Source organism: Stutzerimonas chloritidismutans AW-1, assembly GCF_000495915.1.
In the GTDB taxonomy this organism is placed as follows: domain Bacteria; phylum Pseudomonadota; class Gammaproteobacteria; order Pseudomonadales; family Pseudomonadaceae; genus Stutzerimonas; species Stutzerimonas chloritidismutans.
The window spans coordinates 1-57151 of sequence record NZ_AOFQ01000003.1 but is presented as its reverse complement, the minus strand read 5'-3'; the positions used below and the strand labels follow the sequence as shown (position 1 = coordinate 57151).

At 60.8% G+C, this 57151-nt stretch carries 54 protein-coding genes and 2 pseudogenes (1 of these 56 cut by a window edge); 11 read left to right on the top strand and 45 right to left on the bottom strand.

Annotated features, from left to right (window positions below; genetic code table 11):
* Nucleotides 1-318, top strand: the end of a protein-coding gene (locus F753_RS26165) for an SIR2 family protein (protein ID WP_014819934.1). The gene continues 474 nt to the left of window position 1, outside the view; 318 of the gene's 792 nt are visible here — the last part of the coding sequence; its start codon lies off the left edge, out of view; the stop codon is at nucleotides 316-318.
* 112 nt (nucleotides 319-430) lie between these two features.
* Here F753_RS26165 and F753_RS50220 read toward each other — a convergent pair.
* The 4 genes and pseudogenes from F753_RS50220 to F753_RS26150 all read right to left on the bottom strand — a co-directional run.
* A pseudogene (locus tag F753_RS50220) lies at nucleotides 431-741 on the bottom strand (hypothetical protein); the annotation flags it as partial.
* Nucleotides 742-772: 31 nt separating this feature from the next.
* Nucleotides 773-1801, bottom strand: coding sequence for an IS30-like element ISPfl2 family transposase (locus tag F753_RS26155; RefSeq protein ID WP_011805384.1), 1029 nt, complete (start codon nucleotides 1799-1801; stop codon nucleotides 773-775).
* A 55-nt stretch (nucleotides 1802-1856) separates the two neighbouring features.
* Nucleotides 1857-2090: pseudogene (locus F753_RS50215) on the bottom strand (hypothetical protein); the annotation flags it as partial.
* A 269-nt stretch (nucleotides 2091-2359) separates the two neighbouring features.
* Nucleotides 2360-4297 carry a sodium:solute symporter family protein gene (locus F753_RS26150; protein WP_023443769.1) on the bottom strand — a complete coding sequence of 646 codons (1938 nt, stop codon included), beginning with the start codon at nucleotides 4295-4297 and terminating at the stop codon, nucleotides 2360-2362.
* 155 nt (nucleotides 4298-4452) lie between these two features.
* On the opposite strand from F753_RS26150, the gene F753_RS26145 reads away from it, so the two are divergent.
* A complete protein-coding gene (locus tag F753_RS26145) occupies nucleotides 4453-5298 on the top strand; it encodes a GNAT family N-acetyltransferase (protein ID WP_023443768.1) in 846 nt (281 codons plus the stop codon).
* 18 nt (nucleotides 5299-5316) lie between these two features.
* On the opposite strand, the gene F753_RS49670 is transcribed toward F753_RS26145, so the two are convergent.
* The 8 genes from F753_RS49670 to ispF all read right to left on the bottom strand — a co-directional run bounded on the left by F753_RS49670 (nucleotide 5317) and on the right by ispF (nucleotide 11862).
* Complete coding sequence (locus F753_RS49670) at nucleotides 5317-5454, bottom strand: hypothetical protein (RefSeq protein WP_003299325.1); 138 nt, start codon at nucleotides 5452-5454, stop codon at nucleotides 5317-5319.
* 543 nt (nucleotides 5455-5997) lie between these two features.
* On the bottom strand, nucleotides 5998-6993 hold the full coding sequence (gene rpoS, locus F753_RS26140; protein WP_003299327.1) for an RNA polymerase sigma factor RpoS: 996 nt from the start codon (nucleotides 6991-6993) through the stop codon (nucleotides 5998-6000).
* A gap of 100 nt (nucleotides 6994-7093) precedes the next feature.
* Entirely contained in the window at nucleotides 7094-7894 is an 801-nt protein-coding gene (locus F753_RS48835; RefSeq protein ID WP_084799351.1) for a peptidoglycan DD-metalloendopeptidase family protein, read from the bottom strand.
* A gap of 79 nt (nucleotides 7895-7973) precedes the next feature.
* Entirely contained in the window at nucleotides 7974-8909 is a 936-nt protein-coding gene (locus F753_RS26135; RefSeq protein ID WP_023443764.1) for a polyprenyl-phosphate transporter, read from the bottom strand.
* Nucleotides 8910-8928: 19 nt separating this feature from the next.
* Nucleotides 8929-9564, bottom strand: a complete 636-nt coding sequence (locus tag F753_RS26130) for a protein-L-isoaspartate(D-aspartate) O-methyltransferase (protein ID WP_003299331.1) — start codon at nucleotides 9562-9564, stop codon at nucleotides 8929-8931.
* A 38-nt stretch (nucleotides 9565-9602) separates the two neighbouring features.
* Nucleotides 9603-10352 (bottom strand): 5'/3'-nucleotidase SurE, encoded by a 750-nt coding sequence (gene surE / locus F753_RS26125; protein ID WP_023443762.1) that lies wholly within the window; start codon nucleotides 10350-10352, stop codon nucleotides 9603-9605.
* On the bottom strand, nucleotides 10352-11392 hold the full coding sequence (gene truD, locus F753_RS26120) for a tRNA pseudouridine(13) synthase TruD (protein WP_023443761.1): 1041 nt from the start codon (nucleotides 11390-11392) through the stop codon (nucleotides 10352-10354). Before truD ends, surE begins: the two co-directional genes overlap by 1 nt.
* Nucleotides 11389-11862 carry a 2-C-methyl-D-erythritol 2,4-cyclodiphosphate synthase gene (gene ispF, locus F753_RS26115; protein WP_003299334.1) on the bottom strand — a complete coding sequence of 158 codons (474 nt, stop codon included), beginning with the start codon at nucleotides 11860-11862 and terminating at the stop codon, nucleotides 11389-11391. The genes truD and ispF overlap by 4 nt, the downstream gene beginning before the upstream one ends.
* 181 nt (nucleotides 11863-12043) lie before the next feature.
* Here ispF and F753_RS26110 point away from each other — a divergent pair, with 181 nt between their 5' ends.
* Entirely contained in the window at nucleotides 12044-12346 is a 303-nt protein-coding gene (locus F753_RS26110) for an ArsR/SmtB family transcription factor (RefSeq protein WP_003285796.1), read from the top strand.
* A gap of 38 nt (nucleotides 12347-12384) precedes the next feature.
* Complete coding sequence (locus tag F753_RS26105) at nucleotides 12385-13434, top strand: alkene reductase (protein ID WP_023443760.1); 1050 nt, start codon at nucleotides 12385-12387, stop codon at nucleotides 13432-13434.
* Nucleotides 13435-13568: 134 nt separating this feature from the next.
* On the opposite strand, the gene fghA is transcribed toward F753_RS26105, so the two are convergent.
* Together fghA and F753_RS26095 are read right to left on the bottom strand one after the other, a co-directional pair.
* Nucleotides 13569-14414: an S-formylglutathione hydrolase gene (gene fghA, locus F753_RS26100; protein ID WP_023443759.1), complete on the bottom strand. Its 846-nt coding sequence runs from the start codon at nucleotides 14412-14414 to the stop codon at nucleotides 13569-13571.
* Between the two features lie 88 nt (nucleotides 14415-14502).
* Nucleotides 14503-15618 carry an S-(hydroxymethyl)glutathione dehydrogenase/class III alcohol dehydrogenase gene (locus F753_RS26095; protein ID WP_031297100.1) on the bottom strand — a complete coding sequence of 372 codons (1116 nt, stop codon included), beginning with the start codon at nucleotides 15616-15618 and terminating at the stop codon, nucleotides 14503-14505.
* Between the two features lie 163 nt (nucleotides 15619-15781).
* Here F753_RS26095 and F753_RS26090 point away from each other — a divergent pair, with 163 nt between their 5' ends.
* From F753_RS26090 to F753_RS26080, 3 genes are all read left to right on the top strand, one after another.
* Entirely contained in the window at nucleotides 15782-16693 is a 912-nt protein-coding gene (locus F753_RS26090; RefSeq protein WP_023443757.1) for a LysR substrate-binding domain-containing protein, read from the top strand.
* A 125-nt stretch (nucleotides 16694-16818) separates the two neighbouring features.
* The gene (locus F753_RS26085) at nucleotides 16819-17133 is read left to right on the top strand and encodes an HPF/RaiA family ribosome-associated protein (protein ID WP_014819923.1); all 315 of its coding nucleotides are present in this window, start codon (nucleotides 16819-16821) and stop codon (nucleotides 17131-17133) included.
* Nucleotides 17134-17208: 75 nt separating this feature from the next.
* Nucleotides 17209-18375 carry a baeRF3 domain-containing protein gene (locus tag F753_RS26080; RefSeq protein WP_014819922.1) on the top strand — a complete coding sequence of 389 codons (1167 nt, stop codon included), beginning with the start codon at nucleotides 17209-17211 and terminating at the stop codon, nucleotides 18373-18375.
* A 33-nt stretch (nucleotides 18376-18408) separates the two neighbouring features.
* Here F753_RS26080 and ispD read toward each other — a convergent pair whose 3' ends face one another.
* The 6 genes from ispD to tilS form a co-directional block, all read right to left on the bottom strand.
* The gene (gene ispD, locus F753_RS26075) at nucleotides 18409-19125 is read right to left on the bottom strand and encodes a 2-C-methyl-D-erythritol 4-phosphate cytidylyltransferase (protein ID WP_023443756.1); all 717 of its coding nucleotides are present in this window, start codon (nucleotides 19123-19125) and stop codon (nucleotides 18409-18411) included.
* Nucleotides 19122-19400: a cell division protein FtsB gene (ftsB, locus tag F753_RS26070; protein WP_014819920.1), complete on the bottom strand. Its 279-nt coding sequence runs from the start codon at nucleotides 19398-19400 to the stop codon at nucleotides 19122-19124. The genes ispD and ftsB overlap by 4 nt, the downstream gene beginning before the upstream one ends.
* A gap of 142 nt (nucleotides 19401-19542) precedes the next feature.
* Nucleotides 19543-20832 (bottom strand): phosphopyruvate hydratase, encoded by a 1290-nt coding sequence (gene eno, locus F753_RS26065; protein ID WP_023443755.1) that lies wholly within the window; start codon nucleotides 20830-20832, stop codon nucleotides 19543-19545.
* 33 nt (nucleotides 20833-20865) lie between these two features.
* The gene (gene kdsA / locus F753_RS26060; RefSeq protein ID WP_023443754.1) at nucleotides 20866-21711 is read right to left on the bottom strand and encodes a 3-deoxy-8-phosphooctulonate synthase; all 846 of its coding nucleotides are present in this window, start codon (nucleotides 21709-21711) and stop codon (nucleotides 20866-20868) included.
* Nucleotides 21708-23339 (bottom strand): CTP synthase, encoded by a 1632-nt coding sequence (locus F753_RS26055; RefSeq protein WP_031297099.1) that lies wholly within the window; start codon nucleotides 23337-23339, stop codon nucleotides 21708-21710. Before F753_RS26055 ends, kdsA begins: the two co-directional genes overlap by 4 nt.
* Nucleotides 23340-23505: 166 nt before the next feature.
* A complete protein-coding gene (gene tilS, locus F753_RS26050) occupies nucleotides 23506-24798 on the bottom strand; it encodes a tRNA lysidine(34) synthetase TilS (protein WP_003299351.1) in 1293 nt (430 codons plus the stop codon).
* A gap of 343 nt (nucleotides 24799-25141) precedes the next feature.
* Here tilS and F753_RS26045 point away from each other — a divergent pair, with 343 nt between their 5' ends.
* Entirely contained in the window at nucleotides 25142-25864 is a 723-nt protein-coding gene (locus tag F753_RS26045) for a TorF family putative porin (RefSeq protein WP_003299352.1), read from the top strand.
* A gap of 341 nt (nucleotides 25865-26205) precedes the next feature.
* Here F753_RS26045 and F753_RS26040 read toward each other — a convergent pair whose 3' ends face one another.
* The 17 genes from F753_RS26040 to rpsB form a co-directional block, all read right to left on the bottom strand.
* The gene (locus F753_RS26040; RefSeq protein ID WP_023443752.1) at nucleotides 26206-27156 is read right to left on the bottom strand and encodes an acetyl-CoA carboxylase carboxyltransferase subunit alpha; all 951 of its coding nucleotides are present in this window, start codon (nucleotides 27154-27156) and stop codon (nucleotides 26206-26208) included.
* Between the two features lie 188 nt (nucleotides 27157-27344).
* On the bottom strand, nucleotides 27345-30866 hold the full coding sequence (gene dnaE, locus F753_RS26035; protein ID WP_003299354.1) for a DNA polymerase III subunit alpha: 3522 nt from the start codon (nucleotides 30864-30866) through the stop codon (nucleotides 27345-27347).
* A 155-nt stretch (nucleotides 30867-31021) separates the two neighbouring features.
* Complete coding sequence (gene rnhB / locus F753_RS26030) at nucleotides 31022-31660, bottom strand: ribonuclease HII (protein ID WP_003299355.1); 639 nt, start codon at nucleotides 31658-31660, stop codon at nucleotides 31022-31024.
* On the bottom strand, nucleotides 31660-32793 hold the full coding sequence (gene lpxB, locus F753_RS26025) for a lipid-A-disaccharide synthase (RefSeq protein ID WP_003299357.1): 1134 nt from the start codon (nucleotides 32791-32793) through the stop codon (nucleotides 31660-31662). The genes rnhB and lpxB overlap by 1 nt, the downstream gene beginning before the upstream one ends.
* 1 nt (nucleotide 32794) lies before the next feature.
* On the bottom strand, nucleotides 32795-33571 hold the full coding sequence (lpxA, locus tag F753_RS26020) for an acyl-ACP--UDP-N-acetylglucosamine O-acyltransferase (RefSeq protein WP_014819912.1): 777 nt from the start codon (nucleotides 33569-33571) through the stop codon (nucleotides 32795-32797).
* Nucleotides 33568-34008, bottom strand: coding sequence for a 3-hydroxyacyl-ACP dehydratase FabZ (gene fabZ / locus F753_RS26015; protein ID WP_003299359.1), 441 nt, complete (start codon nucleotides 34006-34008; stop codon nucleotides 33568-33570). The genes lpxA and fabZ overlap by 4 nt, the downstream gene beginning before the upstream one ends.
* 103 nt (nucleotides 34009-34111) lie before the next feature.
* The gene (lpxD, locus tag F753_RS26010; RefSeq protein WP_023443749.1) at nucleotides 34112-35170 is read right to left on the bottom strand and encodes a UDP-3-O-(3-hydroxymyristoyl)glucosamine N-acyltransferase; all 1059 of its coding nucleotides are present in this window, start codon (nucleotides 35168-35170) and stop codon (nucleotides 34112-34114) included.
* Between the two features lies 1 nt (nucleotide 35171).
* A complete protein-coding gene (locus tag F753_RS26005) occupies nucleotides 35172-35675 on the bottom strand; it encodes an OmpH/Skp family outer membrane protein (RefSeq protein ID WP_003295019.1) in 504 nt (167 codons plus the stop codon).
* Nucleotides 35676-35723: 48 nt separating this feature from the next.
* Nucleotides 35724-38075, bottom strand: coding sequence for an outer membrane protein assembly factor BamA (bamA, locus tag F753_RS26000; RefSeq protein WP_003299362.1), 2352 nt, complete (start codon nucleotides 38073-38075; stop codon nucleotides 35724-35726).
* Between the two features lie 69 nt (nucleotides 38076-38144).
* A complete protein-coding gene (rseP, locus tag F753_RS25995; protein WP_023443747.1) occupies nucleotides 38145-39497 on the bottom strand; it encodes an RIP metalloprotease RseP in 1353 nt (450 codons plus the stop codon).
* 59 nt (nucleotides 39498-39556) lie between these two features.
* A complete protein-coding gene (gene ispC / locus F753_RS25990; RefSeq protein WP_031297098.1) occupies nucleotides 39557-40747 on the bottom strand; it encodes a 1-deoxy-D-xylulose-5-phosphate reductoisomerase in 1191 nt (396 codons plus the stop codon).
* Complete coding sequence (locus tag F753_RS25985; protein WP_023443745.1) at nucleotides 40744-41559, bottom strand: phosphatidate cytidylyltransferase; 816 nt, start codon at nucleotides 41557-41559, stop codon at nucleotides 40744-40746. Before F753_RS25985 ends, ispC begins: the two co-directional genes overlap by 4 nt.
* Nucleotides 41553-42314, bottom strand: a complete 762-nt coding sequence (gene uppS, locus F753_RS25980) for a polyprenyl diphosphate synthase (protein ID WP_014819906.1) — start codon at nucleotides 42312-42314, stop codon at nucleotides 41553-41555. Before uppS ends, F753_RS25985 begins: the two co-directional genes overlap by 7 nt.
* 138 nt (nucleotides 42315-42452) lie before the next feature.
* Nucleotides 42453-43010 (bottom strand): ribosome recycling factor, encoded by a 558-nt coding sequence (gene frr / locus F753_RS25975; protein ID WP_014819905.1) that lies wholly within the window; start codon nucleotides 43008-43010, stop codon nucleotides 42453-42455.
* Nucleotides 43007-43750: a UMP kinase gene (pyrH, locus tag F753_RS25970; protein ID WP_014819904.1), complete on the bottom strand. Its 744-nt coding sequence runs from the start codon at nucleotides 43748-43750 to the stop codon at nucleotides 43007-43009. Before pyrH ends, frr begins: the two co-directional genes overlap by 4 nt.
* A gap of 200 nt (nucleotides 43751-43950) precedes the next feature.
* The gene (tsf, locus tag F753_RS25965) at nucleotides 43951-44814 is read right to left on the bottom strand and encodes a translation elongation factor Ts (protein ID WP_014819903.1); all 864 of its coding nucleotides are present in this window, start codon (nucleotides 44812-44814) and stop codon (nucleotides 43951-43953) included.
* A gap of 127 nt (nucleotides 44815-44941) precedes the next feature.
* Nucleotides 44942-45682: a 30S ribosomal protein S2 gene (rpsB, locus tag F753_RS25960; protein WP_014819902.1), complete on the bottom strand. Its 741-nt coding sequence runs from the start codon at nucleotides 45680-45682 to the stop codon at nucleotides 44942-44944.
* Between the two features lie 286 nt (nucleotides 45683-45968).
* Between rpsB and map the strand changes: the two genes are divergently transcribed.
* Together map and F753_RS25950 are read left to right on the top strand one after the other, a co-directional pair.
* The gene (gene map / locus F753_RS25955; RefSeq protein WP_023443744.1) at nucleotides 45969-46751 is read left to right on the top strand and encodes a type I methionyl aminopeptidase; all 783 of its coding nucleotides are present in this window, start codon (nucleotides 45969-45971) and stop codon (nucleotides 46749-46751) included.
* Nucleotides 46752-46788: 37 nt separating this feature from the next.
* A complete protein-coding gene (locus tag F753_RS25950; RefSeq protein WP_023443743.1) occupies nucleotides 46789-49491 on the top strand; it encodes a [protein-PII] uridylyltransferase in 2703 nt (900 codons plus the stop codon).
* Nucleotides 49492-49544: 53 nt separating this feature from the next.
* On the opposite strand, the gene F753_RS25945 is transcribed toward F753_RS25950, so the two are convergent.
* The 7 genes from F753_RS25945 to F753_RS0124515 all read right to left on the bottom strand — a co-directional run bounded on the left by F753_RS25945 (nucleotide 49545) and on the right by F753_RS0124515 (nucleotide 55931).
* Nucleotides 49545-49874, bottom strand: coding sequence for a Na+/H+ antiporter subunit G (locus tag F753_RS25945; RefSeq protein WP_003299378.1), 330 nt, complete (start codon nucleotides 49872-49874; stop codon nucleotides 49545-49547).
* Between the two features lie 10 nt (nucleotides 49875-49884).
* Entirely contained in the window at nucleotides 49885-50154 is a 270-nt protein-coding gene (locus F753_RS25940) for a K+/H+ antiporter subunit F (RefSeq protein WP_023443742.1), read from the bottom strand.
* Entirely contained in the window at nucleotides 50139-50639 is a 501-nt protein-coding gene (locus F753_RS25935; RefSeq protein WP_014819899.1) for a Na+/H+ antiporter subunit E, read from the bottom strand. The genes F753_RS25940 and F753_RS25935 overlap by 16 nt, the downstream gene beginning before the upstream one ends.
* Nucleotides 50636-52135, bottom strand: a complete 1500-nt coding sequence (locus tag F753_RS25930; protein WP_023443741.1) for a monovalent cation/H+ antiporter subunit D — start codon at nucleotides 52133-52135, stop codon at nucleotides 50636-50638. The genes F753_RS25935 and F753_RS25930 overlap by 4 nt, the downstream gene beginning before the upstream one ends.
* Entirely contained in the window at nucleotides 52132-52461 is a 330-nt protein-coding gene (locus F753_RS25925) for a Na+/H+ antiporter subunit C (RefSeq protein WP_003299385.1), read from the bottom strand. Before F753_RS25925 ends, F753_RS25930 begins: the two co-directional genes overlap by 4 nt.
* Nucleotides 52461-55253: a monovalent cation/H+ antiporter subunit A gene (locus tag F753_RS25920; RefSeq protein WP_023443740.1), complete on the bottom strand. Its 2793-nt coding sequence runs from the start codon at nucleotides 55251-55253 to the stop codon at nucleotides 52461-52463. Before F753_RS25920 ends, F753_RS25925 begins: the two co-directional genes overlap by 1 nt.
* Before the next feature lie 216 nt (nucleotides 55254-55469).
* Nucleotides 55470-55931: an outer membrane lipoprotein gene (locus F753_RS0124515; RefSeq protein WP_031297095.1), complete on the bottom strand. Its 462-nt coding sequence runs from the start codon at nucleotides 55929-55931 to the stop codon at nucleotides 55470-55472.
* Between the two features lie 164 nt (nucleotides 55932-56095).
* On the opposite strand from F753_RS0124515, the gene F753_RS25915 reads away from it, so the two are divergent.
* On the top strand, nucleotides 56096-56332 hold the full coding sequence (locus F753_RS25915) for a hypothetical protein (protein ID WP_023443738.1): 237 nt from the start codon (nucleotides 56096-56098) through the stop codon (nucleotides 56330-56332).
* A 223-nt stretch (nucleotides 56333-56555) separates the two neighbouring features.
* Here F753_RS25915 and pdxH read toward each other — a convergent pair.
* On the bottom strand, nucleotides 56556-57151 hold a 596-nt coding region (gene pdxH, locus F753_RS25910; RefSeq protein ID WP_031297094.1), incomplete at its 5' end, for a pyridoxamine 5'-phosphate oxidase.

Sequence of the window (57151 nt, the reverse complement as noted above, 5' to 3'; positions counted from 1 at the left end):
ACCAGCTACTACCAGCGCCTGCAGTTCGAAACGCCGCTGGATATCAAGTTACGCGCCGACACATTGAGCAAGGCCGTTCTGTTTATCGGATACAGTCTTTCCGATACCAATATACGTCTGCTATTTCACAAGCTGTCGAAGATATGGAACGAGCACGAGACGCTCGGTGTACGGCCCATTTCATATGTGTTCTCACACAAGCCGAACCCGGTTCAGGAAGAAGTGTTGAGGCAATGGGGCATTCGCATGATTGCATCGGAAGACGATGAACCCGGCGTTGCGCTGAAGAACTTCCTGCAGCAACTGGTTGAAACCTGAGAGCCTTTTCCAAAAACAAGCGAAGCGGCATTAAAACAAGCGAAACGGCACTTTGACGAAGACACAGGCAATTTAGCATGCGCGATGTCGGGTGACATCGCGCATGTCCTGATCAGTAGTTGAAGCCAACACCGATGCTGTAGAGGAACACTCCGTCATCATATCGATCCTGTGCATCGCTGCCGCTCTTGAACAGGAACTGATATTCCGCCATCGCGGTAATGAACGTCTTGTCCTGAACCCAGTACTTGAAGCCGACTTGTCCTGACCCCAGTACTTGAAGCCGCCTCCCGGCCCCGCCATGAACGTCTCGTCTACCCGGTCACCGTAGACACCACCAATGCTCGCACCGATGAAAGGCCGTGCCTTGCCGGTGCCGAAGTGATAGTCATAGAAGACGCGAGTCGAGCCATCGAACTTGACACGGCGGTTTCAGGAGCTGAGTGCAACACGGTTATTGAATTGAAGCTGGAGCATCATGCCGCATAGCCATGGCTTCTTGCATCACCTCGCTCATGACTTCAATCGGGCATTTGAAGTCGAAGCGCTTGCGCGGGCGCATATTCAATTGCAGTGCAATGGCATCCAGCTCTTCCTGGCTGTGTACCGACAGGTCTGTGCCCTTGGGCAGGTACTGGCGGATCAAGCCATTGATGTTTTCGTTGCTGCCGCGCTGCCAAGGACTGTGCGGGTCGCAGAAGTAGATCGCCACCCCGGTCTTCTGGGTGATCTCGGCGTGCCGCGCCATCTCCCGCCCCTGGTCGTAGGTCATGCTCTTGCGCATCGCCAGCGGCATGCGATTGAGCGCCGCGCTGAAACCTTCCATCGCCGAGGTCGCCGTCGCGTCGTTCATCTTCACCAGGATCAGGTAGCCACTGGTGCGCTCTACCAAGGTGCCTACGGACGAGGCGTTGGCCTTGCCCTTGATCAGGTCGCCTTCCCAATGGCCCGGCATCAGTCGGTCTTCGATCTCCGGCGGGCGCACGTGGATACTGACCATCTCGGGGATCTGGCCGCGCCGATCTACACCGCCAGAGCGCGGCCGGCGGGCCGTCTTGCCTTGGCGCAGGCAGATGATCAGCTCCTTGCGCAGTTCGCCGACCGGCAGGGCATAGATCGCGTTGTAGATCGTCTCGCGACAGACGTAGGCATCTCTAAGGCTGGAAATGTTCATGCTGCGCAGCTTGCCGGCAATCTGCTCGGGAGACAAACGCTCACGCAGCATGTGGACCACCAACTCGAAGCGCTCACTGCCCGGCAGCAGCTTGCGCTTGGGCCGGCAGGCTTGGCGCCGAATCCTCATCTGTTGTTGGGCGCTACGGGCCGCGTAAGCACCAATGCCGTCTTGATTGCGTCTCAGCTCGCGGCTGATGGTCGAGGGCGATCGGTTGATCAGGCGAGCAATCCCGCGCAGGCTGAAACCTTGGGCTTGACCGAGTTGAATGGCGGCGCGCTCTTCGACGCTGAGTTCGGAATAGGACATGGGGCAACACCGTACCGGAAAGGTCAGGTGTTGCACTCAGTTTTTGCGGCCGCCCACTTTCTCCCTCGGTATCACGCGCATTGACAGTCTGCCGGACACCCCAGAGAGAAGATTCGCTTAAATACTGACCCCAACTTCCCTGTACGGAAAAAACAGTATCGTCAAAGTCCTTGTCGCTGCTTCCTGCACCACCCAATGTGATTTCCTTGTCACCGGTCATGGGAGCCGCACCGGCAACAGCCGGAAGCATAGCGGCAACCATTAAGGAAGTTTTGAAAAGTCGATTCATGACGGCACCTCTGCTTTTGTGCTTGTTATGAAATACGCAATAGCAATGCGTATTCCTGAGACAAGCATGTAAACCCTGAGACTGCTCAAAGGAATCGACGAATGACCGGCTTTTCATGCAAAACAATAGAAAAAAGCGTCAATTCGATGATTTTTATAAAATTAGCCTAGAACGCGATATTGTTATGCCAGCACGACAGCCTTCAAATAGATATTAGAAAGGCAATTATAGAATCGTTGCGTGATATACATATAAACCCTTCCAATAAATCAGCCAGCCACATCCGCACTCTTCTCGTGAAGTTCAAGCACATCATCTTCCCGTTCATCATCGAAATAACGGCTGAACGCGAGATACATCCACACGGGTGTCAAGGCCAACCCAACGGCGATACATATCCACGCCAGCACAGAACTTCCTTCCGGCTGTGGAAACAGCAACCGCCCCACGCCGATCAATAACGTGAAGACCGATAGCGCCGTAACGCCTACCGCAAACAGGCGTACACCGAGGGCCTTGAGCGACTCCCGGCGTGAGACGCCACAACGCACGGCGGTCTGTCCCCAGAAGCCGAACGGCCGCACCCTGCGATAGAAGCGATCCAGCGTCTCCTTGTCCGTGGGCGGGGTGATGTAGCTGACCAGAATCGCGGCGCTGCAGGTAACCAGGGACATGATGCCCAGACGTATCCACTCACGCTCCGGATCGGTGCCCAAGTAGTAGAGCAGCAAGGGCGCGGTGATCAGCGATGCGATCATTGCCGTCAGCTCGGAGTACAGATTGATCCTCTCCCAGAGCCAGCGCAGTACCAGCACCGATCCCATTCCGGCACCGAACAGCAAGGAGATGAACCACGCCGTCTGGATCGAACCGAGGTTGGCCATGATGACCATCGCGATCAGCAGGATCAGCACGTTGGAAAGACGCGCAACCAGAACCAGCTCTTTGTCCTTGGGCTTGCGCTTGAGCAGCTTCGGCGCGACGACCCCACCATAGACATCATTGCTCCAGTACGAAGCGCCCCAATTGAGATGCGTATCCACGGTCGACGCCAGGGCCGCCAGTAGGCCCACCAGCATCAACCCGCGGAAACCCGGCGGTAGCAATTCTTCGATACCGGTGACGAACAGCGCCTCGCGCGCAGCGGTGAAGCCTTCACCACTCATCTCTTCTGGACTGAACGGATACAGCACCAGCAGACCGATCGCTATCGCCAGCCAGAACAGGCTGCGCAGGAATATCTGCAGCCAGGTGAATACCAAACCGGCAATACGCGCCTCACGATCTGTCGGGCAAGCCATGCTGCGCTGCGCCAGGTATCCGGTACCGTCGGAATTCATCTGGAACAGCCACTGCAAACCGACGATCACCAGAAATGGCGTCAGCGCCTCGCCGGCATTGCTCGGCGGCGAGAACGAAAGCATCTTGGCCGCCTGCTCGCTGCCATACAGCTCGACGATCCGATCGGTCAGGCCGCCCAGTCCACCGGCTGCGTCCACCACGAACCAGGCGTATACCAACGTACCCAGCATCGCCACGCTGAACTGCATGACATCGGTCTGCACCACCGCACGCAGGCCTCCGGTGATCGAGTACATCGCCGTGAAGGTCAGGATCAACAGGATCGAAATGAGATTGTTGGTGCTGGTCGTCAGCTGATCGAGCCCACTGATGCTCTCACCAAGCCGTATGCCGCTGGCTTCCACTGCGCCCATGATCACCGCGTAGACGCCGCCCGGCAGCCACTCGTGCCATGGCAGAAACACCTCGGCAATGCGAATGGCCGCGACCAGTACCATTGCCAGCACCACACAGTTGATAACGGTGCCGTAATAGATCGCCTTGAACAGCCGCAACGGCACCACTGCGGGACCGCTGTAGCGCACACGAGTTAGTTCGGCGTCGGTGAGCACCCCGGCACGGCGCCAGCCGGAGGCGAATACCCATGCCAGCAGCAGGAATGCCAACCCATATATCCACAGCCGCCACAACGCAAAAACCCCGGCAGTCGCGACCAGACCGCTGACCAGCAACGGCGTATCGGCCGCGAACTGCGTGGCGGACATCGACACACCTGCGCGCCAGCCCTTGATGGTTCGTCCGGCAAGAAAGTATTCGTGAAGGCTCTGCGAGGCTTTGGAGCGGGCGCGCATCCCTGCCGAAAGGCCGTAGAAAACGAATGCGAGCACAATCAGTAGATCCAACATGTTGTTATTCCTGTCGTTGGAAACGCTAAGGGTGAGAGCGCCAAGACGACGGAAAAGATGCAGCGAACGGATGAACGGCAGCGGTCGGATACAGGGCGTATGGCGATCGCAGCTCAGGCGCTAGACTAGCGCCCTCGAAGAATCCACGGTCGGTCATGCCCACTCTCGACTATTCGCCGCTCCCCAAGGCTCTGCAGCCGCTGCTGGTCAGGTTCTATCGAGCCCACAACAGCCGTAACCGCATACGTCCCGAGGCCACATGCTGGGTGGCCCGGCGCGGCGCTATCCTCGGTGGGCTCTGCCTGACGCCAGTAGCGGATGGGCATTTTCTGACCGGCTTGTTGGTGAGCCCTTCGCAGCGGAGCCGCGGCATCGGCGCGCAGCTTGTACGCGAAGCGCTGATGTCGAACAGCGGACCGGTCTGGCTGTTCTGTAAACCGGAACTTCTGGATTTCTATACGCGACTTGGCTTCGTCATGACGGACCAGCTGCCTGACACCCTGGCCGACCGACTGGCCCGCTACCGACGGACCAAGGCACTGATTGCCCTGCTCCATGACCGAAGGATGATGCCCATGCCAGCTGCAACCCTGAACATCGCCATCGCCTGCCTGATCGACGAACGCGGACGCCTCCTGGTCGTGCGCAAACGCAGCACCCGCTTCTTCATGCTCCCCGGGGGCAAGGCAGAGCCGGGCGAAACACCTCTGCAAACCCTCAAGCGTGAGCTTCATGAAGAACTCGACCTGAGGCTCGAGGATGATGACCTCGAGTCGTTCGGGCACTTCCGCGCACCGGCTGCCAACGAGCCGGACCATCAGGTGGAGGCGGATGTGTTCATCGGACGCCTGCCCCACGCAGTGAAGGTGCAGGCCGAACTGGAAGAACTGGGTTGGATGGAGATCGCGCCATGCGCGAGGGAGGATGTGGCGCCGCTGTTGCGCAGGCATATCATGCCTGCGCTATTGATGCGTACGGAGGGGAAGGAACAAGCCGTTTGAGCGTGCGCCTCCGGTTGATCAGGGCGAGATCGGATCGCTGGCTGGAAAGGTTTCTTCGATAGCCTCATCGAGCTGATCTTCGTCAGCCTCATCCGGCCGACGGGTCACGTCGTCCTGCTCTTTGGTGGGCTGGTCGTTGTGCTGGTCGCCGTTCATGTGGTTCTCCGCTGATGGACTGTTCCCATTAGGCCGTGCCCCGGCCACTCGGTTCAGCGGGAGTTTCTCGCAGGCAAAAAAAAGGGGCGGGTTTGCCCCCGCCCGCCTCCTTCCTTGTTCCCTGTATCCCTTCTCATCTTCCTGGATGACACCGCTTCCTGCGGCGGTCCTTGACCTTCATCCTGAAGGCCGCGCTAATCCCTGAGCACGGGTGCGATATTAATGATCGGCGTGACGACAACAAGCTGTGGCATCCAGCCGCAGCACTGCCTGGCCCATCCAGAGCATCTAATAATTTCTATAAAAATCAGTAAGTTGCGTAGTGAGTCGGGCATAAATCGCCGGTCGCCGTAGCTGTTTCGTGGGCTTTGCTTACAACGTTTGTAAGCAAATGCGTACACAGGGAGAGGACAACCAAGAAAATCGACCGCAACGGATTAAGCCAAGGGATCGACCCAAGGCCGCGTGTGTAAGGGGTCAGGAAGAGTGCAGCAGCGGCGGGATTGTCGTCGGGCCCGGCAACCAGACCCGACGACATTGATGTCACTGGAACAGCGCGTCGCTCGACAGGCCGTTACGCTCGAGAATCTCGCGCAGACGGCGCAGCGCCTCCACCTGGATCTGGCGAACACGCTCGCGGGTCAGGCCGATCTCCTGCCCCACCTCCTCCAGCGTCGAGGCTTCATGGCCGCGCAGGCCAAAACGACGGATAACCACCTCCCGCTGCTTTTCGGACAGATCAGACAGCCATTGGTCGATGCTGTTGGACAGATCGTCATCCAGCAGGAGCTCGCAAGGATCGGTCGGGCGATCGTCGGTCAGTGTATCGAGCAGCGTCTTGTCCGTGTCCGGGCCAAGCGACACGTCCACCGAAGTGACGCGTTCGTTGAGCCCCAGCATGCGCTTGACCTCACCGACCGGCTTCTCCAGCAGGTTGGCGATCTCTTCAGGGCTGGGTTCGTGGTCGAGCTTCTGGGTCAGCTCGCGAGCGGCCCGGAGGTAGACGTTCAATTCCTTGACCACATGAATCGGCAGGCGAATCGTGCGGGTCTGATTCATGATCGCCCGTTCGATGGTCTGTCGAATCCACCAGGTGGCATAGGTGGAAAAGCGGAAGCCGCGCTCGGGGTCGAATTTCTCCACCGCGCGAATCAGACCAAGATTGCCCTCCTCGACCAAATCGAGCAGGGAAAGACCGCGATTGACGTAGCGTCGGGCGATCTTGACCACCAGGCGAAGGTTGCTTTCGATCATGCGCTTGCGCCCCGCCGGATCGCCTTTCTGCGCCAAACGCGCGAAATGCACTTCTTCTTCGGGGGTCAGGAGGGGGGAGAAACCGATTTCGTTGAGATACAACTGGGTTGCATCTAGCGCCCGGTTGTAGTCGATGAACTTGTGCTGTTTGCTGGATGTGGCCTTGGGTCTGCCTGCACTGGCAGCCTTGGTCACTTTGTCTTTCTGGTCGAAGTGGATCGGCGTTTCCATGAGCAGAACCGCATCGTCGACGTCAAACTCCAGCGCGTGGTCTTTAAGTGCCATTTTATTCTTGTCCTGTTCCGGGTTCGACAACAGGCCCAAGCGGCGCGGGTCCCTGGCTACGCTCAAGCCCAACCTAGTGCTGGAACAGGCAGGTGACAGGTCAACGTCTTGGCAGGTATTGCAGCGGGTCTACGGGTTTGCCCTGGCGACGAATCTCGAAATGCAGCTTCACCCGGTCGGTACCCGTCGATCCCATCTCGGCGATACTTTGCCCAGCCTTGACTTGTTGACCCTCCCGCACCAGCAGCCTGCGGTTGTGTCCGTAGGCGCTTACATAGGTATCGCTGTGCTTGATGATCACAAGTTCGCCGTAACCCCGTAATCCACTGCCGGCGTACACAACAGTCCCATCAGAAGCAGCCAGGACAGGCTGTCCCAAATCCCCAGCGATATCAATTCCTTTATTCAAACTACCGTTTGAGGAAAAACGACCGATGATCGTGCCGTTCGCTGGCCATGCCCAACCGCTTGCAGAGCGGGTCACAGGCGTAACCGGAGTGCGCGCCGGCTGGCTAACCGCGGGCTTAGGTTGTGTGGTGATCGCCGGCTGGCGCGGAACCGGATTGGCGACCACGACCGGGGTGGATGGGGCGGGACTGGAAGAAGGCCTGGGCACCGGCTGCGGGGTAGCAGCGGCCGTTCGGGTGGCGCCGCCGCTAAAGCGAATCCGCTGACCGGGATAGATGACATGCGGCGGCTGAATGCCGTTTACGCGGGCCAGATCGCGCCAATCCCAGCCAAAGCGGAAAGCGATGGACCACAGCGTGTCGCCGCGGCGCACGATGTACTGCCCACTGGTGACACGATCACGCTGGTTGCGATCGACGACCTGCACACCACCGCCCGGAGGCGAGGATGCGCAACCGACCAGCGTGCCGGCGATCACTAGCACGCCGACCATCGAGCGGACCAAAGGGTCGCGAATCCACCGCCGTACTGCTGTGAGCCTCAATGCCCGCTCCCTTTCATAGACACGTGCGTCAAACGCCTTCCGTCATCGGCTGGCGTCGCCCGGCGAACCACTCGAGACCCAGCACCAGGACGATGCCGCCCACGGCCAGCAGTATGGCCAGCAGCAACTGCGGGTCCTGGCCGGTCAGATCGCCATAGGCGCCGGGCAGCAGATTCTGCTGCAGGACCGGAACGTTCTCGCCGCTGGAGTTGGTACGCCAGGTCAGCGTTTCCTTCCACGGCCAGACCTTGTTCAGCGAGCCGAGCATCAATCCGGTGAGAAACGCCAGAGTCAGGTCGCGCCAGCGCTTGAGCAGCCAGCTGAGGAACTTGGCAAAGCTGAGCAGACCCACCAGGCAACCGGCAGCGAAGATCGCCATCACGCCGATATCGAAGTTCTTTACCGCACCCAGCACCACCGGATACAGCCCCAGCAAGACGAGGATGAAGCTGCCGGAGATCCCCGGAAGGATCATGGCGCAGATGGCGATGGCACCGGCGAAGAACAGGCTCAGGCCGTCACTACCCCATTGCACCGGGGCCGCCACCGTTATCCAGTAGGCGAAACCGATACCCAGGCAGAAACTCACCAGCCGCGACAGGTTGCGCCGCTGGATCTCCTTGCCCACCAGATGCACGGAAACCAGGATCAGGCCGAAGAAGAAGGACCAAACGGGAATCGGATGCTCTTCCAGCAGGAAGGTAATCAGCCTGGCCAGGCTGAGGATGCTGGTCAGGATGCCGGCAAACAGCACCACCAGAAAACTGCCGTTGGCGGTCTTCCACGCCTCGGCGACGCGCCCCCGCAGCAACGGGCGGATGGCATAGGGCACCGCACTGATCGAACGCAGCAGCTCGTCGTAGATGCCGGTGATGAAAGCCACCGTACCGCCCGAGACACCGGGCACCACATCCGCTGCGCCCATGGCCATGCCCTTGGCGTACAACAATAAAGCGTCTTTCATGCTTTCTTCCGCTGAATGATCAAATCACGGGGCCATTGAGCAGCGGCACGAAACGTACGGTATCCAGAAGATGACGCGAAAAGCCGTTCTCCTCTCGAATGATCAGCATGAGTTGCTGGACCTCGCCGGCCCCTACCGGGATCACCAGACGCCCACCGGGCGCCAACTGATCGAGCAGGGCCTGCGGCACATCGGCTGCCGCTGCGGTGACGATGATCCCGTTGTAAGGCGCCAATGCTGGCCAGCCTTCCCAACCATCGCCCCAGCGAAAGACCACATTGCGCAGCTTGAGTTCGGCGAGGCGCTCCTTGGCTCGGTCCTGCAGCGCCTGAATGCGCTCGACCGAGAAGACCCGCTCGACCAGCTGCGCCAGCACGGCGGTCTGGTAGCCGGAGCCGGTCCCGATTTCGAGAACCTTGTCCAGCGGCCCGTCGGCCAGCAGCAGCTCGCTCATGCGTGCAACCATGAACGGCTGGGAAATGGTCTGGTTGTGTCCGATCGGCAGCGCCGTATCTTCATAGGCACGGTGCGCCAGGGCTTCGTCTACGAACAGATGACGTGGCGTGCGGCGGATGACTTCGAGCACTTGGGCGCTGGAAAGACCTTCCTCGTACAGGCGCTGGATGAGGCGATCACGGGTGCGTTGGGAGGTCATTCCCGACCCATGCAGCAGGCTGTCTTGTTCGCGATGTCTCACAGCACGTTCTCCAGCCAGCTCTCGAGACCGTTGAAGGCCTCATGAAAAGTTCGATCCAGCTGCAGCGGGGTAATCGATACGTAACCCTGCATCACCGCATGAAAATCGGTACCCGGTCCGCCATCCTCGACGTCCCCGGCCACGGATATCCAGTAGCCCTCCTTGCCGCGAGGGTTGGCCTGCTTGACCGGCGGCTTGGCACGGCTGCGATGTCCCAGACGGGTAAGCTGGATACCACGAACGTGATCAAGCGGCAGGTTCGGCACGTTGACGCTGAGCACCGTGCGCGGCGGCACTTCGAGCTGGTCGTGCTTCTCCACCAGCAGGCGCGCGATATGCGCAGCGGTCGGCAGGTTTTCCGTCGAGCGAGAGACCAGCGAGAAGGCAAAGGCCGGGCGCCCGGTGAAGCGGCCTTCGATGGCCGCGGCAACCGTGCCGGAATAGAGCACATCGTCGCCCAGATTGGCGCCGAGGTTGATGCCCGAAACCACCATGTCCGGTGTTTCTTCGAGCAGCCCGTTCAGGCCCAGATGCACGCAATCGGTGGGCGAGCCGTTCAGCCCGATGAAGCCGTTCGGCATGCTGACAGGATGAAGCGGGCGGTCCAGGGTAAGGGCGCTGCTGGCGCCGCTCATGTCCTGGATCGGGGCTACCACCTTGCACTCGGCATAGTCGGCCAGCGCGTCATAAAGCGCGGCGAGCCCGGGTGCATACACCCCGTCGTCGTTGGCGATCAGAATACGCATCAGATGTCCGTCTGCCCTGCCAGGCTGACCAGCTCACGCACCACGGCGGTGGCGAAGCATCCGGTCGGCAGGACGAATTCCAGTTGCAGAATGTCAGGCTCGGGATAATGCCACGACAAACCGCCGATGGGGAGGCGAAGAATGCGCCGTTCGTGCTTCATTCCTGCCTGCGCCAACCAATTGACGACCGCAGGTTCAGTTTCGGCGACAGCGTTTTCCAGTGCCTGAATTTCGTCACCTGCTGGAGAGCCTTCCATGCCCCATAAAGGGCCGGTCGGATGTAGATCCAGAATCGTCAGGCGCGGGTCGCCGCACTCCTCCGGCCCGGCCGGGAAAAAGCTGCGACTGTCGGTGAACGCCAGAAGATCGCCTACCCGTGCCTGATCCCAGCTGCCATCCCCAACCCGTTCGGCGAGCACACGGTTGAACAGGTAACTGCGGCCAGCCGAAAGCAGCCGCGAACGCATGTTGCGCTGCTCCGGAAGCTCGCCTTTCGCCGCGAAGTGCCGTGCACCGTGCAGGTTGCTGCCCTCATAGCCGAAACGCTGCAGGCCGAAGTAATTCGGCACGCCGGAGGCCTTGATCCGCGCCAGCCGCTCATCCAGCGCGGCATGCTCACCGCGCAGCTCCGTCAAGCGTAGGCGGAAGCCATTGGCCGAGTGCGCGCCGCGCTGCAGCTTACGCTGATGCCGGGTGCGCTTGAGGATCGCCAGGCCGTCGCCCTCGGCAGCGGCAAGATCCGGATCGCTCTTGCCCGGCAGATGCAGGCTGAACCACTGGCGAGTCAATGCCTGGCGGTCCTTGAGCCCGGCGTAGCTGATCATCTTCAGCGGCACGCCAGCGGCGCGGGCGATGCGTTTGGCGGCTTCCTCGGTGTTCAGATTGCGCTTTTCCACCCACAACCAGAGGTGCTCGCCTTCGCCGGACAGCGGGATATCGAGCACTTCATCGACCTGAAAATCCTCGGCAACCGCTTTCAGCACGGCACTGCCACAGGGCTCGCCATGGGCGCGCGGCCCGAGCAGCTGATCTTCGGTCATGCGCGGACCAGCAAGGCAACCGCGTGAACGGCGATCCCCTCCTCACGCCCGGTGAAACCCAGCTTCTCGGTCGTGGTGGCCTTGACGTTGACCTGGTCCAGCTCGACCTGCAGGTCAGCCGCGATCAACGCGCGCATGCTGTCGATGTGCGGGGCCATCTTCGGCGCCTGGGCGATGATGGTGGCGTCGACATTGCCGACGACGTATCCCTTGGCCTGGACCTGGACGAGCACATGGCGCAGCAAAGCGCGGCTGTCGGCGCCCTTGAATTGCGGGTCGGTGTCCGGGAAGTGCTTGCCGATATCGCCCAGCGCAGCGGCACCGAGCAACGCGTCACTCAAGGCATGCAGCAGCACGTCACCGTCGGAATGAGCCAACAGCCCAAACCTGTGTGGAATCCGCACGCCGCCAAGCGTGATGTGATCGCCCTCGCCGAAGCGGTGCACGTCGTAACCGTGGCCGATACGCATAGATGCAAAACCCTGAAAATCTCGAGGCGGCGATTCTACAGGAGCCGGGTGCTGCTTGAGTGTCCGCGGCACCTCCCGATCATCGACACAGCCAATAACCACCATCAGTCGAATCGATCTCATATCGGAAAAAAGCGATATATAGTTCGCCTCATTCCGATATACAGCCCAGAGCCATCCCATGCCGGACGACTTTGACGACATCATCAAGGCCCTCGCCCACCCGCTGCGTCGCGACATCCTGCGCTGGCTGAAGGAGCCGCAGCGGTATTTCTCCGAGCAGCACCATTCGCTGGAAAACGGCGTCTGTGCCGGGCAGATCGACCAGCGTGCCGGCCTGTCGCAGTCAACCGTATCGGCCCATCTGGCGACCCTGCAGAAAGCCGGGCTGATCACCAGCCAAAAGGTCGGCCAGTGGCACTTCTTCAAGCGCAACGACGCGATCATCGAGTCGTTCGTCGAGCGCATCGGCCAGGAACTCTGAGTCCCTTTTCGCACCACCAGTAAAGGAGCGGTATTGCTATGCCCACACTTTTCGACCCGATCAAGATCGGCGATCTGGAACTGAACAACCGCGTCATCATGGCTCCCCTGACCCGCTGCCGCGCCGAGCCCGGCCGCGTTCCCGGCGACCTGATTGCCGAGTACTACGCCCAGCGCGCCGACGCCGGCCTGATCATCAGCGAAGCCACCTCCGTGACCCCGATGGGCGTCGGCTACCCGGACACCCCCGGCATCTGGTCCGCCGAGCAGATTCAGGGCTGGAAAAAGGTCACCGATGCAGTGCACGCCAAAGGCGGCAAGATCGTCCTGCAGCTCTGGCACGTCGGCCGTATCTCCGACCCGATCTACCTCGACGGCCAGCTACCGGTCGCACCCAGCGCCATCAAACCAGCCGGCCATGTCAGCCTGGTGCGACCAATGAAGGATTACGAGACGCCTCGTGCGCTGGAAACCGCTGAGATTCCGGGCATCGTTGAGGCCTACCGCAAGGGTGCGGAGAACGCTAAGGAAGCTGGTTTCGATGGGGTCGAGATTCATGGCGCGAACGGCTATCTGCTCGACCAGTTCCTGCAGGACAGCACCAACCAGCGCAGTGACGCCTACGGTGGCTCGCTGGAAAACCGCGCCCGGCTGATGCTGGAAGTGACCGATGCCGCCATCTCCGTGTGGGGCGCAGGGCGTGTTGGCGTACACCTTGCGCCGCGTGCCGACTCCCATGACATGGGCGATTCCAACCGCGCCGAGACCTTTGGCTATGTTGCCGGTGAACTGGGCAAGCGCGGTATCGCCTTCATCTGCACTCGCGAAAAAGCCGGTGAAGACAGCCTCGGCCCACAGCTGAAGAGGATATTCGGTGGCATCTATATCGCCAACGAACGCTTCACCAAGGAACAGGCCAACGCCTGGCTGACTGAGGGCAAGGCCGATGCCGTGGCCTTCGGCATCCCGTACATCGCCAACCCGGATCTTGTCGAGCGCCTGCGTCAGGACGCACCGCTGAACGAGCCGAAACCCGAGCTGTTCTACGCCCAGGGCGCGGCTGGCTATACCGATTATCCGTCGCTCTAAGCTCCTGGCGATGGAAAGGCCCGACCGGCATGTCCGGACGGGCCTTTTTTATTCCTGCCGCACAGGCACCTGACGTATCGACCAGCGCGGCGAGCCGAACCGGACGCGCGGCTGAGGCTCCACCGTCATCCACCCTACGCCTTCAGCGCCTCGGCATGATGACGCAGGTGATCATCGATAAAGCTGGCGATGAAGTAGTAGCTATGGTCATAGCCCGGCTGGATGCGCAGCGTCAGCGGGTGCCCGACAGCGTCCGCAGCGGCACGCAGCGCCTGCGGTTTGAGCTGACCCTCCATGAAGTCATCACGATCGCCCTGATCGACCAGCATCGGCAGCTTCTCGCCGGCATCGGCAATCAGCGCGCAGGCATCCCACTCGCGCCAGCGCGAATGGTCGGCGCCCAGGTAGCGGCTGAACGCCTTCTCGCCCCACGGGCAGTTGAGCGGATTGCTGATGGGTGCGAAAGCCGAAAGCGACTGGTAGCGACCCGGATTCTTCAGCGCACAGATCAGCGCGCCGTGGCCACCCATCGAGTGCCCGCTGATACCGCGACGATCGGAAACGGGAAAATTTTCCTCGATCAGTGCCGGCAGCTCGTCGACGACGTACTCGTACATCCGGTAATGCTGAGCCCAGGGTTCCTGGGTGGCGTTGAGGTAGAAGCCGGCGCCAAGGCCGAAGTCCCAGGCCCCTTCGGGATCGTCCGGCACGCCGGCGCCGCGTGGACTGGTATCCGGCGCGACAATGATCAGGCCGAGCTCGGCAGCTAGCCGCAACGCCCCGGCCTTCTGCATGAAGTTCTCATCGGTGCAGGTCAGCCCGGACAGCCAGTAAAGCACCGGCAGCTGTTCGCCCTGCTCCGCCTGCGGCGGCAGGTACACGGCGAACACCATGTCGCAGTTCAGGCTGCTGGAACGGTGGCGATAGCGCTTGTGCCAGCCGCCGAAGCTCTTGTTGCTGGAAACGATTTCAAGGGTCATGAACAGGCCTCGCGAAGGTGGAAACCGCGCGGGCTTCCACCGGTCGAGGTGGACAATCCGTCTGGCGACGGCGTTATCCACCCTGGGATCAGAAGTGAATGACGGTCCGGATGCTCTTGCCTTCGTGCATCAGGTCGAACGCTTCGTTGATCTGGTCCAGCGGCATGTTGTGGGTGATGAAGGTATCCAGTGGAATCTCGCCGCTCTGCGCCTTCTCCACATAGCTCGGCAGCTCGGTACGACCCTTCACGCCGCCGAACGCCGAACCGCGCCAGACGCGTCCCGTGACCAGCTGGAACGGACGGGTACTGATCTCCTGCCCCGCACCGGCTACGCCGATGATGGTCGATTCGCCCCAGCCCTTGTGGCAGCACTCGAGCGCCGCGCGCATCAGTTGAACGTTGCCAACGCACTCGAAGGAATAGTCGACGCCGCCGTCGGTCATCTCGACGATCACGTCCTGGATCGGCTTTTCGTAGTCCTTCGGATTGACGAAATCGGTGGCGCCCAGTTCTTCGGCAATGGCGAACTTGCCCGGATTGATGTCGATGGCAATGATCCGGCTGGCCTTGGCCATCTTCGCACCGATGATCGCTGCCAGACCGATGCCGCCCAGGCCGAATATCGCCACGGTCGCCCCCTCTTCCACCTTCGCGGTGTTGAGCACGGCACCGATACCGGTGGTGACGCCGCAACCGAGCAGGCAGACCTTTTCCAGCGGGGCCTCTTTCGGGATCTTCGCCACCGAGACTTCCGGCAGCACGGTGTACTCGGAGAAGGTCGAGCAGCCCATGTAGTGGTAGATCGGCTCGCCCTGATAGCTGAAGCGGGTGGTGCCGTCGGGCATCAGACCCTTGCCCTGAGTGGCGCGAACCGAGCTGCAGAGGTTGGTCTTGCCCGACTTGCAGAACTTGCACTGCCGGCATTCGGCGGTATAGAGCGGAATCACGTGATCGCCGACGGCAACCGAGGTGACGCCCTCGCCCACCGCCTCGACGATGCCGCCGCCCTCGTGGCCGAGGATGCAGGGGAACACGCCCTCCGAATCCTCGCCGGAAAGTGTGTACGCATCGGTGTGGCACACACCGGTGGCGACGATGCGGATCAGGACTTCGCCAGCCTTGGGTGGGGCTACGTCCACTTCCACGATCTGCAGAGGCTGGTTGGGGCCGAAGGCAACGGCGGCGCGCGACTTGATGGTCATGGACATCACTCTCGATGTGATTGGAAAGCAGAGAGTGTAATTCATGGCCAAACAGGGATTAACGACGGCCCCGGGAAAACATTATTGCTGTTGAGGGACAATCGGCGCTCATCACGTTAGGATCTTTGCAACCCGCTTGCTGGAATCTGACACCGGAGAACCCATGAACCGCTGGGAAGGCCTCGACGAATTCGTGGCTGTCGCCGAATGCGGCAGCTTCATGCGCGCCGCTGAGCGCCTGCGGGTTTCGTCCTCGCATGTCAGCCGACAGGTAGCGCGCCTTGAAGAACGCCTGCAGGCGCGTTTGCTCTATCGCACCACCCGCCGCGTCTCGCTGACCGAGGCCGGGCATACCTTCTTCACCCGCTGCCAGCGCTTGATCGAGGAACGTGACGAAGCCTTTCTGGCCATCAGCGATCTGCACAGCGCACCGACCGGGCTGTTACGCATGACCGCTGCGGTGGCCTATGGCGAGCGCTTCATCGTGCCGCTGGTGAACGAATTCATGGCCCAGCACCCGCAACTGCGTGTCGATATCGAGCTGTCCAACCGCACCCTCGATCTGGTTCAGGAGGGCTACGACCTGGCCATCCGCCTCGGCAAACTCGGCGAGTCGCGCCTGGTCGCCACCCGCATCGCGCCGCGCGCAATGTACCTGTGCGCTGCACCGAGCTACCTGGAACGCTACGGACGGCCACACACCCTGTCGGAGCTGGCGCGACACAACTGCCTGATCGGCACGAGCGACATCTGGTCGTTTCAGATCGAGGGCCGCGAGCAGCACTTCAAGCCCAGCGGCAACTGGCGCTGCAACAGTGGCGAGGCGGTGCTGGATGCAGCCCTGCGTGGCTTTGGCCTGTGCCAGCTGCCGGACTACTACGTGCAAGGGCCGCTGCGTCGCGGCGAGCTGGTTTCGCTACTGGAAAGCAATCAGCCGCCAGATACCGCCGTGTGGGCGGTTTACCCGCAACGGCGCTACCCGCTACCGAAAGTTCGCCTCTTGGTCGAGGCGCTCAAGACCGGTCTTGCCAAGCGTTCGGAGTACGCCGGGACCGGCGACCGGAACGGGCACTGAACCGCGCGTCAGACGCCTCTAATGACGCGGAACCCGCCTTAATCCCCCACGTCGTACCCTGTGTAGCTGCTGCTCTTCGAGCCGCCCGCGCTGGACGAGCGCAGCGCTGCAATCAGGAGGAAACCATGCAGGTTCTGGTGAACAGTAACCACAGCATCAGCGTCACCGCCGATCTGGAAGAGCGAGTGAAGGCCACGGTCGAGACCGAACTGGAGCGCTTCGATGATCATCTGACCCGAGTCGAGGTCCATCTCAACGACGAAAACAGCAGCAAGAGCGGCCCCCATGACAAGCGCTGCCAGATGGAGGCGAGGGTCAAGGGTCACGACCCCATCTCGGCCACCCACAAGGCCGAAACGCTGGACCTGGCAATCAACGGCGCCGCGGAGAAGCTGAACCACGCGCTGAGCCACGTTCTGGACAAACTCAACCGCCACTGACTGGCCCTCGATGGCCAATGAGCGCGCCATCGACACTTCTGCGAGGGACCGAACCACCGCTACTGGAGGCCACGCATGAACCGACTGCTCGACCGCGAAACCCTGACCAAACTGCTGTCAAAACGAGACGGGCCCTGCCTGTCCGTGTACCAGCCCACTCATCGCAGCTTTCCCGAGCGTCAGCAGGACCCGATCCGCTTCAAGCACCTGGTCAAGCAGCTGGAAGAATCACTCAAGCAGCAAGGCCATGGCGACAAGGCACACACCCTGCTCGAGCCGTTCTACGCCCTGATCGATAACAGTGACTTCTGGAACCACAGCCTCGACGGCCTGGCCGCTTTTGCCGCCAAGGACTACTTCCAGGTCTATCGACTGCAACGCAGCGTGCCGGAAATGGCGGTGGCCAACGCGCGCATGCACCTCAAACCGCTGGTACGCATTGCACAGTCAGCCGACCGCTTTCAGATCCTCTGCCTATCGCGTGACTCGGTACGCTTGTTCGAGGGCAACCGTGATGCCCTCGACGAGGTGAAGCTGCACGACGGTGTGCCCCGGACACTCGCCGACGCCTTGGGCAGCGACCTCACCGAGAAGGGTCAAAGTGGGTTTCCCCAGGGTTATGGCCGCTCCAGCGAACGCGGCGACCCGATGCAGGTGGAGGCCGGCGGCAGCGGCAAGCAGGCGGAGATCGACCGGGACCGTGATCGCTACTTTCGCGAAGTCGATCGCGCCATCACCGAACATCACTCGCGCCCATCCGGCCTGCCGCTGATCCTCGCCGCTCTGCCCGAGCAGCAGTCGCACTTCCGACGCCTCAGCCACAATGACTGCCTGCTGCCGGAGGGCATCGAGACCGGCCAGAACGCATTGAGCGTCAATGAGCTGCGTGAGAAAAGCTGGATGGTGATGCAGCCGCGCTATCTCAAGCGCCTGGAAGGCTTGCTCAACCAGTTCGGCGCATCCCATGGCCAGGGGCTGGCATCCGACCACCTCGAGGATATCGGTCAGGCCACCCGACAAGGCCGGGTCGCCACCTTGCTGGTGGAGGCCGAGCGGCAGATTCCCGGCCATGTCGACAAAACTGACGGAACGGCAACGCCGACCAGCGAAGATGACGTCAACACACCCGATCTTCTGGACGAGCTGACCATCTGGACACTCGAGCAAGGTGGAGACGTGGTTGTGGTACCGACCGAACGGATGCCGACCGGCACCGGCGCGGCGGCGATCTATCGCTTCTGATGTAAATGGCGGGCAGGCAACCCCTGCCCGTTCTCAAGACTCGCGGTCTGTCTTCCAGCGCTGCGCCAGCCACTCCAGATCTTCGGGCCGGGTGACCTTCAGGTTGTCCGCCCGCCCTTCTACCACCCTAGGCGAGTGACCTGCCCACTCCAGTGCCGACGCCTCGTCGGTAACCTGCATACGGGACGCGAGTGCAGCTTCGAGCGCGTCGCACAACATGCCCAGGCGGAACATCTGCGGAGTGAAAGCCTGCCAGATGACGCTGCGGTCCACCGTCTCCACCACACGCCCATCCGGACCTACGCGCTTGAGGGTGTCCCGCGCCGGAACAGCCAGCAGACCACCGACCGGATCATCGGCCAACTCGGCCAGCAACCTGTCCAGATCCTCACGCGCAAGATTGGGACGGGCCGCGTCGTGCACCAGCACCCAGTCATGCTCATTCGCGCCCAGTTCATCGAGGCGCTGCAGCCCACTGAGTACCGAATCGCAACGTTCACGACCGCCCGGCGCAAGCTGCACGCGAGTATCGCGAGCGCAGGGCAGCGCCGGCCAGTAGGGATCGTCAGGCGCAATGCAAACCACCAAACCAGAAAGTGCCGGGTGGTCCAGAAAACAATCGAGGGTGTGTTCGATAATGCTGCGCTCACCCAGCAACAGATACTGCTTGGGACGATCTGCGCGCATACGACTGCCGACGCCGGCAGCCGGGATGACGACCCAGAAGACAAGCTGATCGCGCAGGCTCATTCGATCAGCTGATAGAGGGTTTCGCCCTCTTTGACCATGCCGAGCTCCTGGCGGGCCCGCTCTTCGACGGTCTCCATGCCCTGCTTGAGCTCCAGAACCTCCGCCTCGAGGATTCGATTGCGCTCAAGGAGCCGCTCGTTCTCACCCTGCTGTTCAGCGATCTGCTTGTTCAGGCCATTGACCTGAGCCAGGCTGCCCTCGCCCACCCAGAGACGGTACTGCAGACCACCCAGCAGCAGTATCAGTACGACGAACAACCAGTAGGGGCGACGCATAGAAGGCATGAAACGACTTCAGCTGAAATTCGGGTATTGGCAAACAGCGACGGCTCTGGAGGCACGAAGAGTTTGCACGCGGGCACGGAGCGATTGAAACAAAAAAGGGCGACTTGCGCCGCCCTTTTTTAAGTACCGCGGATCAGCCGCGGAATTCGGCGCGACCCTTGTACGGTGCCTTGCCGGCCAGCTGCTCTTCGATACGCAGCAGCTGGTTGTACTTGGACACGCGGTCCGAACGGCACAGCGAACCGGTCTTGATCTGACCAGCGGCAGTACCCACCGCCAGGTCGGCGATGGTGCTGTCCTCGGTCTCACCGGAACGGTGCGAAATCACCGCGGTATAACCAGCAGCCTTGGCCATCTGAATGGCTTCCAGAGTCTCGGTCAGCGAGCCGATCTGGTTGAACTTGATCAGGATCGAGTTACCGATCTTCTCGTCGATGCCGCGCTTGAGGATCTTGGTGTTGGTCACGAACAGGTCGTCACCGACCAGTTGCACCTTGTCGCCGATCTTGTCGGTCAGCACCTTCCAACCGGCCCAATCGGATTCGTCCATGCCATCTTCGATGGAGATGATCGGATAGCGCTGGCTCAGACCGGCCAGGTAGTCGGCGAATCCGGCAGCGTCGAACACCTTGCCTTCGCCGGCCAGGTCGTACTTGCCGTCCTTGAAGAACTCGGAGGAAGCGCAGTCCAGAGCCAGTGTGACGTCATCACCCAGCGTGTAGCCGGCGTTGGCGACGGCTTCGGCGATTGCGGCCAGGGCGTCTTCATTGGACGCCAGGTTCGGCGCGAAGCCCCCCTCGTCACCCACGGAGGTGCTCAGGCCACGGGCCTTCAGCACAGCCTTCAGGTGGTGGAAGATCTCGGCGCCCATGCGCAGCGCGTCGGCGAAGGTCTTGGCGCCGACCGGCTGGACCATGAATTCCTGGATGTCGACGTTGTTGTCTGCATGCTCGCCGCCGTTGATGATGTTCATCATCGGTACCGGCATGGAGTAGACGCCCGGGGTGCCGTTCAGATCGGCAATGTGCGCGTACAGCGGCACGCCCTTGGCCTGAGCAGCAGCCTTGGCGGCAGCCAGCGACACGGCAAGGATGGCGTTGGCCCCCAGCTTGCCTTTGTTCTCGGTACCGTCGAGCTCGATCATCGCCTGGTCCAGCGCTTTTTGATCGAGCGGGTCCTTGCCCAACAGCAGGTCACGGATCGGGCCATTTACGTTGGCTACGGCGGTCAGTACGCCCTTGCCCAGGTAACGACTCTTGTCGCCATCACGCAGTTCCAAAGCCTCGCGGGAACCGGTGGATGCACCAGACGGCGCGCAGGCGCTGCCGACGATACCGTTATCGAGAATCACGTCGGCTTCCACAGTAGGGTTGCCACGGGAATCGAGAACTTCACGCCCCTTGATGTCGACGATCTTTGCCATTTTTATTAACACTCCGTAGATAGCTGCAAGGCTTCAAGCAGTTTCGATTGGCGAAAAATTCTTGATCAGGTCGTCCAGCTGCTTGAGCTGGGCAAGGAAAGGCTCGAGCTTGTCCAGACGCAATGCGCAGGGTCCGTCGCACTTGGCGTTGTCCGGGTCCGGATGGGCCTCGAGGAATAGGCCGGCAAGCCCCTGGCTGAGACCAGCACGGGCCAGCTCGGTGACCTGCGCCCGGCGACCACCAGCCGAATCGGCACGACCACCCGGCATCTGCAGCGCGTGGGTCACGTCGAAGAACACCGGGTAGTTCATCTGCTTCATGATGCCGAAGCCAAGCATGTCGACCACCAGGTTGTTGTAGCCGAACGAGGAGCCGCGCTCGCACAGGATCAGTTGATCGTTGCCCGCTTCCTCGCACTTGGTAAGGATGTGCTTCATTTCCTGCGGTGCCAGGAACTGGGCCTTCTTGATGTTGATCACCGCGCCGGTTCTGGCCATCGCCACCACCAGATCAGTCTGGCGAGAGAGGAAGGCCGGCAGCTGGATGATGTCGCAGACATCGGCCACGGGTTGCGCCTGATGCGGTTCGTGAACGTCGGTGATGACCGGCACGCCGAAGGCCTTTTTCACGTCCTCGAAGATCCGCATGCCCTCTTCCAGCCCCGGGCCACGGAAGGAGTTGATCGAGGATCGGTTGGCCTTGTCGAAACTGGCCTTGAACACGTAGGGAATGCACAGTTTCTCGGTCACGCGCACATATTCTTCACAGGCCCGCATGGCCAGGTCACGCGATTCGAGCACGTTGATACCGCCAAACAGCACGAACGGCTTGTCATTGGCGATTTCTATGTTGCCGACGCGGATGATCTTCTGGCTCATGCCTTGCTCGCCTTGTAATCCAGCGCCGCCTGGACAAAACCGCTGAACAGCGGATGACCGTCACGCGGCGTGGAGGTGAATTCGGGGTGGAACTGACAGGCCACGAACCAGGGATGATCGGGCGCTTCCACGACCTCGACCAGCGCACCGTCACCGGACCGTCCGGTGATTTTCAACCCCGCTTTCTGCAATTTTGGCAACAGGTTGTTGTTCACTTCATAGCGATGTCGATGACGCTCAACGATGCGCTCCTGTCCATAGCAGTCGAACACCTTGGAGCCGGCCTCCAGACCGCACTCCTGGGCACCCAGACGCATGGTGCCACCCAGATCGGAGGCGTCGCTGCGAGTCTCCACCGCACCGGTGGCATCGGCCCACTCGGTGATCAGGCCCACCACGGGGTGCGTACTGTCCTTGTCGAATTCGGTGGAGTTGGCGTCGCTCCAGCCCAGCACGTTGCGGGCGAACTCGATCACCGCCACCTGCATGCCAAGGCAGATGCCGAGGTAGGGAATCTTGTTTTCGCGAGCGTACTGCACCGTGGCGATCTTGCCTTCCACACCACGCAGACCGAAACCACCCGGAACCAGGATCGCGTCCATGCCTTCCAGCAGGCCGGTGCCCTGGTTCTCGATGTCTTCGGAGTCGATATAACGGAGGCTCACTTTGGTACGGCTCTGAATGCCAGCGTGACTCATCGCCTCGATCAGAGATTTGTAAGCATCCAGAAGTTCCATGTACTTGCCGACCATGGCGATGGTGACTTCTTTTTCGGGGTTCAGCTTGGCGTCCACCACGCGATCCCATTCCGAAAGATCGGCACCACGGCACTCTAGGCCAAAACGTTCGAGCACGTAGTCATCCAGACCCTGGGCATGCAGCATGCCGGGAATCTTGTAGATGGTGTCGGCGTCCGGCAGGCTGATCACCGCACGCTCTTCGACGTTGGTGAACAGGGCGATCTTGCGCCGCGAGGACAGGTCGATCGGCACTTCCGAGCGGCACACCAGCACATCCGGCTGCAGACCGATGGAACGCAATTCCTTCACCGAATGCTGGGTCGGCTTGGTCTTGGTCTCGCCCGCGGTGGCGATATAAGGCACCAGCGTCAGATGCATCAGCATGGCGCGCTTGGCGCCAACCTCAACACGCAGCTGGCGAATCGCTTCCAGGAACGGCTGCGACTCGATATCGCCGACGGTGCCGCCGACTTCAACCAGCGCCACTTCGGCATCGCCGGCACCCTTGATGATGCGCCGCTTGATCTCGTCGGTGATGTGCGGAATCACCTGAATGGTCGCACCCAGATAGTCGCCACGGCGCTCACGGCGCAGCACGTCTTCGTAGACACGACCGGTGGTGAAGTTGTTGTTCTGGGTCATGCGCGTGCGAATGAAACGCTCGTAATGGCCCAGGTCGAGATCGGTCTCGGCGCCGTCGTGGGTGACGAACACCTCGCCGTGCTGAAACGGGCTCATGGTGCCCGGATCGACGTTGATATAAGGGTCCAGCTTGAGCATCGTGACCTTCAGGCCCCGCGCCTCCAGGATGGCCGCCAATGAAGCCGAGGCGATGCCTTTCCCCAATGAAGAAACAACACCACCCGTGACGAAGATGTAGCGCGTCATGAAAAACCCTAGAAGTCTGCGTTAAGCGGCTAGCGCCGCGAGGGGAAAGCGAAGGTGCCATCGCGCCCGAGGCGGCAACGGCTCAGCTGCTACGGTTCGGAAGATCCGTGAAAGCTGTATTGAGACGGGAGCGTAGTCTACTGGATCAGCCCCACATGCTCAAACCTCAGTCAGCCGGCGGCAACGTCCAGACCAGCGAAACGGCAGCTGCGTCGAGTTGCGGCAGATTGCCCACCGCGATCAACTGGTCTTCGCAGAAAAGCAGCGGCAGGCGCGCCCGAACGAAGCCCGGCACGCCGTTCTCATTGAGCAAGCGCTTGAGGTCACGCCGGCCGCGGCCGGGCAGTACCAGCCACTCGCCGCCGGCTCGGTAGCGCACCTGCAGTCGGCCTGCCGGGGCCGTACCGATCAGGTGCAGGCTGCCATTGCCGGGCAACGACAGATCGGTCGATGGCTGCGGCCAGGCGAGCGGCCCCTCTGCCGGCAGCAACCATGAATTGCCCACCCACCAGACCCGCTCGCCGGTGCGCTGCAACTCGCCACGCCCCAGCCGCCAGCGTGGCGTGGCGTCGCCTCGCGCATCGCGCAGCGACTCCCAGCCGCACCAGTGATCGCTGTCCGGAAGCTCGGTGAGGTGCGCCAGCCAATGACGCAGGGCGTTGCGCTGTCGGGCTGGCGACAAGGCACGCAGCGCCGGCAGACAGAGACTGGGCAGTGCCAGCCAGTCGACCGGAGATGGCTGCTGCGCAGCAGCAAGGTCTGCCTGCGCCAGCTCATCCAGCAACGCCTGCGCCTCGGCCATGTGCGCGGCAGTGCGCGCCATGTTCGCCGACGCCTGTGGCCAGCGGCGGCTGATCGGCGGCAGCACCTGCAGACGCAGGTAGTTGCGCGCGTGATCATCACACTGGTTGCTCGGGTCTTCGATCCAGCGCAGGCCCTGGGCGTCGGCGTAGGCCTGCAGCTCGGCGCGCGAAACGGCCAGCAGCGGCCGCAGCAGCCTGCCCTGCCCCAGCGGCCGCTCCGCCGGCATAGCCGCCAGCCCGCGCACGCCGGCACCACGCAACAGACGAAACAGCAGCGTCTCGGCCTGGTCGTCGCGGTGCTGCGCGGTCAGCAGCAGATCACCTTCGCCGAGGCGTTCAGCGAAGGCGGCGTAACGCGCATCCCGCGCGGCACGCTCCAGGCTTGCGCCGTGCGCGACCTGCACCCGCACGATTTCGAGCGGCACGCCTAGCCCCTCGCAAACCTGCCGGCAGTGCTCCGGCCAGGCATCGGCGACCGCCTGCAGGCCGTGATGCACATGGACGGCGCTGATTGGCGGCAACCTTCGGCCCTGCGTCAGTCGCACCAGTGCATGCAGCAGCACCGTCGAATCGAGCCCGCCGGAAAAGCCGACCAGCCAGCGCCGCGCGGCTAGCCACGGGCGCAGTGCATCGAGCAGTTTGGATTCGACCGGCATGGAAATCGACTCATTCAGGCAAGGCGGCCAGCATAAGGCAGCGCACGCCACGACTACAGCCGCCAGCGGTGCGCACCTTTCAAGAGCACGACGCAAACACAGCGGCGCACCTTCGTTGACGCCCTCCGCACCGCGCCGCTCCAAAACAGTGCACACCCATGGCTATCTGAGATCGCCGCAAACAGATCGAGGCATTCAAATTCGAGCTAGGCCTCTGTAATCGTTGGCTTTCTCGTAGTTGGCAAGGGAAATGCAAAAGTCCGCTCAGCTTATTCCAAAAGCTGTTGCTGACTTACCAGCCGGGCTACTGAATACCCGGCGCCACCTTTAGGGACATACCACCATGCTCAAGAAACTGACCCTCGCCATCGCCGCCGCCAGCGCCGTGACTGCCAGCAGCTTCGCCGTCGCGGAAACCGTCTCCAGCCCCGTTGGCGACTTCGACGTCAGCATGAACGTCGGCCTGACCTCGGACTACATGTTCCGCGGTATCTCGCAAACCCAGGGCAACGGCGCCATCCAGGGCGGTCTGGACGTAGCCCACGAGAGCGGCCTGTACGTTGGCACCTGGGCGTCCAACGTCGACTTCGGCGGTGACGCCTCGGTGGAATTCGACTACTACCTGGGCTTCGGTAACAACATCACCGAGAACATCTCCTACGATCTGGGCTGGATCAAGTACGACTACCCGGGCGAAAGCGCGCTGAACTTCAGCGAGTACTACGGCAGCCTGAGCGCCTACGGCTTCACGGCCGGCGCGGCCTACTCCGACGACTTCGCCGGCGACGACACCACCCTGTACTCCTATCTCGGCTACGAATACGCCCTGCCCTACGACGTCGGTCTGGCCCTGCAGTACGGCAAGTACGATTTCAAGGACGCCACCTTCGGCAACGACGATACCTACAACGACTGGTCGGTCGGCCTGAGCAAGACCATGGCCGGTCTGGACTTCGGCCTGACCTACTCCGACACCAGCTTGAGCGGCAGCGAATGCGCAGGCTTCGTCGGCAAGGACGACTACTGCGACGCGACCTTCGTGGTTTCGGTTTCGAAGAGCTTGTAACTCCTGTCGGGACCGCAACAAAGGCCTGACCCAGTCACGTGTCGCATGGTCTGCAGGACGTAGAGCGGGTGACACCCGCCGAACGTGGCCCTCCGCCTTGTTGTAAGAGCGATGCAAGGCCCAGAAAAAACGAAACCCCGCCGCGAGGCAGGGTTTCGTTTGTCGGGCGGTGAGGTGTAACCGCGCGGGTTTCACCCGCCCTATAAAGCTACATACGCCAGGGGTTCAGCGCTCGCCGATGATGCCGCTGCGCCTGTTGCTGGACCCCGTCTGAACAGGCCCGGAAACGAAAAACCACGCCGGGTAGGCGGGGTTTCTGCAGCGGACAAAACGGCATCCGATCAGGCGATACCGTAGCTCATCAGGCGCGCGTAGCGGCGCTCCAGCAGCGCGTCGGTATCCAGCGCCTTGAGCATTTCCAGCTGAGTCCTGAGTTCGTCACGCAGCGAAGCCGCGGTGACGGCCGGGTTGCGATGCGCGCCGCCCAGGGGCTCGGAAATCACCTTGTCGACGATCCCGAGGTCCTTCAGGCGCTCGGCAGTCACGCCCATGGCGTCGGCCGCTTCGGGTGCCTTGTCGGCGGTGCGCCAGAGAATCGAGGCGCAGCCTTCCGGCGAGATCACCGCGTAGGTGGAGTACTGCAGCATGTTCAGCTGGTCGCAGACACCGATGGCCAGTGCACCACCGGAACCGCCTTCACCGATGACAGTGGCGATGATCGGCGTTTTCAGCCGCGCCATCACGCGCAGGTTCCAGGCGATGGCTTCGCTCTGGTTGCGCTCTTCGGCGTCGATACCCGGATAAGCGCCGGGGGTGTCGATGAAGGTGAGGATTGGCATCTTGAAGCGCTCGGCCATCTCCATCAGACGGCATGCCTTGCGGTAGCCCTCCGGACGCGGCATGCCGAAGTTGCGGCGTACCTTCTCGCGGACTTCACGGCCCTTCTGGTGGCCGATGATCATCACCGGCTGGTCGTCCAGACGCGCAATGCCACCGACGATGGCGGCGTCGTCGGAGAAGTGGCGATCACCGTGCAGTTCTTCGAACTCGGTGAACAGGTGGTTGATGTAGTCGAGGGTGTAGGGCCGCTGCGGGTGCCGGGCCAAACGTGCGATCTGCCAGCTGGTCAGATTGCCGAAGATGCTCTCGGTGAGCGACTCGCTCTTATCCTGCAGGCGGGTGATTTCATCGCCAATGTTCAGCGAATTGTCATTACCAACCAGGCGCAACTCTTCGATCTTGGCTTGCAGGTCGGCGATCGGCTGTTCGAAATCGAGAAAATTCGGGTTCATAGTCATCCGTCATGCGTCGACGGCCGGGGGGCCGGGAAGCTGTTCCGTTTTTTGCGCCCTACCTTACGGGACGGACGCATTCAGGTCGAACAAAAAATGTTCGCAATCATGACTCGATCAAGATCGGGTCGCTTGGGTAGTGGCCGGGTCATGCGCCAGTTTTCCTGGCGATAACTCGATGCTGGCCGCTATCGGTATTGCAGGAAGACGTTGTCGCGCCCGAACTGGTCACGCAATGCCTGAATCAAGTGATCCGCCGGATCGATTCGCCAGCTCTCGCCAAACTGCAACAGCGCCTTGGCGTCGCTACCGGTGTACTCCAGAGTGATCGGGCAGGCCCCGCGATGACGACCACAGACGTCTGCCAGCCAGCGCACCCGGTCACCCCTGAGCGCATCGCTGCCGACCTTGACCCGCAAGCTCTCGGCCAGACCGGTGCGCGCTTCTTCCAGGCTCATCACCCGCTTGGCACGCAGACGCAGGCCACCGGAGAAATCGTCGTTGCTGACTTCACCTTCGACCACCACCAGCGCATCGGTCTGTAGCAGTGCCTGAGCCGTATTGAAGGCTTCGGCGAACAGCGAGGCCTCGATGCGCCCGGAGCGGTCGTCCAGGGTGATGAAACCCATCTTGTCACCCTTCTTGTTCTTCATCACCCGCAGGTTGACGATCAACCCGGCGACCGTCTGGGTATCGCGAGCCGGACGCAGATCGATGATGCGCTGACGGGCGAAGCGACGTACTTCTCCTTCGTATTCATCAATCGGGTGGCCAGTGAGGTAGAGACCCAGGGTGTCCTTCTCGCCCTTGAGGCGCTCCTTGAGCGTCAGCTCCCGCGCCTTGCGGTGATTGGCATAGACATCCGCCTCGGGCTCTGCGAACAAGCCGCCAAACAGATCCATATGGCCGCTATCCAGGCTGCGCGCAGTCTGCTCCGCCGCCTGAATCGCCTCTTCCATGGCTGACAAAAGCACCGCACGATTCTGATCAATGCCGGCCTGGTAGAGCTTCGGGTCATCGGAAAAATACGGCCCCATGCGATCCAGCGCACCGCCACGGATCAAGGCCTCGAGGGTGCGCTTGTTGATGCGTTTGAGATCGACCCGACTGCAGAAGTCGAACAGGTCCTTGAACGGCCCGCCTTCACTGCGGCATTCGACAATGGCCTCCACCGGCCCTTCACCGACACCCTTGATCGCACCCAGACCGTAGATGATGCGCCCGTCGTCGCTGACGGTGAACTTGAATTCGGAGTTGTTCACGTCCGGCGCATCGATACGCAGCTTCATGCTGCGACATTCTTCGATCAGCGTGACCACCTTGTCGGTGTTGTGCATGTCCGCCGAAAGCACCGCGGCCATGAACGGCGACGGGTAATGCGCCTTAAGCCAGGCGGTCTGATAGGACACCAGACCGTAGGCCGCCGAGTGCGACTTGTTAAAGCCGTAACCGGCAAACTTCTCTACCAGGTCGAAGATGTTGCCCGCCAGATCAGCATCGATACCGTTGTTCTTGCAGCCCTCAATGAAACCGCCGCGCTGCTTGGCCATTTCCTCGGGCTTCTTCTTGCCCATGGCGCGGCGCAGCATGTCGGCGCCGCCTAGCGTGTAGCCGGCCATGACCTGGGCAATCTGCATCACCTGTTCCTGATACAGGATGATGCCGTAGGTGGGCGCAAGAACCGGCTTGAGGCCTTCGTACTGGTAATCCGAATGCGGGTAGGAGATTTCCGCGCGACCATGCTTGCGGTTGATGAAGTCGTCGACCATGCCCGATTGCAGCGGGCCGGGACGGAACAGCGCCACGAGGGCGATCAGGTCTTCCAGGCAGTCGGGTTTGAGCTTTTTGATCAGCTCTTTCATGCCACGCGATTCGAGCTGGAACACCGCCGTGGTTTCGGCCTTTTGCAGCAGCGAGTAGGTGGGCTTGTCATCCAGGGGGATAAAGTCGATGTCGACCGGTTCGAGACCCTTACGCGCCTGTTCGCGGTTGATGGTTTCCAGCGCCCATTTGATGATGGTCAGCGTGCGCAGGCCGAGAAAGTCGAACTTGACCAGACCGGCAGACTCGACGTCGTCCTTGTCGAACTGGGTGACCAGGCTGCCGCCCTCGTCATCGCAGGCGATGGGGGCGAAATCGGTGAGTTTGGTCGGCGCAATCACCACGCCGCCGGCATGCTTGCCGGTGCCGCGGGTGATGCCTTCGAGCCTGAGCGCCATGTCCCAGATTTCCCTAGCGTCTTCATCGACGGCAAGGAAGTCGCGCAGCGGCTCTTCCATCTCGTAGGCTTTTTCCAGCGTCATGCCTACTTCAAAGGGGATCATCTTCGACAGGCGATCCGCCAGCCCGTAGGACTTGCCCTGCACCCGCGCCACGTCACGCACCACCGCCTTGGCCGCCATGGTGCCGAAGGTGATGATCTGGCTCACCGCATTGCGACCGTATTTCTCAGCCACGTAATCGATGACCCGGTCGCGGCCATCCATGCAGAAGTCGACGTCGAAGTCGGGCATGGAAACCCGCTCAGGGTTGAGGAAGCGCTCGAACAGCAGATCGTAGGCCAGCGGGTCCAGGTCGGTGATTTTCTGCACATAGGCCACCAGCGAGCCGGCACCCGAGCCACGGCCTGGCCCTACAGGCACCCCATTGCTCTTGGCCCACTGGATAAAGTCCATGACGATCAGGAAGTAACCCGGAAAGCCCATCTGGATGATGATATCCAGCTCGAAATTCAGCCGATCGACATAGACCTGCCTCTTCGCCTCGTAATCGGGCGTATCCCGGGGCAGCAGCACTTCCAGCCGCTCTTCGAGGCCGTCGAACGAGACCTTGCGGAAGTAATCGTCCATGGTCATGCCGTCCGGCACCGGGAAATCGGGCAGGAAGTAGGTGCCCAGCTGCACCTCGATGTTGCAGCGCCTGGCGATCTCGACGGTATTTTCCAGCGCCTCGGGGAGGTCACTGAACAGCTCGTACATTTCCTCGGGCGTTTTCAGATACTGCTGATCGGAATAGTTGCGCGGTCGTCGCGAGTCGTCGAGGGTGCGGCTTTCGCCAATGCAGACGCGCGTTTCATGGGCTTCGAAATCATCCTGCTTGAGAAAGCGCACGTCATTGGTCGCCACCAGCGGCACAGCGCAGCGCTCGGCCAGCGCTACTGCCGCGTGCAGATGCTCCTCATCGTTGACCCGGCTGGTGCGCTGCACTTCCAGATAGAAACGCTCGGGAAACACCGATTGCCACTCGGCCAGCAGCGCCTCGGCCAGCGACTCCTCGCCGTTGAGCAGGGCAAGTCCGATCTCGCCCTCCTTGGCGCCGGACAAGGCAATCAGCCCTTCCGAGGACTGCTTCACCCAGTCACGCTCGATGATCACCAGGTCATTGCGCTGACCTTCGGTCCAACCACGCGAAACCAGCTCAGTGAGGTTGCGATACCCCTTGGGATTCATCGCCAGCAAGGTCAAGCGGCTGAGAGGACCGTCCTCGTCACAACCAGCCATCCAGATATCGGCACCGCAGATCGGCTTTATGCCGGCGCCCTGCGCGGCTTTATAGAACTTGACCAGCGAGCACATATTGCTCATGTCGGTCACCGCCACTGCCGGCATGCCACCTGCCGCGACCGCCTTGATCAGCGGCTTGACCCGAACCAGCCCATCGACCAGCGAGTACTCGGTATGCAGACGTAGATGGACGAAGGAAACAGGCATGAACAGACCTTGAGCTGGCAGAACGACAAGCGCGGAATTGTACCGGAAAGCACGGACGGGCTGGCGACCGCGCTAACGGTAGCCGACACGGTAAAAGGGTGTTCGGCGGCCCAGGACCTCATGAAGCACCTGGCTGGCCCGCGTACAGTTACCCGCTAGACCAGCAGCACGCTGGCCGGGATGTCGGTCTCGACAACTGCCTGCTCAAGCAGCGTACGCACGGGGGCGAAAGAGCGCCGATGAATGGGCGTTGGTCCTAGCCGACGAAGCGCTTCCAGATGGCTTGGAGTCGGATAACCCTTGTGCCCGGCCAGCCCATAACCCGGATAGCAGAGATCCAGGGCCTGCATTTCGCGGTCACGACTGACCTTGGCCAGGATGGATGCCGCAGCGATAGCCGGCACCTGACCGTCGCCCTGGATCACCGGTGCGCTGGGCACGTTCAGCTGAGGGCAGCGATTGCCATCGATGAGTGCCAGCCGCGGCGTGACACTCAGTCCATCAACCGCACGCTGCATGGCGAGCATCGTGGCGTGAAGGATATTCAGCTGATCGATCTCTTCGACCTCCGCTCGGGCAATGCACCACGCCACCGCCTTTTCGCAGATCTCGTCGAACAACGCTTCACGACGGGCTTCGCTCAGCTTTTTCGAGTCGTTGAGGCCTTTGATCGGACGCGCCGGATCGAGGATCACTGCAGCGGTCACTACAGGACCACACAGCGGCCCGCGCCCGACCTCGTCGACGCCGGCAACCAGCTCTTCGACCAGATTGAAATCGAGTCCGAACTGCATCAACGAACTCCAACCAGGCGCAACACGGCATCGGCGGCCTGACTCGACGCATCGCAACGCAGGGTGCGATGAATACTGTCGAAGCCTTCGGTTTGCACGTCACCATCGTCCAGCAGTGGCGACAGAGACTGCGCAAGCGCTTCGGGGGTAGCGGCGTCCTGCAGCAACTCGGGAACCAGCAGACGCTGGGCCAGCAGGTTGGGAAGCGCAACATAGGGGCTCTTCACCAGCCGCCGGAGGATGCGGTAAGTCATTGGCGCTACGCTGTAGGCAACCACCATAGGACGTTTGAACAACAGCGCCTCAAGCGTTGCCGTACCGGAAGCAATCAACACGGCGTTGCAGGCGGCCAATGCCTCATGGGACCGGCCATCGAGCAGGGTCAGCGGTAAATCACGCGTAACCAGCATCTGCTCAAGCTGCAGCCGCCGCTCGGGGCTGGCGCAAGGCATGACAAAACGAATCCCGGGACGCATGGCGCGCAACCGCTCGGCAGCGGAAAGGAAAAGATCCCCCAGGCGAGCGACTTCGCCGCCCCTGCTACCGGGCATCAGCGCGACGACCAGGCCATCCGCTGGCAATCCGAGCGCTTGCCGTGCCGCGGCACGATCGGCGCAAAGCGGAATGGCATCAGCCAGGGGATGACCGACGAAGCGAACCGGTACCTGGTGCTCGTCGTAGAACCTGGCCTCGAACGGAAACAGCGTGAGCATCAGATCGCAGGCGTCACGGATCTTCAGCACCCGCTTCTGACGCCAGGCCCAGACCGACGGACTGACGTAGTGCACGGTCTTGATTCCGGCGCGGCGCAGCTTGAGCTCAAGCCCGAGATTGAAATCCGGTGCGTCGATGCCGATGAATACATCCGGCCGCTGCTGGATCAGCGTGTCCACCAGGCGTTTGCGGCGGGCCAGCAGCTCCGGCAAACGGCCGAGCACTTCGACCAGGCCCATCACTGCCAGACGCTCGAGCGGAAAGTACGACTGCAACCCTTCGGCCTGCATGCGCGAGCCGCCGACCCCGATGAATTCGACATTCGCGTGCTGAGCCTTCAGCGCCTGCATCAGGCCCGCACCAAGGATGTCACCGGAGGACTCCCCGGCTACCAAGGCAACCCTGAGCGGCCGGTTCATCTCAGCGGGTGATGCCACGAGTTGAACCCTGGATCGAGTCGCGGAAGATCGCAACCTCGGGGAATGCCGCTGCACTTTCGGCCAGCTCGGAGAGTGCGGCCTCCACGGTCAACCCCTTGCGGTAGACGACCTTGTAAGCGTTGCGCAGGGCGTGAACGGCTTCGGCGCTGAAGCCACGACGACGCATGCCCTCGAAGTTCATGCTGCGCGCCTCCGCCGGATTGCCGAACACGGTGACAAATGCCGGTACATCCTTGCCGATCGCCGTGCCCATGCCGGAAAAACTATGGGCGCCGATATGGCAGAACTGATGTACCAGGGTGTAACCGGAGAGAATGGCCCAGTCGCCCACATGGACGTGACCGGCCAGCGCGGTGTTGTTGACCAGAATGCAATGATTGGCGATCACGCTGTCGTGGCCGATGTGAGCATAAGCCATGATCAGGTTGTGATCACCGAGGGTGGTTTCGGAGCGATCCTGCACGGTGCCGCGATGGATGGTGACACCCTCGCGAATCACGTTGTGATCGCCAATCACCAGGCGCGTCGGCTCACCCTTGTACTTCAGATCCGGCGTATCTTCGCCAACCGAGGAGAACTGATAGATGCGATTGTGCCGACCGATACGGGTCGGCCCTTTGATGACCACATGCGACGCGATCACCGTACCCTCGCCAATTTCGACGTCCGGACCAATGATCGACCATGGGCCGACCTGGACGTCATCCGCCAAGCGAGCCGCAGGGTCGATGATGGCGCGAGGGTCGATCAAACTCATATCTTCTGTTCCGCGCAGATGATTTCTGCCGAGCAGACCGGCTTGCCCTCGACGCTCGCACGACAATCGAACTTCCAGATGCCGCGTTTGGCGCTGATGAAGGAAGCTTCCAGCACCAGCTGATCGCCCGGAACCACCGGCTGACGGAAGCGCAGCTTGTCAGAGCCGACGAAATAGTAAAGCGTGCCATCGGCTGGCTTGACGCCCATCATCTTGAAACCAAGCAGACCGGCCGCCTGCGCCATGGCTTCGATGATCAGCACGCCTGGCATGATCGGATGCTGTGGAAAATGCCCATTGAAGAACGGTTCGTTGATGGTCACGTTCTTGTAGGCACGAACGCGCTTGGCCTCGACGTCCATCTCCGTCACACGGTCCACCAGCAGGAACGGGTAGCGGTGAGGCAAATATTCGCGAATCTCGTTGATATCCATCATGTCAGGAAAGAGCCTGTAAAAAAGTATAGGGCCGCCTGCGCTGAAAGCCCGCGCGAGCACTGACAGGCATTAACCCCGAAAAAAACCGGATCAGACGGTAAGCTCAGGCATCAGAAGCCGGATTCTGACCCTGAGTCACGGTAGCCAGGCTTTTCTCCAGCTGTTGCAGCCGGCGAGCCATGTCATCCAACTGACGAATACGCGCCGCACTCTTTCTCCAATCGGCAGCATTCTGCATCGCCGTGCCCGAGGAGTAGCTTCCGGGTTCCGTGATCGAGCGCGTGACCATCGTCATACCCGTCACGAACACGTTGTCGCACACTTCGATGTGCCCAACCATGCCGACGCCACCGGCGATCATGCAATTGCGTCCGATCTTGGTGCTACCGGAGATGCCGGCACAGCCAGCCATCGCCGTGTTGTCACCGATCTGCACGTTGTGCGCGATCATGATCTGATTATCTAGCTTCACGCCGTTGCCAATCAGCGTATCGGAAAGGGCGCCGCGGTCGATGGTGGTATTCGAGCCAATCTCCACATCATCTCCGATACGCACACCGCCGATTTGAGCGATCTTCTGCCAGGCACCTTTTTCCTTGGCGAAGCCGAACCCCTCACCACCGATCACGGCACCGGACTGGATCACCACGCGCTTACCGATCTGCACGTCGTGATAAAGCGTGACTCGCGGTGCGAGTCGCCCGCCAGCGCCGATTCGGCTACGGGCGCCGACGAATGACTGCGCACCGATCACCACATCCGCCTCGATGGTTGCGCCGGACTCGATCACCACATAGGGACCAATACTGGCCGACGAAACTACATAAGCATCGGCAGCGACCACCGCCGTCGGGTGAATGCCGCTATTCGCTACCGGTCGAGTCTCGAACAGGTGCGACGCGCGCGCATAAGCCAGATAGGGGTCGCTAACGACAATTGCCGCGCCTTCGTAGCCTTCAGCATCAGCGGGAGCCAACAACACCGCGGCGGCCTGGGTGGTCGACAGGTACTTGCGATACTGAGCATTGGCAAGGAAGCTCAAATGCGCCGGGCCCGCCTCCTGCAGGGTAGCGAGCCCTCTAATAGTCTGGTCAGCATCGCCGCGCAGGGTGCCACCCAGTTCCTCGGCCAGCTGGCCGAGTGTATAGACTGCGCCTGCCATATCAGCGCAGCTGATTCATGCGCTCGATGACCTGGCGGGTGATATCGAACTGCGGTTTGACATCCACCACGGCACCACGCTCGAACACCAGGTCGTAGTTGCCCTTCTTGATGACTTCTTCGACAGCCTGATCAAGCTTCGGCTTGAGCTGCTTGAGCATGTCCCGATCCGCCACAGCCTTTGCCTCGTTCAATTCCTTGGACTGGAACTGGAAGTCACGTGCCTTTTGCTTGAATTCGAGCTCCAGACGTTCACGCTCGGCCTGCTGCATCTTGTCACCGTCCTTGACCAGGCGATCCTGAATACGCTTGGCGTCGCTTTCGAGTGTTTTCAGCTTGCTCAGTTGGGGGCCGAACTTCTTCTCCGCGTCGACCGCGTAACGTTTGGCCGCATCCGACTCAAGCAGCGCCATCTGATAGTTCATGACGGCGATCTTCATTTCGGCAAATGCTGGGGTCGCTACCAGCGCGGCAACGACGAGAAACAGTTGAGTCAACTTACGCACGGTAAACACCACTCCTGAAAGAAAGCACTGAGGCATCACGCCGCAATGTTAGAACGTTTGTCCCAGCGAGAACTGGAATACCTGAGTATCGGCCTCGTCCGGCTTGACCACCGGCATAGCCAGACTGAAGCTCAGCGGGCCCATTGCGGTAATCCAGGTCAGACCTACACCCACCGAGCTGGCCATATCGCCGAAGTCGATATCGCTGCAATTACTCGACTCTGTTGGGCAATTGGTGTTGTACACATTACCTACGTCCCAGAACACCGAGGTACGCAGCGAGCGCTGATCCTTGACGAACGGCATGGGGAACAGCACTTCCAAGCCCCCCTGGATGAGTACGTTACCACCGAACGGCAGAGGATCCTGATCCGGGTCGGCGATGGTGCCTGGGCGCGACCCGTCACTCGGCGTGCTACGAGGGCCGAGACTGCTATCCTCGAAGCCGCGTACCGAATTGAAGCCGCCGGCATAGTAATGCTCGTAGAACGGCAGGCTCGAGGTCGAGCCATAGGCGTCCCCGTAACCCAGGCGCGTATGCATGCGCAGGGTGTAATCCTTGCTCATCGGTACGAACAGCTGGCCGTTGTAGTCGAGTTTGTAGAAAGACAGGTCGCTACCCGGAATAGTACTTTCGAATACCAGGCTCTGCGAATGGCCGCGAGTTGCGAGCACGCCGCGATTGAGGGTCGACTCGGACCAACCTGCAGATGCCTTGAAGTTGAGGAAGCTGTCGCCCTCCTCCTCCATGAAGTCGAAGATCTCGTCCACGGTATAACGGCCAGTATCAAGATCATCCTGCTGCACAGTCAGGCCGAATGACAGTCGAGACGTCTCGCTGATCGGGTAGCCGATGTTGATGCCGCCACCAAGGCTATCCACCGAATAACTGGAAACGTCGTAATCGAGTTCGTCGTAATCGGTGGTGCGATAGAAGGCGTTATACCCCAGGCTGACACCGTCTTCGGTCCAGTAGGGGTCGACGAAACCGAAGTTGTAACGCGTCTGGTATTCGCTGCGAGTCAAGCCCAGGGAGACCCGGTTCCCGGTACCGAGGAAGTTGTTCTGGCTGATGGAGCCACCCAGAATCAGGCCTGCGTTTTGCGCAAAACCGATGCTGGCCATGATCGAACCGGACGGTTGCTCCTCGACGCTGTAGTTGACGTCGATCTGGTCGTCCGTACCTGGCACCTGCGGCGTTTCTACGTTCACTTCCTTGAAGAAGCCCAGGCGCTCGAGACGAGTCTTGGATTGGTCGATCAAATAGGTCGACGCCCAACCACCTTCCATCTGGCGCATCTCGCGACGCAGCACTTCATCTTCGGTCTTGGTATTCCCGCGGAAATTGACGCGATTGACGTACGCACGCTTACCCGGATCGACGACGAACGTGATCGACACCGTATTGTCTTCGTCGTGAGCTTCAGGAACACCGTTGACGTTGGCAAAGGTATAGCCTTCGTTACCCAAGCGCCGTGTAATCAGCTCGGAGGTGGTGGTCATCACCTTGCGCGAGAACACCTGACCTTCTTTTGCCAGCAACAGCGCCTCGATCTCTTCCTGCGGAACCTTGAGATCACCGCTCAGCTTGACATCGCGCACGGTATAGCGCTCGCCTTCGTCGATGTTCACGGTGACATAGACGTGCTTCTTGTCTGGCGTTATGGATACCTGGGTCGAGGTGATATCCATGTTGATGTAACCGCGATCCAGGTAATACGAGCGCAGGCGTTCCAGGTCACCGGAGAGCTTTTCACGCGCGTACTTGTCGTCGTTGCGGAAGAACGACAGCCAGTTTGTGGTCTTCAGCTCGAACAGATCCACCAGATCTTCGTCCGCGAAGACAGAATTGCCCACGATATTGACGTGCTTGATCGCCGCCACCGAGCCTTCGTTGATCTTGATCTTCAACGCCACCCGATTACGCGGCTGCGAAATGACCTCGGTTTCGATGGTCGCCGAATAGCGCCCCTGGGCAACGTACTGGCGCTGCAGTTCATTACGTACACCCTCGAGCGTGGCCTGCTGAAAGATTTCCCCTTCGGCCAGACCGGACTGCTGCAAACCTGACAGCAGATCTTCGGTCTTGATCGCCTTGTTGCCTTCGATCTCGATGCCGGAAATAGATGGTCGCTCGACTACGCTGATGACCAGCACATCGCCATCCCGCCCCAGCTGAATATCCTGAAAGAAACCGGTTCGGAAGAGCGCACGAGTGGCATCGACGAGGCGATTGTCATCGGCGGGCTCACCCACGTTCAAAGGCAGAGCGCCGAATACGCTGCCGGCGGAAACCCGCTGCAGGCCATTGACCCGGATATCGGAAATAGTGAAGGACTCAGCGTGAACTTCGGCGATCATCAATGCGGAGATAACCGCAGGTAGCAGCAGACGTTTCATGAAGTCCTTTCTTATTCAAACCTGATAAATGAACCGGCGATTCGGCATGGCGACACTACGGATTCGGCATTACAGACGGCCAAGGTCATTGACCAGTGCAAGCAGCATCACCCCAACCACCAGGCTGATGCCGATCTGTACTCCCCATCCCTGTACCCGCTCCGACAGAGGACGTCCGCGGACCCACTCGACGACATAGAAGAGCAGATGGCCGCCATCGAGCACCGGGATAGGCAATAGATTGAGAACCCCCAGACTAATGCTCAGATAGGCGAGGAAATTGAGGAAATCCCCCAGGCCCGACTGGGCAGAAGCGCCCGCCACTTTAGCAATGGTTATCGGACCGCTCAAGTTTTTTACCGAGAGCTCCCCGAAGAGCATTTTCTTCAGCGAATCGAGGGTCAGCAGGCTCATGGTCCAGGTGCGCCTTACGCCTTCGACCACCGCTTCAAAAGGACCGAAGCTGACTTCGCGCAGCATTTCCGCTGGCCATTCACCACCTTCGACACCCGCCCCCAGATAACCGCGGCGCGCATCGCCTTCGCCACGCGCGGCCAGCGTCAACGAAACATCGAGTCGCTCACCGGCGCGCTCCACCTGCAGGGATACCGGCTCACCGGGCAGTACCTTGACTGCGTCGATCACCTGCTGCCAATCGTCCAGTGGCTGCTGATCCATACTCAACAGGCGGTCGCCGAGACGAATACCTGCGGCCTGCGCCGGGCCTTCAGGGTCCAACTGAGCGACCACTGGGACAATCTGAGGGCGCCAGGGTCTGATTCCGAGCGAGGTGATCGGGTCCGGCTCCTCCACGCCTTTCAGCCAATTTTGCAACGGGATCTGCAGGTGCTGCTCGCCAGAACCGCCAAGCTCTCGCACCGTCATATCGAGCTGACCGCTCTCGCCCAGGCGCCGTACCAACTGTAAATTGACCTCGGACCAGCCACTGACTGGCTTGCCATTGACCGCAACGATCTCCTGATCGACCGCCATCCCCGCCTGAGCAGCGAGACTGCCTTGCGCGACAGCACCGACAACAGGCCGCACCTGTTCGCTGCCAAGCATCGCCAGCAGCCAGAAGAACACCATAGCTAACAGGAAATTGGCCAACGGCCCGGCGGATACGATAGCGAAGCGCTGGCGGACGCTCTTGCGATTGAATGCACTGTCGAGCAAAGCGGGAGGCACGTCGCCCTCACGTTCGTCGAGCATCTTGACGTAACCGCCAAGCGGTATCGCAGCGATGACGAACTCGGTGCCCTGCCGGTCATGCCAGCGAAGCAGCGGACTACCGAAGCCAACGGAGAATCGCAGCACCTTCACGCCACAGCGACGGGCAACCCAGAAATGACCGAATTCGTGAAAGGTCACCAACACCCCGAGCGCAACGAGGGTGCCGATGATCATGTAGAGCGCGCCCATATTTTCCTCCGGGAGTGGGTCTGTTGACGTTTCGCTGCAAGCCGCGAGGCCGGCAGACCCTATCGCCCGCGGCAGCTCAACCAGTGGTCGGCAGTTTCACGAGCCTGGTTGTCAGCTGCCAGTACATCTTCAAGGCAGACAGTCGGAACCGATGCCTCTCGATTCAACACGTCGTCGATGATACTCGCGATCTCGGTGAAGCGGATGCGTCGATTGAGAAAGGCGTCAACCGCCACTTCGTTCGCGGCATTGAGCATCGCCGGCGCCGTACCACCGGTCTCCGCGGCCAGGCGAGCAAGCCGCAGACAAGGGAAACGCAGGTTGTCCGGCGCCTGGAAATCCAGTCGCCCAACCTGCAACAGATCCAGCGCCGACACACCGGAATCGATTCGCTCCGGCCATGCCAGCGCATGCGCAATCGGCGTACGCATGTCGGGATTGCCGAGTTGCGCGAGCACCGAACCATCCACGTAGTCCACCATAGAGTGGATAACGCTTTGCGGGTGAATCACCACCTCGACCTGATCTGGTCGCGCGTTGAACAACCAACAGGCCTCGATCAGCTCAAGCCCCTTGTTCATCATGCTGGCCGAATCCACGGAAATCTTGCGTCCCATCGACCAGTTGGGATGAGCGCAGGCCTGCTCCGGCGATACATCCGCCAGAAGCTGCGGCGCAATATCTCGAAACGGCCCGCCAGAAGCGGTGAGCAATATCCGCCGCACACCGACAGCACCAAGCCCACGGGCATAATCGGATGGCAAGCATTGAAAAATCGCGTTGTGTTCGCTATCGATCGGCAGCAACACCGCATCGCTATCGTGCAGTGCCTGCATGAACAACGCGCCGGACATTACCAGCGCTTCCTTGTTCGCCAGCAACACTCGCTTGCCTGCCTGCACGGCGGCGAGAGTCGGCTTCAGCCCAGCGGCACCGACGATTGCAGCCATCACGACATCGACCTCGGGATGGCCCGCCACCTCGCTCAGACCGCCCTCGCCGCTCAGCACTCGAGTGGCAACGCCATCGGACTGCAACTGCCCCTGCAGCACGCCGGCTTGCGCTTCATCACCGACCACTGCGTAGCTCGGACGATGCTTGAGGCAGAGCGAACGCAGGTCGGCGAGCCGGCTGAAGCCGGTCAGCGCAAATACGCTATAGCGATCGGGATGACGAGCGATGACATCCAATGTGCTAAGTCCGATCGAACCGGTCGCCCCCAGCACGGTTATCTGTAGAGGTCGCGTCACAGCACGCCCCAGCCAGCAAGCCAAAGAAGCACCGCAAAGATCGGAATGGCCGCGGTAAGACTGTCTATGCGATCCATTACACCGCCGTGCCCGGGCAGCAGCTGACTGCTGTCCTTGATGCCCGAGCTACGCTTGAACATGCTCTCGGTGAGGTCACCAATCACCGAGATCAACACCACCACCGCCGCACCCAGCAGCGCTAGCACCAGCTCTCGCACCGACCAGCCGCGGTAAATGCCAACCGCCAGCGTGATCAGCAGACTGGTCAACAGGCCACCTATCAGCCCCTCCCAGCTCTTGCCAGGACTGACCTGCGGTGCAAGCTTGCGCTTGCCGAACGTCTTGCCGGAGAAATACGCCCCGATATCCGCAGCCCAGACCAGAATCATCACGGCAAGGATCAACCAGTTACCCAATGGCCATTGCTTGAGCACGACCAGCGCCTGCCACGACGGAAGCAGAATCGCCAGACCGATCACCAGACTGCCAGCGGAGCCACCCCAGAGACGACTGCTCTGCGGATAGGTCAACACCATATAGGTTGCTGCCAGCCACCAGAGCACAGCGAGCGCCAACAGCCAGGGGGCCAGTGCCGGAAGTTGATACAGCACGGCAAGCAGCACCACGACCAGCGCCGCATAACCGATTCTCACCGGCTGGCCCGCGAACCCGGCCAACCGGGCCCATTCCCAGGCACCTAGCGCAACGACCAGCCCAATGAAGATGGCGAAAGCGAGCCCGTGAAGAAGAAAGAACCCAATGATCGCGACGGACAGAAGGATGGCGGCGGTGATGATGCGCTGCTTCAGCATTCGGCCTTGACCTCGCTTTCGACCTGTTCGCCCGTTTTGCCAAATCGCCGCTGTCGAGTGGCGAAATCGGCGAGCGCCTTGCGCATGGCAACGTGCTTGAAGTCGGGCCAATAAAGATCGGAAAAATACAGTTCCGCGTAGGCGAGCTGCCAAAGCAGGAAATTGCTGATGCGCCGCTCACCGCCGGTGCGAATGCACAGATCGGGCAACGGCATGTCGCCGGTCGCCAGATAGCTCTGAAACAGAGCAGGCGTAATTTCCGCCGGATTCAGACGCCCGGACTGCGCCTCGGCAGCCAAGTGCTGAGCCGCCTGAAGAATGTCCCACTGCCCACCGTAATTGGCGGCAACCTGGAGGACGAAACGATGATTGGCGGAAGTCATCTCTTCCACCTCCAGCATCGCGGCCTGCAATTCGGGATGGAAACGGGCACGATCGCCGATGATGCGCAGGCGAATGCCGTTCTCATCGAGCTTGCGCGCCTCACGCCGCAACGCCGACAGGAACAGTTCCATCAGCGCACCGACTTCATCTGCCGGGCGCTGCCAGTTCTCGCTGGAGAACGCAAACAGTGTCAGCACCTCGACGCCGGAATCGGCGCAGACCTCAATCACGGCGCGAACCGCGTCGACACCGGCTTTATGCCCGGCCACACCGGGCAGCAAACGCCTCTTCGCCCAGCGATTGTTGCCATCCATGATGATCGCCACGTGACGGGGTACATTCCGCCCGGCGATCTGCCTGACCTTTTCCATGAACAACTCTACTTGCGCTAAAACACGCTGCGAACCAAAAGAAAAAGCTGCAAGCAACAGCTCTGTGGCATCCGCGCTGTCGCATCACGAACCGGTCCCCCCGATTCATGACATGACAGCAGCGATTCGATGCCGGCCTTATACGGCCATCAGGTCGCCTTCTTTGGCTTCGAGGGCCTTGTCGATCTCGGCAACGTACTTGTCGGTTAGCTTCTGAACGTCATCCTGGCCACGACGTTCCTCGTCCTCGCTGATTTCCTTTTCCTTGACCAGGTCCTTCAGCTGCGCGATCGCATCACGGCGGATGTTGCGCACTGCGACTCGGGCGTTCTCGGCCTCTGCGCGGGCCTGCTTGGTGTAGCCCTTACGGGTCTCCTCGGTCAGCGCGGGCATCGGCACACGAATCGTGGTGCCAGCGGTGGCCGGATTCAGCCCTAGGTCCGAGGTCATGATCGCCTTCTCTACCGCCTGGATCATGCTCTTGTCGAACACTGTCAATGCCAGAGTGCGGGAGTCTTCGGCGATTACGTTGGCAACCTGACGCAGCGGAGTGTCGGAACCGTAATAGGAGACCATAACGCTATCGAGAATACTGGGATGCGCACGGCCGGTACGGATCTTGGCGAATGCATGGTCCAGCGATTCCAGGGTTTTCTTCATGCGCTCCTGCGCGTCTTGCTTGATCTCGTTGATCATTCTTTCGATTCCTCGATCAGGGTTCCTTCAGCGCCACCTAGCACGATGTTGAGCAGGGCGCCGGGCTTGTTCATGTTGAAGACTCGCAGCGGCATGTTGTGGTCACGGCACAGACAGATGGCTGTCAGATCCATCACGCCAAGCTTACGATCCAGCACTTCGTCGTACGTGAGCTCGGCAAATTTCTCCGCATTCGGATCCTTGAACGGATCTGCGGTGTAAACACCATCGACCTTGGTGGCCTTGAGCACGACATCCGCCTGGATCTCGATCGCACGCAGACAGGCGGCCGAGTCGGTGGTGAAGAATGGGTTGCCGGTACCGGCGGAGAAAATAACCACCTCGCCGGTCTTCAAATGACGCATCGCCTTGCGACGGTCATAGTGATCAGTCACGCCGACCATGGAAATGGCAGACATGACCAGCGCCGGGATGTTCGAACGCTCAAGCGCGTCGCGCATGGCCAGCGCGTTCATCACAGTGGCCAGCATACCCATATGGTCGCCGGTGACGCGATCCATACCGGCCGCCGAGAGCGCAGCACCACGAAAGAGGTTGCCACCACCGATGACCAGTCCGACCTCGACGCCGATGCCCACCAACTGGCCGACTTCCAGAGCCATACGGTCAAGGACCTTGGGATCTATGCCAAAGTCTTCGGAGCCCATCAGGGCCTCGCCGCTCAATTTGAGCAGAATGCGTTTATAGCGAGGATTGCGTGCACTCATCTGCTGAGCCATTGGCGTGTTATCTCCTGCGGCGTGCTGTGATCAAGTCTGAATGACTCAGACCAAAAAATATCTGCGCTTTGACAGCTCAACCCGGGGTTGGTGCCAGGCGATGACTATATCGTGACAAAAAAACAATTCCGCTGCCCAATTCGACAAAGAGGCCGCGCGCGTGAGCGGGCAGCCTCTTTGCCAGAACCACCGAAGCGGCCTTATTTCTTGGTCGCAGCGACCTGAGCAGCAACTTCGGCAGCAAAGTCGACTTCGGCCTTCTCGATGCCCTCGCCTACTTCGTAGCGAACAAAGGATACGATTTCGGCACCAGCTTTCTTGGCCAGCTCACCAACCTTGATTTCCGGGTTCTTGACGAACGCCTGCTCAACCAGGCTGGCTTCGGCCAGGAACTTGTTGATACGGCCCTTGACCATGTTCTCGACGATGTTTTCCGGCTTGCCGGCGATCTTGTCGGCATTGAGCTGCAGGAAGATTTCCTTTTCCTTGGCAACCAGCTCTTCGGAAACATCAGCCGGGCTCAGAACCGCAGGATTGCTGGCAGCCACGTGCATGGCGATATCCTTGGCCAGCTCGGCATCGCCACCCTTCAGGGTGACCAGCACACCGATGCGGTGACCGTGCAGATAAGCACCAACCACCTCACCTTCCACTGCGGTCAGGCGACGGATGTTGACGTTCTCGCCGCACTTGGCGACCAGCGCTTCGCGCGCGGATTCACGAGAAGCAATCAGCGGGGCCACATCGGTCAGCTTCTGCTCGAAGGCCTCGTCCAGGCTTTCCTTGACGAACGCCTTGAAGTCATCCTGCAGAGCCAGGAAGTCAGTCTGCGAGTTGACTTCGATGATCAGACCACGACCACCCTCGACGCGAACGGCGATCGAGCCCTCGGCAGCGATGTTGCCCGACTTCTTGGCGGCCTTGATGGCGCCCGAGGCACGCATGTCGTCAATCGCCTTTTCGATATCACCGCCAGCGGCGACCAGAGCCTTCTTGCACTCCATCATGCCCTGACCGGTACGCTCGCGCAGTTCTTTGACCAAGGCTGCAGTGATTTCTGCCATGTTGGGAATCCTCTCGATTTGGTTTCTAAACCACTCACCCAATACACGGGTGATCAATTCGCAAGAGACAAAAAGGGGGCCTAGCCCCCTTTTTGTTCATCGGGTGTCACGCTGCAGTGCGCCGCACTCAGCCCTGAGCCGCTTCGGAAGCAACTTCCTCGACGAACTCGTCAGCGCCACCGGCACCGTTCTGGCGACCGCGCAGAACAGCGTCAGCCATGGAGCCGAGGTAGAGTTGCACGGCACGGATGGCGTCATCATTACCGGGAATGATGTAGTCAACGCCTTCCGGGCTGCTGTTGGTATCGACGATGCCGATGACCGGGATACCCAGCTTGTTGGCTTCGGAGATAGCGATGCGCTCGTGATCGACGTCGACGACGAACATGGCGTCCGGCAGGCCGCCCATATCCTTGATACCACCCAGGCTGCGCTCGAGCTTCTCGAGATCACGGGTACGCATCAGAGCTTCTTTCTTGGTCAGCTTCTCGAAAGTACCGTCCTGGGACTGCCCTTCCAGCTCACGCAGACGCTTGATGGAGGCGCGGATGGTCTTGTAGTTGGTCAGCATGCCACCCAACCAGCGATGATCGACATACGGCGAGCCACAACGAGCAGCTTCTTCGCGAACGATCTTGCCGGCGGAACGCTTGGTGCCAACGAACAGAATCTTGTTCTTGCCTGCAGCCAGCTTCTCAACGAAACGCAGCGCGTCGTTGAACATCGGCAGGGTTTTTTCCAGGTTGATGATATGGATCTTGTTGCGCGCGCCGAAAATGTATTTATCCATTTTCGGATTCCAGTAACGGGTCTGGTGGCCGAAGTGCACACCGGCCTTCAGCATATCGCGCATAGTGACTTGAGACATGATCAGTCCTCGAATAAGTCGGGTTAGGCCTCCACGCGTCCCGATATCCAACTCTTGCGAGCACCCAGGATACCGTGTCGACACGTGTGTGGGGTTAGGCTCGACGGGGTCTACCCCGCTGAGCGGCGCGTTTTATAGCACAACGACCATCGAGAGGCTACTGCTTTGAACTCTCTACAACAGGCTCAGCAGTGCAATCAGCCCTGACCTGCAGGCCGCAGGCGCTTTGGTTTATCATCGCGACTTTCCGTTATTGCCTTCGCCTGCGGGCATACAAGAGGTTTGCATGACTGTCACCATCAAGACGCCCGAAGATATCGAGAAGATGCGCATTGCCGGGCGCCTCGCCGCCGAAGTTCTCGAGATGATCGGCGAGCACGTCAAGCCAGGCGTCACCACCGAGGAACTCGACCGCCTTTGCCACGAGCATATCGTCAACGTTCAGCAGGCCATTCCCGCTCCGCTGAACTACAAGGGCTTTCCCAAATCGATCTGCACCTCAATCAACCACGTTGTCTGCCACGGCATCCCGAACGACAAGCCGCTGAAAGACGGCGACATCCTCAACATCGATATCACTGTGATCAAGGACGGCTATCACGGCGACACCAGCAAGATGTTCATGGTCGGCAAGGTGCCCGAGTGGGCCGATCGCCTCTGCCAGGTCACTCAGGAATGCCTCTATAAAGGCATCGAGCTGGTTCGCCCGGGCGCACGACTCGGGGACATCGGTGAAGTCATCCAGAAACATGCCGAGAAGAATGGGTTCTCCGTGGTCCGCGAATACTGTGGCCACGGCATCGGTAAGGTCTTCCATGAGGAGCCGCAGGTTCTGCATTACGGCCGTGCCGGCACCGGCATGGAGCTCAAGGAAGGCATGACCTTCACCATCGAGCCGATGATCAACCAGGGTCGCTCGGAAACCCGACTGCTTGGCGATGGCTGGACTGCGATCACCAAGGATCGCAAGCTATCGGCGCAATGGGAACACACCATCCTGGTGACCGCTGACGGCTACGAGATCTTCACTCTGCGCAGCGACGACACCATCGCTCGCACCTCTACCTGAGATTTCACAGCCGCAGCCCCCACGGGAGGACGTTCGCATGCCCCAGGTTGACCCGGAGCTGTTTGACCGCAGCCAGTTTCAGGCGGAGCTGGCTCTGAAGGCCAGCCCCATCGCTGCGTACAAGAAGGCCATACGCCAGGCGCGGCAGGTACTGGACGAGCGGTTCAAGGCAGGTCGGGACATCCGTCGCCTGATTCAAGATCGCGCCTGGTTCGTCGATCAGATTCTGCGCTCGGCCTGGGATCGCTTCGACTGGAACAATGGCGCAGATATCGCGCTCGTCGCAGTGGGTGGCTACGGCCGAGGTGAACTGCACCCCTACTCCGATATCGACCTGCTCATTCTGCTCGACGCCAACGACCAGGAAATCTTTCGCGACTCGATCGAGGGCTTTCTGACCCTTCTCTGGGATATCGGCCTGGAAGTCGGGCAGGCCGTGCGCTCCGTTGCCGAATGCGCCGACGAAGCGCGCGCCGATCTCACGGTCATCACCAACCTCATGGAAAGCCGGACGATCGCCGGCCCGGAGCGCCTGCGCCAGGCCATGCTGCGGGTCACCAGCACCCAACAGATGTGGCCTAGCAAGGAATTCTTCCTCGCCAAGCGCAACGAGCAGCGCGCACGACACGCCAAGTACAACAACACCGAGTACAACCTGGAGCCCAATGTCAAAGGCTCCCCCGGCGGCCTGCGCGACATCCAGACCATCCTCTGGATCGCCCGTCGCGAGTTCGGCACGCTCAATCTGCAGGCGATGGTCGATCAGGGCTTTCTTACCGAGGGTGAACACAGCCTGCTGACCGCCGCCCAGGAGTTTCTCTGGAAGGTGCGCTACGGCCTGCACATGCTTGCCGGTCGCGCCGAGGATCGCCTGCTGTTTGACCATCAGCGCAGTTTGGCCGCGCTGCTGGGCTATGAAGACAATGATGCCAAGCTGGCCATCGAACGCTTCATGCAGAAGTACTACCGGATCGTCATGAGCATTGCCGAACTCAGCGATCTTGTCGGTCAGCACTTCGCCGAAGTGATTCTCTGGGAAGGCGAGTCAGGCCCGATCGTGCCACTAAACAGCCGATTTCAGGTACGCGACGGCTACCTTGAGGTGAGCAACGCAGCTATCTTCAAACGCACCCCTTTCGCGATCCTGGAAACCTTCGTGCTGCTCGCCCAGCATCCCGACATCCAGGGCGTTCGCTCGGACACCATTCGCCTGCTCCGCGATCACCGTTACCTGATCGATGACATCTTCCGCCAGGATCTGCGCAACACCAGCCTGTTCATCGAGCTGTTCAAGTGCAAGGAAGGTATTCACCGCAACCTTCGCCGAATGAACCGCTACGGCATCCTGGGCCGCTATCTGCCGGAGTTCGGCCACATCGTCGGGCAAATGCAGCACGACCTGTTCCACATCTACACCGTCGACGCGCACACGCTCAATGTCATCAAGTACCTGCGCAAGCTGACCAAGCCGGGCGTCGCCGAGAAATATCCGCTGGCCAGCAAGCTGGTCGAAAGGCTGCCCAAACCAGAGCTGATCTACATTGCCGGGCTCTATCACGACATTGCCAAGGGCCGTGGCGGCGACCATTCGGAACTCGGCGCGGTGGATGCCGAGCAATTCTGCAGTCGTCACAAGCTGCCGGCGTGGGATACCCGACTGGTGGTCTGGCTGGTGGAAAACCATCTGGTCATGTCCACCACAGCGCAGCGCAAGGATCTGTCCGATCCGCAGGTGATCAATGATTTCGCCCAACTGGTCGGCGACGAGACGCACTTGGACTATCTCTACGTCCTGACCGTGGCCGACATCAACGCCACCAACCCGACCCTGTGGAATTCCTGGCGCGCGAGCCTGCTGCGTCAGCTCTATACCGAAACAAAGCGGGCCTTGAAACGCGGGCTGGAAAACCCGCTGGGGCGCGAAGAGCAAATCCGCCAGACCCAACGCGCTGCGCTCGATGACCTGGTGCGCCAGGGCACCGATCCGGATGACGCCGAGCAGCTCTGGTCACAGCTGGGCGACGACTATTTCCTCCGGCACACCGCCACCGATGTGGCCTGGCATACCGACGCGATCATCGAGCACCCGGCCAACGGTGGGCCGCTGGTGCTGATCAAGGAAACCACGCAGCGGGAGTTTGAGGGAGGCACGCAAATATTCATCTACGCGCCAGACCAGCATGACTTCTTCGCGGTAACCGTGGCGGCCATGGATCAGCTCAACCTGAACATCCATGACGCACGCATTCTGACGTCGAGCAGCCAGTTCACGCTGGACACCTACATCGTGCTGGACGCCGACGGCAGCCCGATCGGCAATAATCCGAAGCGGATCGAGGAGATTCGCAGCGGCCTGATCGCCGCCCTGCGCAACCCGGACGACTACCTGACCATCATCCAGCGCCGTGTCCCACGGCAACTCAAGCACTTCGCCTTCCCGCCGCAGGTCACCATCCACAACGACACACAGCGGCCGCAGACCATTCTGGAAATCATTGCACCGGACCGGCCCGGCCTGTTGGCGCGTGTGGGCCAGCTGTTCCTCGATTTCGATCTATCGGTGCAGAACGCCAAGATCGCGACCTTGGGCGAACGCGTGGAGGACGTATTCTTCGTCACCGACGCAGACAACCAGCCGCTGTCCGACCCGCAGTTCTGCCTGCGCCTGCAGCAGGCGCTCGTCAAGGAGCTGCAGCAGGAGAACGAACAGCAACCCTCACCGAGCAGCATCCTGATCTGAAATGGCCTCGCCTGCTCACCTACCTGGCGCTGCAAGACAGGTAGGAGGCAGGCTCAATCCCAAGGCTGACCCCGCGTTTGTTCGACAGCTGGCAGTTTCTGCTGCATTGCAGCCTTGGCCAGCATGTGCGCACTGACCGGCGCAGTGAGGAAGAGAAACAGCGTGATCAGCAGCTCGTGCAGGCTCAAGCCATCGTTCTGGCTGCTGAAGAAGATCATCGACGCGATCACGATACCGCCAACACCCAGCGTCGTCGCCTTGGTCGGGCCATGCAGGCGCGTGTAGAAATCCGGCAGCCGGTAGAGGCCGATCGCACCGATCAGCGCGAACAGGCTGCCGATAATAAGGAACACGCTTACCAGCACTTCGATCCAGAATGGCATGTCGTTTCCCTCAATCAATGATGTCGCCGTGCAGCAGGTGCTTACCGATTGCCACGGTACTGACGAAACCCATCACGGCAATCAGCAGTGCAGCCTCGAAGAACAGGTCGGAGGCGAGCCAGATGCCGAACAGCACGATAAGCGCGAGCGCGTTGATGTACAGCGTATCGAGCGCTAGCACTCGGTCGGGCATGTCCGGCCCCTGGACCAGACGAACGACATTCAACACCGCCGCCAGCCCCAAAACGGCCATACAGAACGGAATCACGTAGGCGAGCATTCGAAGATCTCCAGCAGTGGCGCCTCATAGTTACGCTTGACGTCAGCGATCAGCGCATCGACGTCAGGCACGTCCAGCGCATGCACCATAAGCATCTGGCGATCCTGACTCAGGCAGGCAGATACCGTCCCAGGCGTCAGCGAGATGATGCTGGTCAGTGTGGACAGGACGAACTCGTTCTCGATGGCCATGGGCACCTCGATGAACGCAGGGCGCAGGTTTTTCTTCGGCCCCAGCACCAGCTTGGCGACGTGCACATTGGCCACGACGATGTCAAAGAGCACCTTGAGCGAGAACACGCACAGCTGCAGCGGCTTGCGTATGCGCGGCACCTCAATGAGAAACCCCCGAACCAGAAGTGGAATCGCCCAACCAAGAAACAGACCGAGCAAGAACTGCCCGAAGCTCAGCGTGTTATTGAGCAGCAGCCAGAGAATGGCCAGCATCAAGGTCAGGGCGGGATTAGGTAACCAGCGCGCTTTCATGCCGCACCTCCCTGAAGGATCTGCAGATAAGGCGCAACATCCAGCAGCTGCGCAGCAGTTGCCTGCACGAACGCCTGCAGCGGGCCGGCGGCGACAACCAGCATCACACTACCAAGCAGCAGGCCGACCGTCGCCAGGACCCGAATGGCATCGGCAGGCTGCCCCACCGCCTCGGCACTGGGACGCCAGAACACCAGGCTGCCGGCTCGGCTCAGTGAAATCAGCATGCCCAGCCCCCCGACCAACACCACGGCCCACAGCGCGATAGCGTCTGCGCCAAGCTCGATGGCGCGCAGCAGCATCACCTTGCCGAGAAAGCCGGAGAACGGAGGCAGACCGGCCACGGAGATGGCGCCCATGAAGAACAGCGTACCCAGCAGCAGCGGCTGACGCAGCGCAGGCGCCGAAATCAGATCGGTCCCCAGGTCTCCGCGCTGACGAGCTATCAGATCGGCGAGCAGGAACAAGCCGCCCGCAACCAGCGTGCTGTGGACCAAGTAATAAAGTGCCGCAGCAAGCCCTGCCTCGCTGCCGAGCGCAATACCCGCCAGAAGCGTGCCCACCGACACGACCACCAGATAGGCCAGCAGCACCTGCAGGCTGCGAGCGGCCAATGCGCCTATCACGGCCGCACCGAGCGTCAGCAGAGCCAGCGGCCAGAGCCAGACATCGACCATGCCGCTCAACTCGCCCGCTTCGCTGCCGAAGACCAGGGTGAACACACGAATGATCGCGTACAGCCCGACCTTGGTCATGATCGCGAATAGCGCAGCGACCGGCGCGGTGGCCGATGCATAAGCCCGCGGCAACCAGAAGTACAGCGGCAGGATTGCGCCCTTGAGCGCGAACACCACCAGCAGCAGATACCCGGCGGCCGCCAGCAGCGGCGCATCGGCCGGATCGGCCGCGCTCACACGGGCAGCCATGTCGACCATGTTCAGGGTGCCCAGCAGCCCGTAGAGCATGCTCACGCCGATCAGAAACAGCGAAGAGCCGAGCAGATTCAGCACAACATAGTGCATACCCGAGCGCACCCTGCGCTGACCATGGCCGTGCAGCAGCAAGGCGTACGAGGAGATCAACAGGATCTCGAAGAACACGAACAGGTTGAACAGGTCGCCGGTCAGGAAGGCACCATTGATGCCGAGCAGCTGGAACTGATAGAGGGCGTGAAAGTTCGGCCCGCGCTCATCATCACCACGGCACGCATAAAGCGCTGCGAAACCAGCCAGCACCGCCGTCACCAGCAGCATCAGCGCGCTCAACCGGTCCAGCATGAGAATGATGCCGAATGGCGGCTGCCAGCTACCCAGCGCATAGATCCGCAGCTGGCCATCATCGGCAAGCAGCACCAACCATATCGCAATCGGGACCAGGGTCCAGGTTGCCGCCAGTGAAAGCAGGCGCTTGGTCGACTTGTTCGCGCGATGAGCGAACAGCAACAGCGCCCCCATGAACAACGGCAGCAGCAGCGGGAGAATCAACGCATGATTCATTTGCGCGGCTCCTCACCATCGACGTGATCGGTACGCAGCTCTCCGATGCTGCGCAACGCCAGCACCACCACGAAGGCGGTCATGGCGAAGCCGATGACAATGGCCGTAAGCACCAGCGCCTGCGGCAGCGGATCGCCATACTCCGCGCTCTTGCCTATCACCGCCGGAACGCCGGTCGCCAGCCGGCCCATGGAAAAGATGAACAGATTGACCGCATAGGAAATCAGCGTCAGCCCCATCACCACCGGAAAGATCCGGGCACGCAGGAGCAGATAGACGCCACTGGCCGTCATGATTCCCAGCGTGATTGCGAACAGCGCTTCCACTACAGCACCTCCCTGTTGGAATCGTCCTGGCTGACCTGGCCGATGTTGGAAAGAATCAGCAATGTCGCGCCGACAACCACCAGATAAACCCCCAGATCGAAGAGCATTGCAGTCGCCAGCTCGAACTCTCCGACGAGAGGCAGATGGAAATACCCGAATGACGACGTCAGGAACGCGTAGCCGAACGCCCAGCTGCCCAGCCCCGTCAACCCCGCAATAAGCAGGCCTGCGCCGCAGAGTGCGTGATAGCTGATCGGTTGCCGCGCCTGTGCCCAGCTCACGCCATGCGCGATGTATTGGAGAATCAGTGCCACCGCGGTGATGAGACCGGCAATGAATCCGCCACCCGGCAGGTTGTGCCCGCGCAGGAAGATGAAGGCGGAAATCAGCAGCGCCATCGGTAGCAGCGCGCGGGCAAGTGCATCCAGAACCATGGGGTGCCGGTCAACCGACCAGGGTCGCCCGCCGTAGTCGCGAACCGGGTGCGGCAGGCGCAGGCCTTTGAGTAGCGCATAGATGCCTACGCCGGCGATCGCCAGCACTGCGATCTCGCCCAGGGTATCGAACCCACGGAAGTCCACCAGGATCACATTCACGACGTTCTTGCCGCCGCCGCCGGAAACACTGTTCTCGAGGAAGTACGACGCGATGCTGTCATAGGGCCGGGTCAGCACGGTGTAGGCAAGCAGCGCGACCATGGTGCCGCTGCCGCCCGCGAGAACGAAATCGCGGAAGGCACGCAGACTGCTCGACTCGGCCGGCGTACGGTCGGGCATGAAGAACAGCGCGAGAATCAGCAGGATGATCGTCACCACCTCTACCGAAAGCTGGGTCAGCGCCAGATCCGGGGCGGAATAACGGGCAAACCCGAGCGCAACCATGAGACCAACGACACTGAGTACGATCAGCGCGGTCAGACGGCGGCGATGGAAAAGCACGGTCAGCAGCGAAGTCAGCGCCAGAATCGCCATACCCAGCACGGTGATTCCATCAAGCGGCGTCAGCGCGACCGGCCCATGCAGCGTTTCCAACGGGGTCAACGCAAAAACCACGAGCACCAGCGTACTGAGCAGCATGAGGGCGATGTAGCGTTGCAGCGAGCCGTTTTCCAGCAGACAGGTGACGTGACGTGCGGCGAGGGTCAGTCCGCCCATCACCCGTTCGAACACCTCCAGCGAATCGACCGTGGGCAACCCTTCGTACCAGCGGAACGCCCACTTGCGCAGCGAATAGATCAGTATCCCGCCAATCAGCGCAGCAAAGCTCATGGCCAGCGGCAAGTTGAAGCCGTGCCAGATCGACAGGCTGTATTCAGGCACGTTGCCATTCAGCGTTCCCGACACCGCCGCCGCCAACAATGGGCCTACGGTGAAAGCCGGTAGCATCCCCACCAGCAGGCAGAGCAACACGAGGATTTCCACCGGAATCTTCATGTAGCGTGCAGGTTCGTGTGGCGGGTACTTCGGCAGATCGATCGGCTCGCCGTTGAAGAACACGTCGTGAACAAAACGCAGCGAATAGGCGACCGAGAACGCACCGGCCAGCGTCGCTGCCGCGGGAATCGTCCAATAGAAGCTACCGAGCAGGTGCTGATCGAGCGTCTCGGCGAAGAACATTTCCTTGCTCAGGAAACCATTGAGCAATGGGACACCGGCCATTGCCAGCGACGCCACCATCGCGAGTGCCGCGGTGTGTGGCATGTACTTCCACATGCCATTGATGCGGCGCATGTCGCGAGTGCCGGTCTCGTGATCGATGATCCCGGCGGCCATGAACAATGAGGCCTTGAAGGTCGCGTGGTTGATGATGTGAAAGATCGCCGCGACCGCTGCAAGACGCGAGTCCAGGCCAAAGAGCAAGGTAATCAGGCCCAGATGGCTGATGGTGGAATAGGCCAGCAGGCCTTTCAGATCGTGCTGGAACAGCGCCATCACCGCGCCCAGCAGCAATGTCGCCAGCCCGGTGACGCTGACCATGTAGAACCACCACTCCGACTCGGCCAGCGCCGGGTACAGTCGAGCGAGCAGGAAGACACCAGCCTTGACCATGGTCGCGGAATGCAGGAAGGCCGACACTGGTGTAGGGGCCGCCATTGCCTGCGGCAACCAGAAGTGGAAAGGGAACTGCGCGGATTTGGTGAACACACCGAGCAACACGAGAATCAAAGTCAGCGGGTACAGCGCATTGGCGCGGATCAGATCGCCCGAAGCGAGCACGGTTGTGAGCTCGAAGCTGCCGACGATATGGCCGATCAGCAGAATCCCGGCGAGCAAGGCGAGGCCGCCCCCCCCGGTGATGGCGAGCGCCATGCGCGCGCCTTGGCGCGCATCGGCGCGGTGATTCCAGTAACCAATGAGCAGGAACGACGAAAGGCTCGTCAGCTCCCAGAACATCAGCATCAGCAGCAGATTCTCGGACAGCACCACGCCGAGCATGGCGCCCATGAACAACAGGAAGAAGCCGAAGAATCGCCCCATCGGGTCCTTCTTCGACAGGTAATAGCGAGCGTAGAGAATGACCAGAAGACCGATGCCGAGAATCAACAGGGCGAAGAGGAAGCCCAATCCATCAAGGCGCAGGCTCAGGTTGAGTCCGAGCTGCGGCAACCACTCGTAATGGATGATTTCGGTTTGGCCGGCAAATACGTCGGCCCGTTTGGTCAGCAGCAGAATCAGCGCTGTCAGTGGCGCCAGGCCCGCGCCAAAGGCACAAGCGGAGCGACCAAACCGCTCCAGGAGCAAAGGCAGGAAGATGCCCAGAAATGGCAAAGCGATGATCAGCGCAAGCGCCATGAACGAGACCCCTTAAGCCACCTGAGCGGAGGCATTCTTATCCTTGCAGGCACAGCAACTGCCTGAAACAGCACATAAATGTGTGCCCGATTATCCATACCGATGACGCTGGCGTCATGGATTCATGTATTTCGAAAAACAAAAAGCGCTGTCACCGCTCCGTTCACGGAGCGGTGACAGCGCTCTGACTTCCGCCTCGGGCAGCTGCTATGAAGATCAGGGCGCCACGCGACTGGTGCCACTGACGGTCATGATGCGAACCCGCTGTCCCACGCGAAATACCTGATTGGGCTCCACGGCCTGCACATAGGCGCGCACGTTGCCGTCATCCTCACGCACGGTGATCTCGACACCCTGGGTACGGGTTATCCCCTCTTCTGCCGCGGCACCGAGCATGCCACCGGCAACCGCACCAATCACTGCAGCAACCGCGCTGCCACGACCGCCGCCGATGCCACTGCCGGCAACGCCACCAACGACGGCACCGGCGCCGGTGCCGATGGGGGTCTTGGTTCCCTCGATCTTCACTGGACGCAGAGATTCGATGGTTCCGTAACGCACGGTCTGTACGGCTCGCGCCTCGTCCCGAGAATAGGTATCTCCGGTCAGGTTGGAGGCGCACCCACCCAGAGCGAGCGTCAGAGCTGTAAAGGAAGCGACATAAATGGACCTACGCATTGCAATTCTCCTGCGGACAGCTGTTTCGTTCTGAACGGCGGCATGAGCAGTAGCGACAAAAAAGCGCTTGGCAACTTCTCCGTCCTGACTCAGCATTTACTACCTTCCTAGCATACCTATGCGAGTCGAACCTGGCGCACCGGTTCCTCTCGCCGAGACGATCCATGGATTACTTCATCATAGCCATCACCACCATAGCTGGCCTGGCTTTTCACGGCTGGCTGATCATGCGCTTCCGACTTTGGGCCGATCGGGACCTGGCGCTTTCAATCGCTGGCAGCGACCCAGACAAGCGCAGCTGGATGCTACAACGCCTCGCCGACGCGAAGAGTCAGAAGATCAAGCGGCGGGAACTACAAAGCTGGCTGGAGCAGCAGGTACAACACTACCCCGGCCTCTGATTCGGACACTTTCAGAAGATCAGACCCGAACAAACAAGCCACGCTTTCATGGTCTCTGACCATCGGAAAGCACATCCCTAGAACTAGGTGATCGTTTGCTGGTTACAGAACGTTGCCAGCACGGCGCGAGAGCTTACCCGCTGGCGCTCCAGCAAAGCGCCGCTCTCCGGTACAAGAGGTTTGGAGCAACAGCGCCTGGACTAGTTCGTTGCTGGGAGACCATTTAGGGCGCCAAGCGCTCCCGCTGCCAGCTGTTTGCGATCAAACGATAGTCGAGACGATCATGCAGGCGGCTAGGCCGGCCCTGCCAGAACTCCATACGCTCCGGCAACAGGCGATAACCACCCCAGTGCGGCGGACAATGGGGTGCCGTGTCGAGAAAGCGCTGCTCGGTTTCCGCCAGCAAACGCTCAAGCTCGGCGCGATCGCGAATCACCTGGCTCTGCGGCGATGCCCAGGCACCGAGCCGGCTACCCAAGGGGCGGACTTGAAAATAAGCATCCGATTCCTCCTGAGTAACCTTCTCCACCCGCCCCTCGATACGAACCTGACGCTCGAGTGTCGGCCAGAAGAAAGTCATGGCTGCATAAGGCGAAGCATTCAGTTGCTCACCCTTGGCGCTGTCGTAATTGGTGAAAAAGGTAAAGCCTCGATCATCCAGCGCCTTGAGAAGCAGGATGCGACAGTGAGGACGGCCGTCGGAGTCGACCGTAGCCAGGGACATCGCGTTCGGCTCCACCGGCGCCTGTTCGGTTTTCGTGGCCTCGGTGAACCACTGACGAAACAATCCGAACGGCTCGGCTGGGGGATTTGGCCCGC

Bases quoted from the DNA above. Each gene is read 5' to 3' on its own strand.
- F753_RS25945 (WP_003299378.1), bottom strand. From the start codon at position 49,874: ATGCCATTCTGGATCGAAGTGCTGGTAAGCGTGTTCCTTATTATCGGC.
- frr (WP_014819905.1), bottom strand. From the start codon at position 43,010: ATGATCAACGAGATCAAGCAAGACGCGCAGGAGCGCATGAAGAAAACC.
- F753_RS26145 (WP_023443768.1), top strand. From the start codon at position 4,453: ATGCCCACTCTCGACTATTCGCCGCTCCCCAAGGCTCTGCAGCCGCTG.
- F753_RS26130 (WP_003299331.1), bottom strand. From the start codon at position 9,564: ATGACCTCCCAACGCACCCGTGATCGCCTCATCCAGCGCCTGTACGAG.
- F753_RS25915 (WP_023443738.1), top strand. From the start codon at position 56,096: ATGGATTACTTCATCATAGCCATCACCACCATAGCTGGCCTGGCTTTT.
- rseP (WP_023443747.1), bottom strand. From the start codon at position 39,497: ATGGGCGCGCTCTACATGATCATCGGCACCCTCGTTGCGCTCGGGGTG.
- ftsB (WP_014819920.1), bottom strand. From the start codon at position 19,400: ATGCGTCGCCCCTACTGGTTGTTCGTCGTACTGATACTGCTGCTGGGT.
- F753_RS26090 (WP_023443757.1), top strand. From the start codon at position 15,782: ATGAACCGCTGGGAAGGCCTCGACGAATTCGTGGCTGTCGCCGAATGC.
- kdsA (WP_023443754.1), bottom strand. From the start codon at position 21,711: ATGAGCCAGAAGATCATCCGCGTCGGCAACATAGAAATCGCCAATGAC.
- bamA (WP_003299362.1), bottom strand. From the start codon at position 38,075: ATGAAACGTCTGCTGCTACCTGCGGTTATCTCCGCATTGATGATCGCC.
- F753_RS49670 (WP_003299325.1), bottom strand. From the start codon at position 5,454: ATGAACGGCGACCAGCACAACGACCAGCCCACCAAAGAGCAGGACGAC.
- ispF (WP_003299334.1), bottom strand. From the start codon at position 11,862: ATGCGTATCGGCCACGGTTACGACGTGCACCGCTTCGGCGAGGGCGAT.
- rpoS (WP_003299327.1), bottom strand. From the start codon at position 6,993: ATGGCACTTAAAGACCACGCGCTGGAGTTTGACGTCGACGATGCGGTT.
- F753_RS26095 (WP_031297100.1), bottom strand. From the start codon at position 15,618: ATGACCATCAAGTCGCGCGCCGCCGTTGCCTTCGGCCCCAACCAGCCT.
- F753_RS26135 (WP_023443764.1), bottom strand. From the start codon at position 8,909: ATGAAAGACGCTTTATTGTTGTACGCCAAGGGCATGGCCATGGGCGCA.
- F753_RS25920 (WP_023443740.1), bottom strand. From the start codon at position 55,253: ATGGCGCTTGCGCTGATCATCGCTTTGCCATTTCTGGGCATCTTCCTG.
- rnhB (WP_003299355.1), bottom strand. From the start codon at position 31,660: ATGCAGTTCGGACTCGATTTCAATCTGGTCGAAGAGCTGGTTGCCGGC.
- fghA (WP_023443759.1), bottom strand. From the start codon at position 14,414: ATGACCCTTGAAATCGTTTCCAGCAACAAGAGCTTCGGCGGCTGGCAC.
- F753_RS0124515 (WP_031297095.1), bottom strand. From the start codon at position 55,931: ATGCGTAGGTCCATTTATGTCGCTTCCTTTACAGCTCTGACGCTCGCT.
- fabZ (WP_003299359.1), bottom strand. From the start codon at position 34,008: ATGATGGATATCAACGAGATTCGCGAATATTTGCCTCACCGCTACCCG.
- lpxA (WP_014819912.1), bottom strand. From the start codon at position 33,571: ATGAGTTTGATCGACCCTCGCGCCATCATCGACCCTGCGGCTCGCTTG.
- F753_RS26110 (WP_003285796.1), top strand. From the start codon at position 12,044: ATGCCGGACGACTTTGACGACATCATCAAGGCCCTCGCCCACCCGCTG.
- map (WP_023443744.1), top strand. From the start codon at position 45,969: ATGACTGTCACCATCAAGACGCCCGAAGATATCGAGAAGATGCGCATT.
- eno (WP_023443755.1), bottom strand. From the start codon at position 20,832: ATGGCAAAGATCGTCGACATCAAGGGGCGTGAAGTTCTCGATTCCCGT.
- rpsB (WP_014819902.1), bottom strand. From the start codon at position 45,682: ATGTCTCAAGTCACTATGCGCGATATGCTGAAGGCCGGTGTGCACTTC.
- ispD (WP_023443756.1), bottom strand. From the start codon at position 19,125: ATGAGCCTGCGCGATCAGCTTGTCTTCTGGGTCGTCATCCCGGCTGCC.
- F753_RS26105 (WP_023443760.1), top strand. From the start codon at position 12,385: ATGCCCACACTTTTCGACCCGATCAAGATCGGCGATCTGGAACTGAAC.
- uppS (WP_014819906.1), bottom strand. From the start codon at position 42,314: ATGGAAAAGGTCAGGCAGATCGCCGGGCGGAATGTACCCCGTCACGTG.
- dnaE (WP_003299354.1), bottom strand. From the start codon at position 30,866: ATGCCTGTTTCCTTCGTCCATCTACGTCTGCATACCGAGTACTCGCTG.
- F753_RS26085 (WP_014819923.1), top strand. From the start codon at position 16,819: ATGCAGGTTCTGGTGAACAGTAACCACAGCATCAGCGTCACCGCCGAT.
- lpxD (WP_023443749.1), bottom strand. From the start codon at position 35,170: ATGGCAGGCGCAGTCTATACACTCGGCCAGCTGGCCGAGGAACTGGGT.
- F753_RS25940 (WP_023443742.1), bottom strand. From the start codon at position 50,154: ATGCTCGCCTACGTGATTCCGTTCTGTATGGCCGTTTTGGGGCTGGCG.
- F753_RS26080 (WP_014819922.1), top strand. From the start codon at position 17,209: ATGAACCGACTGCTCGACCGCGAAACCCTGACCAAACTGCTGTCAAAA.
- F753_RS25935 (WP_014819899.1), bottom strand. From the start codon at position 50,639: ATGAAAGCGCGCTGGTTACCTAATCCCGCCCTGACCTTGATGCTGGCC.
- F753_RS26150 (WP_023443769.1), bottom strand. From the start codon at position 4,297: ATGTTGGATCTACTGATTGTGCTCGCATTCGTTTTCTACGGCCTTTCG.
- F753_RS25985 (WP_023443745.1), bottom strand. From the start codon at position 41,559: ATGCTGAAGCAGCGCATCATCACCGCCGCCATCCTTCTGTCCGTCGCG.
- F753_RS26155 (WP_011805384.1), bottom strand. From the start codon at position 1,801: ATGTCCTATTCCGAACTCAGCGTCGAAGAGCGCGCCGCCATTCAACTC.
- F753_RS26040 (WP_023443752.1), bottom strand. From the start codon at position 27,156: ATGAACCCGAATTTTCTCGATTTCGAACAGCCGATCGCCGACCTGCAA.
- F753_RS26055 (WP_031297099.1), bottom strand. From the start codon at position 23,339: ATGACGCGCTACATCTTCGTCACGGGTGGTGTTGTTTCTTCATTGGGG.
- tsf (WP_014819903.1), bottom strand. From the start codon at position 44,814: ATGGCAGAAATCACTGCAGCCTTGGTCAAAGAACTGCGCGAGCGTACC.
- F753_RS26045 (WP_003299352.1), top strand. From the start codon at position 25,142: ATGCTCAAGAAACTGACCCTCGCCATCGCCGCCGCCAGCGCCGTGACT.
- lpxB (WP_003299357.1), bottom strand. From the start codon at position 32,793: ATGAACCGGCCGCTCAGGGTTGCCTTGGTAGCCGGGGAGTCCTCCGGT.
- surE (WP_023443762.1), bottom strand. From the start codon at position 10,352: ATGCGTATTCTGATCGCCAACGACGACGGGGTGTATGCACCCGGGCTC.
- F753_RS25950 (WP_023443743.1), top strand. From the start codon at position 46,789: ATGCCCCAGGTTGACCCGGAGCTGTTTGACCGCAGCCAGTTTCAGGCG.
- pyrH (WP_014819904.1), bottom strand. From the start codon at position 43,750: ATGGCTCAGCAGATGAGTGCACGCAATCCTCGCTATAAACGCATTCTG.
- F753_RS48835 (WP_084799351.1), bottom strand. From the start codon at position 7,894: ATGGTCGGCGTGCTAGTGATCGCCGGCACGCTGGTCGGTTGCGCATCC.
- F753_RS25930 (WP_023443741.1), bottom strand. From the start codon at position 52,135: ATGAATCATGCGTTGATTCTCCCGCTGCTGCTGCCGTTGTTCATGGGG.
- tilS (WP_003299351.1), bottom strand. From the start codon at position 24,798: ATGCCGGTCGAATCCAAACTGCTCGATGCACTGCGCCCGTGGCTAGCC.
- truD (WP_023443761.1), bottom strand. From the start codon at position 11,392: ATGACCGAAGATCAGCTGCTCGGGCCGCGCGCCCATGGCGAGCCCTGT.